We start from the raw sequence: 57671 nt of genomic DNA on the forward strand, positions 1-57671 counted from the left end.
GCCACAGCGTGAAGATCGCTCGTCCCGTCCGTTTCAAATAATAGTTGACCATATTTTCGGTGTAGTATGTTTCCTAGTATTATAATAGTATGTACCAGTGTGTTACTTGCCCGAATAGTTCATCTTACCCATCCGTGGGAGCCAGCTCTCGGGCCATCGGACTTTGGACGCATCCGAGCCCTCTTCGGGGATATCCCACACGTCCCCGGTGAGGAACGACTGGGTCTGTTTCTCCGCGATAGGGAGCATCGGAAGGTCCTGGTTCGTCACCCACGCCTGTTCGACGGCGATCGTTTTGACCTTCGAGTCGGACGTCGCGTGTGACATCGCCTTCAGGCGTTCCGAGGGATTGACCGTCAACTCGCCAGATCCGCTCCGTTTCGGCACCGTGACTGTCCCGTGTTTTCCACCGCGGTCCTGATTCGCCGGTGGGTAGTTGTACGTGAACCCGCGGTAGTTCTCCAGCATCATCTGGCGCAACGAGAAGTACGGGAACGTCGCTTGTCCACCACCGGGGAGCCAACTGCCGGACGCGAGGACGAAGTTGCCATTCGGCCACACTTGGCCCTGGAGGTTGCCGAAACTCCGGCCGTCCATGCTCGATTTGAACCCGAAGCTCTTGAGCTGATCGACGATGGTCTGGGTCGCCGTCACCCAGTCCGACCAACCGGACGGCACCTGAACGGGAAGGTTGACGATGTCTCCGTCGCTGTCGTGCCATTTTCCTCCCTGTTTCTCGTAGCCCGCGTCCTTCAGCACTTTGGCGGCCTTGTCGGTCTTCGATTCGGCCTTCCCGTAATCCGTAAAGTCGCTCCGCGCGTCGCCGATCCACTTGTCGACCGCGGTCGAAGCGATACCGGCGGAGAGTTCCGCTGGCTTCTTCGAGGCGGGTCCAGCGTTCTTCACGATGGCGTCGCGGTCGAGGACGTACGCGATTGCCTGCCGAACCGCCCGGTCACCGGCGTGCTTGTGATCGAACTGCGGCACCAACCCGTAGCCAACGCCCGATGGGAACTTTATCTGTTGCCAGCTTTTCGGCAACTGTTGGAGGATGTGCGGTGGCGTGAACGCGGTCGCGACCGAATCGATCCGGTTGGATATCATCGCGTTGTACACCGACTGGTTCCCGTCCATGTACAGGTACGAGTACGTCTTGAAATTGATCTTGTCCGAATCGGGGTGGTCGTCACGGCGCTTCGTCACCACCTGCTGTTGACTGGTGCTGTCGAACGCGAACGGTCCACTTGCGACGGGGTCTCGCCACGCGAAGTTCTGGAGTTTGTGTAGTCCCTGTTTCTCGTTCTTCTCGATTTCGTCCAGATACTTCCCGAAGACGCTCTTTTTCTGCTGAACGAAGTTGTTGCTGAGCACTTGGAACTTGACGATGGTCTGATTGACCGGTTGCGAGAAATGCATGACGATGGTCGAGTCGTCCTTCGCCTCGATGGACTTCGTGTAGTCGCTGTATCCCGAACCGGTCTTCATCCCGAGTTTTAGCTGGGTGACGATATCGTCTGCAGTCACCTTGTCACCGTCCGCCCACGTCAGGCCCTTTCGGAGTTTCATCGTGAACGATTTGTCGCCGAACGACCAGTCGGAGATCGCGTACGGGACGAATTCGTTCTTCCCGAGGTTGTACTGTGCGAAGCGGTCGAACAGGAGATTCTGTGATGCCTGTGCGTAACTCGACGGGTTCGACGGGTTCCACTGGATGTTCGTCGGCACCTGATTTACGCGACTGATGTGCTGGACGTCGTGGATGTTGCTTCCGTCACCGTCGCCCCCTCCACTCCCGTCGCCGTTATCACCGTCGTTCGACCCGTTACCACTGCAACCTGCCAATGCGGCCGCACCGGCCGTTCCTGCCACCGTAAGAACGTGCCGACGGCTACATACGTCACTATAGCTCATAGAGCGGTCTCTCATGGTCCAATAAAACCAGCACAGTGATTATAGATAAATGTTTCCACACCATCAACCATTATTCTCTTTTCATTGCGGAGAGCCGAACTGAAACAGCACGACGACCTCATTTGCTTCCCATCGGAACTGTTTGCAAACTTTCTTGCCCCGAAGGGGCAATACGGTGGTATGAACAGCTACGATCGGTTCTGGGAACTCGTGTACGGCGCACGAAGATATCTACAGTTGGTTCTCTTTTTCCTGCTGTTCCTGCTCGTGCTCTCGGGAGTCGCCCTCGTGTTCGGACAGTCGGAGGCGGCGTCGGCCACGATGCTCCTCCTGGATATCATCCTCGTCCTCGCCCTCGGTGCCGTCACCCTCGTCATGCACTGGTACAGCACCAAACGCCACATCCAGAATCGGCAGTGAGGTTTCGATTTCGGGGGCGCTTTTCACTGCTCCTCGTTTTCACTTCCCTTTGTAGTTCATCTTTCCACGACGCGGAAGCCACGTGTGCGTCCACCGTACCTTGGAGACGGTCGCTCCCTCCTTCGGAACGTCCCACTGGTCGTCGGTGAGGAACACTTGGGTCTGTTTCTCCGCGACGGGGAGTATCGGGAGGTCCTGATTCGTCACCCACGCCTGCTCGGTTGCGATCGTTTTGACCTTCGAATCCGAGGTCGCGTGTGACATCTCCTTCAGGCGCTCCGAGGGATTGACCGTCAACTCGCCCGACCCGTCCCGCTTCGGCACCGTCACCGTACCGCGCTTCCCGCCACGGTCGGGGTTCGCCGCCGGATAGTTGTAGGTGAACCCGCGGTAGTTCTCCAACAACATCTGGCGCAGCGAGAAATACGGGAACGTCGCCTGTACGCCGCCCGGAAGCCAACCGCCGGAGGCGAGGACGAAGTTGCCGTTCGGCCACACCTGGCCTTGGAGATTGCCGAAACTCCGTCCGTCCACGTTCGATTTGAACCCGAAGCTCTTGAGTTGATCCACGACGGTCTGGGTCGCCGTCACCCAGTCCGACCACTCCGACGGGACTTGTACGGGGAGGTTGACGACGTCGCCGTCGCTGTCGTGCCACGTACCACCCCGTTTCTCGTAGCCCGCGTCCTTCAGGACCTTCGTTGCTTTCCCCGTTTTCGACTCGGATTTCCCGTAATCCGTGAAGTCGCTCTGCGCGTCGCCCAACCACTTGTCCAGCGTGTCGGACGCGAGTCCGGCGGAGAGTTCCGCTGGCTTCTTCGAGGCGGGTCCAGCGTTCTTCACGATGGCGTCGCGGTCGAGGACGTACGCGATTGCCTGTCGGACCGCCCGGTCGCCCGCGTGCTTGTGATCGAACTGCGGCACGAGTCCATAACCGACGCCGGACGAGAACTCCACCTGTTGCCAGCTATCCGGCAACTGTTCGACGATGCGTTTGGGCGCGAATACGGCACACGCGTCTATCTGGTTCGACGTCATCTGCTGGTGGACGGCCTCGTTGCCGCCGCCGATGTACCGGAAGACGTACTTCTCGAAGTTGATCTCGTCGGAATCTGGGTGGTCGTCACGGCGTTCCGTGACCAACTGCTGTGGACTGGTGCTCTTGAACGCGAACGGTCCGCTCGCGATCGGCTCTTTCCACGCGAAGTTCTGAAGCTTCCGCAGACCGTTCTTCTCGTTCTTCTCGATTTCGTCCAGATACTTCCCGAAGACGCTCTTTTTCTGCTGGACGAGGTTGTTGGCGAGGACGTGAATCTTGACGATCGTCCGATTGACCGGTTGCGAAAAGTGCATGACGACGGTCGAATCGTCCTTCGCCTCGATGGACTTCGTGTAGTCGCTGTAACCGGTTCCGGTGTGCATTCCGAGTTTCAGTTGGGTGGCGATGTCGTCGGTGGTCACGTCGTCACCGTCCGCCCACGTCAAGCCGTCCCGAAGTTTCATCGTGAACGATTTGTCCCCGAACGACCAGTCCGTGACCGCGTACGGGATGAACTTCCCTTCTCCGTGGTTGTACTGTGCGAAGCGGTCGAACAGGAGGTATTGGGACCACTGTGCGACGCTCGATGGATTGGACGGGTTCCATTGGACGTTCGTCGGCACCTGATTGATGCGACTGACGAGTTGGACGTCGTAAATCCCGTCGCCGTTTCCGCCGCCGTTTCCATCGCCAGACCCGTTTCCGTCGCCGTCCGAGTTGCCGTTACACCCGGCGAGGGAAGCGACGCCGACGGTTCCCGCCATCGTGAGAACGCGCCGACGGCTAACTACGTTACCGTACCTCGTGGATTCGTCTCTCATAGCGCATTCGCTTCAAAATAGGGAAAGTAGATAAATATTCGCACGGCACTGGCCGAAACCCCTCTCGGAAATTCATTCCGCCGATGACTCGTCGATCAACCAGTCTACCGTCGCGTGAGCGATGGACCGAATCTCCTCGTCGAGCGGCGCGTCACAGTCGGCGAACTCCCGAAGCGGATCGACGGCCGACGGGTCACCGATGTGACCGAGCGCGGAGACGGCGTGAACTTGCACGGCTCTATCCGGCGTCGTCAGTCGATCACACAGCGGCGCGACCGCGTCGGCCACGGCGTCCGGGTGCTCCTCGCTGATGAAACTGATCGCGCCGACGCTCGCCGACAGCACCGCCCCGGAACCGTCGCGGACGAGCGAACACAACCGTGATGCGTGCGGAAGGACGGCTTCGGCGTCGATGCTCGCCACCTCGTAGACGACGTTCGCCACGACGGTTCGCGCGGTGGTCTGTCGTTCCATCTCCTCCCTCGAAACGCTGGCGAGGTGTTCCCGTGCCTGCGTGTTAGGGGCGGCAGTGGCATCCTCGACCGGATCCGTCGGCTCTGTCGCCATCACCGCCACGAGTTCGTCGGCGTACGGGACGAACCATTCGGCGTGGTCGATCGCCAACACGCGAACGACGTCCGCCGCCAGCGCCGGGATCAGCGGCGTTTCGTGGGTCAGCAGGGAGAGGAGGTCGGAAATCGCGTCCTGAACAGCCGAGGGGGTGTCGTCCGCGACGGCGGCGAGGATCAACAGCGACTCCCTGAGCACGACGATTCGATCGTCGTCGAGAACTGCCACGAGCGTCGGAATCAGCGGTTCGACGGTTTCGAGGTCGTCCGCGGCGAGTGCCGAAACGATTTGCGCCGTGTGGGTCCGCACGAGGTTCTCCTCGCTTCGGAGTCCCTCCCGAAGGGTGTCGATTTCCACGTCGTCGGCCGAGACCGTTTCCGGGTCGAGTTCCATCAGTTGGTCGTGATCGCCCGTCATTCGACCGAATACAACGAACCTCGGGTAAAATACGTGACGGTCGCTCGACTCCGCTCAGTCGAGCAGTTCGTCCAGACGGCGCGCGATTCCCCGTCCGATGGCTTCCATCCCGGCGTCGCCGGGGTGGAGGATGTCGGCCGTCAACGCCGTCGGTTCCATCAGGTCCTCGCCCGCGATGACGTGCAAATCGTCGTGCGACGAGTCGGCGACGATGGTTCGTAGTGCCGAGCGGAACGCCGTCGCGCGCTCCGCGTCGTCGCCGCGAATCACGTCCGCGTGGTACGGAAACAGCGTCACGCAGGCGACCGGGCGGTTCGGATGTACGTCGGCGACCGCATTCACGAGCGTGCCCGCGCGTTCGCAGAACTGTGCGAGCGTGAACCCTCGGTTCGCCATGTTCACCGAGAGAGCGAGGGTCGCTATGTCCCAGTCGTCGCGTCCGGCGAGATGCTCGGCCATCGCGGATTCGCAGAACGCCGACCCCGAACAGCCCAGGTTCAGCGCGTCGAGTCCGAGTCCTCGGGCGACGCGAGCGACGTAGGTCAGATGCGTCGCCGAAGCCGATGCACCCTCCGTGATGGAGGTTCCGTAGGCGAGATAGCGGCGGGCGGGGAGTTCGTCGGCGGTCGGCGGTCGGCAGTCGCCCGTAACGCCGTGGATGGCGACCGGTGCCCACGCCTCGAACCGAAGCCGACAGACGCGGGGGGGAGAACGCTCCGGCCCGGGTCGTCGCGTCGTCGAGAAGGGGAATCCGCTCCGGGATGACGAACTCGAACGTCGTCGGCGTCGGGCCGAGTTCGAGCGGTTCGGACGGCTGAAACTCGCCCCAGAACGGCCGAAAAACGGTCGTTTCGGCCGCCGAGAGCGTCACGGCGACGACGGCGTCGTCGCGCTCGGGCACGAACCGAACCTCACAGCCGGTCGGGTGGCGGAGCCGTTCGCGGGCATCGACGTTCAGGTTCTCCCCGACGGATGCCGGGACGCGACACAGCTGGTCACCGGTTCCGGCGCTTTCGGCGGTTCCGGTGGTTCCGTCGGTTCCGGTGGTTCCGTCGGTTCCCGCTCTCCCGTCCACCCAGTCGGCGGGGACCGTTTCGGCGACGTTGTGCAACGAGACGCTCGGATACGTATCGGAGTGCATGTGAATTGGTACCACCTTGGTGGAAGCGGATGATAAGTGTGTGAGAAACGGGTGGCGTTCGCCGGAGGGTTTTTCCTCCCGCTCATCGTGGGGAATAGTATGTCCAGCAGATCACCCGACAGCGTCGGCGTCCAAAGCGTCGTGTTCAAATCCCGGTCGCTCGCGGACCTCCTCGACACGCTCGAAGACACGGATATCGACTCCCTCGAACTGTGGGGCCACCACCTCTCGCCCGAAAACGACGACGCGACCATCGCGGCGGGGAAGGAACGCATCGAGGATTCCTCCGTGGAGATTTGTGGCTACGGCGTCGTGGACCTCGAAGACACCGGCGAGGCGCGTGAGCACTTCGAGTTCGCCGAGGACCTCGGCGCGGGGTACGTCACCGTCAACTACCCGCCTGCTCGGGACGACGTGACCGAGGAACTCGTCGAACTCGCCGAGGAGTTCGACCTCGACGTCGGCATCCACAACTACTCGACCGTCCACCACGACGACCTCTCGACGGTGTTCTCGGACATCGATGACGTTCGATCGGTGCTGGACCGATACGACCACCCCCGACTCGGCGTCTGCATCGACACCGGCCACTTCCTCGTGATGGACGAGTCGCCGGACGAGGTGATTTCGGCCTTCGACGACCGGATCGTCGCCGTCCACCTGAAGGACACCAGCGACGACGAGATCGAGGACCTACCCGGTGCCGGAACGCTCGACCTCCCGACTGTTCTCGGCCTCCTCGACGAACACGCGGACGTGGACGCGCCGCTAGTGATCGAGTACGAACTGCCCGACGACCGCGTGCTCGACGCTCTTCGTGAGGCCGGGAACAACATCCGAACCGCCGCCGAGCAGTAACCATTCACTTTTTTCGAAGGCCGACCGCAACGAGCGATGAAAACGATTCCGCGTGGATCACGAAGTCCGCGGTCCGCGGTCACAGTCCGCGGTCACAGTCCGCGGTCATAGTCAGCGGTCAGCGCTCGGCGCTCTCCAGTAGTCCTTTCATGTAGCCGACGGCGAAGAGGCGGCCGTTCATCTCGTAGCCGGGGTTTTCGTTGGGTTCGCCCGCCATCGTCGGTACGTGATCCGGACGAATCGGGCCGTCGAAGCCGACGTCCGCGTAGGCTTCCATCGCGGCGAGCATGTCAGTCGGACCGTCGTCGTGCCACGTTTCCACGAAGCCGTTTTCGGTCTGTTCCACGTCGCGGAAGTGCACGAAGTTGATGCGGTCGCCGAAGCGGCGGATGGTCGCCGGGACATCGACGCTCATCGCGGCGAAGTTCCCCTGGCAGAACGTGATACCGTTGTACTCGCTCTCGTAGCAGTCGAGCACGCGCTCGTAGGCGTCCGGGGAGTTGATGATGCGCGGCATCCCTCGAACGTCGTCGATCGGCGGGTCGTCGGGATGCAGTCCCAGTTTCACCCCCGCCTCCTCGGCGACGGGGACGACTTCGGCGAGGAACGATTCGAGGTTCGTCCAGAGTTCCTCGGCCGTCGTGTCCGCCGCGGCGGGGCGTGGACCGCGCCGCATCAGTTCGTCGTCGTAGGCGGAGGTGCGCGAGTCGCCACGAGCAGGGACGGTCGTCGACGTCCGCGCCCATCGCAGTCCGGCCATCCAGTCGTAGCAGACGACCGGGATGTCGAGCGTTCCGAGGTTGCGCAAGAGGGTTTTGAACCGGGCGATTTCCTCGTCGCGTCCGTCGGTCGCCAAACGCGTCGCGTCCGTGAGCGGGACCCCGCCCTCGAACGCGGCGATTTCGAGGCCGTGGTCCTCGAAACGGGTCTTCATCCGCAGGAGTTCATCGAACTCGTAGGGACGGCTCCCGTCGCCGAGTTCGAGCGTGTGGACCACGACGTGTTCGATGCCGATCTGTGCGGCCTGTTTCCACCGTTCACAGGGTTCGGGTGGAAGCACGAGTGCGGGTTTGATAGGAAGTCACCGGTTCAAACACTCGCGGCCGGGACCGAAATAGTATCGATTGGCGGGGGTTTGATAACCGCGGGGAGGGGAAGAATTATATCGTCGCATCGAAATTCAGTAGCCAGTATGCAGACAGCCACCCTTAGTGGGAGCTGGGAGTTTCGACGCCACGGTAGCGAAAACTGGCACAAGGCAACCGTTCCCGGCGGAATATACGGCGATCTACTGAACGCGGGTCTGATCGACGACCCGTACGAACGGGATATCGAACTGGACGTACAATGGGTCGGAGAATCCGACTGGGAGTATCGCCGGACGGTCACCTTCGACGAGGAATTCTTCGACCACGAACGGATCACCCTCCAGTGTGACGGTCTCGACACCGTCGCGACCGTCGCCGTCAACGGCGACGTCGTCGGCGAGAGCGATAACATGTTCCGGGGGTACGAGTTCGACGTCGCCGACGCCCTAACGGTCGGGGAGAACGAGATTCGCGTTCGATTCCGCTCGCCGGTGGAGTACGCCGCCGAACGCTCGGCGGCGCACCCGTACGACGTTCCGACGCTCCGCTACCCCGTGGACCAACCCGCCCGGAACTTCATCCGGAAGGCCCAGTGTCACTTCGGGTGGGACTGGGGGCCGTGTCTCCCGACGGTCGGCATCTGGCGCGACATCCGATTGGTCGCCCATTCCTCGCCACGAGTCGAGTACGTGACGCCGGTACAACGCCACGGATCGGAGAACGTCGAACTCGACGTTCGGGTCGGCCTCTCGGTCCCGACGGCTGGCGAGTACACCGTAACGGCAGCGGTCGATGGAGCGGTCGAAACCCGGGAGGTATCGCTCGATTCCGACGGCGAAGTCGAGTTGTCGTTGACCGTCGAAGACCCCGACTTGTGGTGGCCGTCCACGCACGGCGATCAACCGCTGTCCGACCTCGACGTGACGGTCCAGGGCGCGGAATCCCACTCGGTGACCGAGCGGATCGGGTTCCGTGAGATCGAACTGGTCCGCGAACCGGACGAGGACGGCGATGGCGAAGGGTTCCATTTCCGAGTGAACGGCGAACCGATCTTTGCCCGAGGAGCGAACTGGATTCCGGCGGACGCCCTCTACCGAAACGTGACGACCGAGGTCTACGACGACCTGCTGTCGAGCGCCGTGGACGCGAACATGAACGCGATTCGCGTGTGGGGCGGCGGCTACTACGAGCGCGACGAGTTCTACCGACTGTGCGACGAGAAAGGACTGCTCGTCTGGCAGGATTTCATGTTCGCCTGTGCGCAGTACCCGGCCGACGACGAGTTCGTGGCGTCGGTCGAGGCGGAAGCGCGCTATCAGGTTCGGCGTCTCTCCTCGAACCCCTCGGTCGCGCTCTGGTGTGGCAACAACGAACTGGAAGTCGGCGTCGAGAGTTGGTTCGCGGACAACGAGAACATCGACCGGTTGGAAGCCGACTACGACCGACTGTTCCGCGAGACGCTGAAGGACGTCGTGGCCGAGGAGGACCCCTCGCGCCCGTACTGGTCCGCGTCGCCGTCCAGCGGTCCCGACCGTGTCGACCCGGAAAACGAGAACCGGGGCGACATCCACTACTGGGGCGTTTGGCACGAGGGAAAGCCGTTCTCGGCGTTTCAGGAAACTGAGCCGCGATTCGTCTCCGAGTTCGGCTACCAATCGTTCCCGTCCGTGGAAACAGTGGCCGACGTGGTTCCGGAGGATCAACACAATCCGACCGCGCCGCTGATGGAACACCACCAGCGCAACGAGGGAGGGAACAAGCGCATCCTGCAACGGATGGCCGACCACTTCCGGATGCCGTCGAACTTCGACGATTTCGTCTACCTGAGTCAGATTCAACAGGGAATGGCGATCCGAACCGCGGTCGAACACTGGCGGCGGTTGAAACCCCACTGCATGGGGGCAATCTACTGGCAACTCAACGACCTTTGGCAGTGCGCCTCGTGGTCGTCGGTCGAGTACGGCGGCGGGTGGAAAGCGCTCCACCATATGGCCCGCCGGTTCTACGCCCCGACGCTGCTTTCGATGGTCGAGGACGGGGACGACCTCGAACTGTGGCTCACGACCGACGGCACCGAACCATCCTCCGGAACGGTCGCCGTCGAAGCCGTCACGATGGACGGAAATCGACTGTTCAAGGGGGAGTTCGACGCGGAAGGAGGGGAGAGCGAAAGCGTCCGCATCGGTCGCATCGATATCGAGGACGCGCTCGGCGACGCCCCGCGCTCGGACGTGCTGTTTCGGGCGACGCCGCTCGACTTCGAGGCCCGCCCCGCGTTCCACTTCCTCGTTCCGTACAAACGACTCTCGCTGCCGGAAGCGGCGGTCGAACTGTCGGTGTCGGAGTCGGACGGGGAACTCACCGTCAGCGCGTCGGCCGCCGCGCTCTTTGTCGAGTTGCAGAACGACCGCGACGGGCGGTTCGGCGACAACTACTTCCACCTCGCTCCGGGCGAGGAACGGACGGTCGGATACGAAATCGATGGAACCGCCGACGGGAAAACGGTTGAGGAATCGATTTCGGTCCGTCACCTCGCGGAAACGTACTGAGTTAGGGCTTCGACAGTCGTGGCGTGGTGACGGAGCGGTCGTCCCGACTCCGTCTCGGCACTCGGTGCTCGGTGCCCGGCGCTCCGCGACAATGCGATCCGTACCGAGATATCCCGTTACGGCTCCGCTACTCCGGAGGATCACGCGCCTGTTGTCACGGGAAGTCATCGTCCGAGGCCGACGGACGACAGTAGCCACCGTATTTTATGTCGGATTGGGGATGAGATCGTGGCCACGGGACGAATCACGACCTCCGAATGGGCACGGGATGGAAGCGGAGGAAGTGCTGTACTCACAGGAGGTTTGATCATTTCAAACAATATGTGGTCGCACAGCCAGCGCCGTCGATTCGAGGGCGGTATAGCGTGGGAACTGGAGAGGCGACGATACGTACCAAGATCGCTTCGACGGGTTTGTTCGTTCGAAGAGTGGCGAACGGGACGCGTTTCCGAGACGGGACCCGTGGACGAACGGGGTTTGACATGGTCAACCAAAAGGAGCCAATACACGATTTGGTTTGATTTGATCAAACAATACCGATCGGAATCCGGGACGAAGCGAAGCGCCAGCGGAACAACGAACGGTAGCGTCAGGTGTATTCGGCCGATTAGGAGAGCCAACCGGAAAGCCATTACATAAATATGGTTGTAACAGCTCAGATCAGTTGATAAAGCGGACGAACGGTATCGAAGCGAATTTCGTTTGATCTGGTCAAATATACCGGTCGTACACCGTTGTGTCGGGACGACCACTGCCGGTCAGGACCGCCGTCGATCACGTGCGCCCACCGATGTTGAAGACGATCGGGTCGAACTGGCCTTTACATTATTATGCTTGTAAACATTTGGGTGAGAGGTTCCCACACCAAGGAAACGCGACCGATTACCATATGTAGAACCACATGAATGATTCGATATGAATATAGGTAATTATCAACTACCAAAGCATTTTTGTCCGGTACTTGGAACCGAAACTACACCCGGCGAAAAGAGAACGACGAGATGATATTACTATCAGACATTCGCACGGCACACGAGGTGATATCTAAATTTATGGTTCGTAGAGCCGACAAGAGGCCACGTATAGCGACTTTGAGCGCAGAAGAAGCCCACAACTGGTTCAGGACGTTGAATACCGAAATTAACGAGAATAATAACACCTCGTCGATCGACGGAAACCGTGTGTGTCTCACCGGGTTTGCCGGTTCAAAAACGCGACCGGAAAACGCTCCGGGGGATCATCGTGGTCAGCAACAGAGAAAAGAAAGGGATCGAACCGGTTATTCCGTCCGTTCCGATTCCGATTGACGGCCGAGCGGTTTCATAAAACCCCTGCGCGAAAGATTAGCACGCGAGCAGTACCGCCCAGCACGTTGCATCCAAAGTGTGACCGGACCGCCGTTGAGAAATAGGCAATATTCTGATGGATTGCTTTCGAACCGGTTCGAAAGCACGAAAGAGCGGCGGGGTTTCCGCTTCTCTCTCTCTCTTGACTTACAGTCGCGACAGGAGGACGTCTTCGTCCTCGATGCCTTCGATGACGTACTCCATGAACTGGTTCGCTTTCGCTCCGTCCACGAGGCGGTGATCGTAGGAGAGGTGGAGGTCGATCCGCGGGCGGACTTCGACCTCGCCGTCCTCGGTGGCGACGGGTTCGTCTCGGACCCGTCCGATACCCATGATGGCCACCTCGGGGTAGTTGACGATGGGCGTCCCGAACGTTCGGTGTTCGCCGAACGTCGCGAGGTTGGTCACGGTGAACGTCCCGTCCTGCATGTCGGCGGCGTCGATGGAGCGCTCGCGGGCCCCCTCGGCGAGCGTCTCCAACTCCCGGGCCACCTCCACGATGGATTTGCTGTCGATGTCCTTGATGACGGGAACCAGCAATCCGTCGTCGGTGTGGGTCGCAAATCCGACGTTGTAGTAGTACTTCTCCACGATTTCGTCGGTCGTGTCGTCGATGCTGGCGTTCACCATCGGGAACTCCTTGAGCGCCGGGACGACCGCCTTGAGCAGGATCGGCGTGTACGTGATGTGAACGTCGTGTTTCTCGTCCAGTCGCTCCTTGAGATCCACGAGTTCGGTCGCGTCGGCCTGGAACCCGGAGGTCAACTGCGGGACGACGGCCGCCGAGCGGGTCATGTTTTCGGCGATGCGCCCGCGAAGCCCCGAGAGGTCGCGCCGCTCGGCGCGCTCCTCGTCCTCGTCGATCGCCACCGGTTCGATTTCGGTCGTCGGGTGTTCGATGGCGTAGGCCGCTTGGCCCTCGGCTTCCGCCGTGCCGCCGCCCGACCCACCGGCGCGTCCGGAGAGACGCGCGTCGATGTCCTCGCGGAGCACGCGTCCGTTCGGCCCGGACCCGTCGATAGTCGAGAGGTCTACGCCCTCCTCGCGGGCGTACGCTCGCGTTCGTGGTGCCGCGAACACTCGCTCGTCGGCCGTCGCCGGGGATTGGGACTCCTCCCCCTCGACGTCGCTGTCGGCCTCCTCCTCGGCTTGCAGTTCCTCATCTTGGCTCTCCTCCGTTTCTTCCCCCGCATCTTCCGCTTCCGTTTCTTCTTCAGCCTCCTCGGTTTCCTCCGTCTCGCCTTCCTGCTCGGCTGTCTCCGTTTCTTCTTCAGGTTCCGCTTCCTCGGCTTCCGTTTCTTGCTCGGTGTCGGCTTCCTCTTGCGCTTCTTCGGCGGCTTCGGCCTCCTCCCCGCCGCTCGGCGGGGAGTCGGTTTCGATGACGACGAAGACCTCACCGACTTGCACGACGTCGCCGACGTCAACCTGCCGCTCGGCGATGGTGCCGGGACACGGCGACGGAACGTCGGTGACGGCCTTGTCAGTCTCGACCTCACAGAGCACGTCGTGTTCGTCGATGTCGTCACCCTCCTCGACGTGCCACTCCACGATTTCGGCCTCGGTCAACCCCTCGCCGGGGTCCGGGAGTTCGAACTCGTAGTCGGTCACGGCGACCACCTCGCTCTCGCAGCGACGGAACGGAGGGACTGTTTCGGACTGTGCTGTCGGTTCGTTGTCGTCGATAGATCAGAATTCATAACTCATCACCGCCTCGATCGCGTGTTTCGCCCGCTCCGCGTCGGGGAGATAGTCGTCCTCGATGTCGTTATCCGGGAAGTGCACGTCGTACCCCGTCGCGCGCTTGACGGGGGCTTTCAGCCTATCGAGGGCGTACTCGTTGACGAGCGCCGAGAGTTCGGCCCCGAGACCGAGCGTCCGGCGCGCTTCGTGGAGCACGACGCACCGGCCGGTCTTCTTCACCGACTCCAGAATCGTCTCAACGTCGAGCGGCGAGAGCGTCACGAGGTCGATGACCTCCACGTCGGCGTCCACCTCCTCCGCGGCGCTCTCGGCGTGGCGGACCATCGCGCCCCACGTCAGCACCGTCACGTCCGATCCCTCCTCGACGATCCGGGCCTCGTCAAGCGGGAGCGTGTACTCGTCGGTCGGGACGGGGTCGTCGAACCCGCGATAGATCCGTTTCGGCTCCATGAAGACCACCGGATCGTCACAGCGAATGCTCGACGCCAGCAGACCCTTGGCCTGGTACGGAGTGCTCGGACAGATCACGCGGACGCCCGGCGCGTGAATCTCGAACGTCTCGGTCGATTCCTGATGGTATTCGAGCGCCTTGATGCCGCCGCCGTACGGCATGCGGATCGTCATCGGGAGTTCGATATCGCCGCCGGTGCGCTCGTACATCTTGGCGACGGCGTACATGAACTGGCCGAACGCGGGGTAGAAGAAGCCCATGAACTCGATTTCGGGGACCGGGCGGTCGTCCCGCATCGCCATCCCAACCGCGGTGCCGACGATGCCGTTTTCCGACAACGGCGTGTCTATCACGCGGTCCGGCCCGAACTCGTCGAGCAGTCCCTCGGTTGCGCGGAAAACGCCGCCGAGCATCCCGATATCGTAGCCGAGGACGCGAGTGTCGTCGTCCCGTTCCATCTCCTGATGGAGTGCTCGGTTCACCGCCGTCACGATGTTCATATCTTCCGTTTCAACGCCGTCGTCGTCCGAATTCAGCGGTTCGAAATCGACGCCCAAATCGGGACCGTAATCGTCCCACTGCTCGGTGTCGAACGCGTCGCCGGAGAAATCGGTGAACGGGTTTTCCCCGTTCCGTTCGCGCTGGAACTCCGCCCGCTGGTGGGCTTCGCGCCACGAGGTGCCGTGCAGGTGGTGGTCGAACATCCGCATCGGGTCGGTTTTCGAAACGCTTCGCGCTTCCTCCACGGCGTCGTTCACCGCCGCGTCGATTTCGTCCCGAATCTCCTCGCGCCGGTCGTCGTCGAGGAGGTTTCGGTGGCCGAGATACGTCGAAAGCCGCTCGATCGGGTCGCGGTCGGCCCATTCCGATTTCAGTTCGTCGTCCCGATAGAGGTCGGCGTTGTCCGACGTGTTGTGGTTCCCCATCCGGTAGGTAACACACTCGATGAGCGTCGGCCCGCCGCCGTCTCGGGCGCGCTCGACGGCTCTGCTCGCGGCGTCATACACGGCGAGCACGTCGTTTCCGTCCACGCGTTCGTGCGGAATACCGTACGCTTCTGCCTTCTGTGCGAACGTTTCCGCCCCGGTCTGGCGCTCGGACGGTTCCGAAATCGCCCACCCATTGTTCTGGACGACGACGACGAGCGGTGCGTCGAAGACGCCCGCGAAGTTCAGCCCGTCGTGGAACGACCCTTCGCTGGTCGAGCCGTCGCCGATGAACGCCATCGAGACGGTGTCGCGGTCGCGGAAGCGGTCGGTCATGGCCGACCCGGCCGCGTTCGTCACGTTCACGCCGACCGGCGTGTAGTCCGGCGAGAAGTTGACGGGTGACTCCCAGTCGTCGAGTCCCTCCGCGATGGTTTCGGGTTCCTGTCCGGTCGTCCCGGCGACGATCTTGGCCATCGGTACGTCCCAGTGCAGGAGCGCGGCGTTCTGACGGTAGGTGTAGAAGATCCAGTCGTCCTCAGAGAGGGCGGCGGCGGCACCGAGCGGCGTGGCTTCCTCGCCGCGCTCACGCGCGACGAGGCTCGCCTCACCGCTCCGTTGGAGGTTCAACATCGTGTCTTCGAGCGTTCTGGTTCCCACCATCGTCCGGTACAGACCGAGGAGTTCGTCGTCCCCGAGGTCCGGTACGTCGGCACCGTCGAGGACGCCGCCGTCGTCGTCCAACAGTTGATGGAAGTCGCGGGACCGGGCCGCCTCGTCCCACGTCTCCTCAGACATGGTCGGACACCGCTGGGGAACGTGCTGGTACTTCCGGAACGATGCGACTCGGTACGTTCGCCGTTAGGCGTGTCGAGTTCGGTGAGGGTGTCGGGTCGATCATGGTCCTGTATTCTCCGTCATCGGTCGCTGTTTCGCGTGTGAATCGCGTGATCGCGGGCGTTCGCGGCGGCTTCCTTCGCGGCCTCCGAGAGCGTCGGATGGGTGTGAATCGTCGCGGCGACGTCGTCCACGGTCGCACCGAGTTCCAGCGCGAGGCCAAACTCGGCAACTAGCTCGGACGCTTCGGGAGCGACGAGTTGCGCGCCGAGCAGATAGCCATCCTCGGCGTCGGCCACGACGCGGACGAATCCATCGTCGTCGTCCAGCGTCATCGCGCGGCCGTTGGCCTGCAGGGGCATCCCCCCGGTCGTTACGTCGTATCCGGCATCGACCGCCTCGTCCTCGGTCATCCCGACCGTGGCGATTTCGGGGTCGGTGAACACGACGGCGGGGACGGCCTGATGGTCGAGCGCGGCCGGTTCCCCGGCAATGACTTCCGCAACGACTTCGCCTTCGCGCATCCCTTTGTGGGCGAGCATCGGTTCGCCCGCCACGTCGCCGATGGCGAAGACGTTCTCGCGGTCGGTGCGGGCACGGTCGTCGGTTTCGATGAACCCGTCGTCGGTCGGTTCGAGGTCGATGGCGTCGAGGTTCACCGTGTCGGTGACGGGTTCGCGGCCGATGGCGACGAGCGCTTTTTCGGCCTCGTACTCGGTTCGGTTCCCGTCCTCGTCCTCCGTGACGACGGTGATTCCGCCGCCGTCGTCGGTCCACTCCTCGGCACCCTCGCCGAAGTGAAATTCGACGCCGAGGTCTTCGGCGCGCTCGCGGACGAGTTTGCTCGGTCGGTCGCCGTATCCGGGGAGGATTTCGTCCAGCATCTCGACGACTGTCACGTCGGTTCCAGCCTTCGCGTACGCGCCAGCGAGTTCCATGCCGATGTAGCCTGCACCGACGACCAGCAGCGAATCGGGCGCGTCTTCGAGCGCGAGGGCCTGCCGCGAGTCGAGAATCGGGTCGTCCTCGAACGCGAATCCGGGGAGTTCGACGGGGCGGCTACCGGTCGCCACGACGGCGTGCTCGAACGTCAACTCGTGCTCGCCATCGTCGGTCCGAACCGTGACCGTCGAACCGTCGGCGAACTCGGCGAGACCCTCGACGAGCGTCGCACCCGCCGCCTCACAGAGCTGTTCGACGCCGCCGGTGAGGCGGTCCACGACGCCGTCCTTCCAGTCCACCGTTTGGGCGAATTCGATGTCGGGGTCGGCGTGAATGCCGCGGTTCTCGCCGGTCGCCGCCTCGTGGGCCGCGTCGGTCGCCGCGATGAGTGCCTTGGACGGGATACAGCCGTAATTCAGGCATGTGCCGCCATAGGCGTCCTTTTCGATGAGCGTTACGTCGAAATCGAGTTGTCCGGCGCGGATGGCGGCGACGTAGCCGCCTGGTCCTGCGCCGATGACGACGACTTCCGTTTCGTCGGGGACGTGATTTTCTGGCATGTGATGGGTGGAATCGCGGTCGTTTTCCGGGCGTTTCGAGTTCGTCGTGTGCGACGGGAAGACGTAGGGAGCGGGTTCGATCTCGATGAATCCGGTCCCTGCTCACACGTCGGACGGGTTGGATACCGATATCCAGCGGGTAATTTCTGACGGCCCACCCGAGCCAACGAGCGAATCGGACGGGAAACGGGAACCGACGGACGGGGGTAATTACGGTGCTTTCGATAGCAACGATAAGAGACACACCCGCTAGCGATGTAGGGTTAGACATGGGACTCCGAGACCACGCCAACGAGGTCGCCAACGACGCCAAAGCGCGGACGATGACGGCGGCACGAAGAGCGCGTGGTGTCGGAGAAACAGTCGCGCGCAAAACGGCCGACACGGGATCGGAAGCGGGCGGCGAAGCGTTGCGAACGGTGCGGGAGACCGTCGAGTCCGTCCACGGCCGCGTGGACGGGAGCGAGGGCGTCGAAGCCATACCGGAGCCATCGGTCGTCGCGGAGACGACCGACCAGGCGACGACGGCGCTCACGGCCGAAATCCGGCAGTTTCTCGACGAAGTGGATCACCGGTATGCGGCCAAGAGCGCCTTTAACGGCGCTCGACAGGGGTATGCCGCCGGTCCGTACGGTGCGGTTCTCGGAGCGGGGGCGGGAACGGTGTATGGTGCGTACAACAGCACCAGGGACACCTTCGATCCGGAAGCCGCGAACCCGAACGAAGGCATCGATGTCGGGCAGTATCTGGACGGCATCGGACACGTGAGGACAGGATACGAGGCTGGCAAGCGGTTCGGGACGAAGGGAAAGGTCGCCGGAGCGGCCATCGGTGCCGGCGTCTCGGTTCTCCCGTTGGTTCGCGAGCTATCCTCGATCGAACGGGCCGACGAGCCCCTGTCCCACTACGTCGATTCGATATCGCTGCCGAGCATCGACGGGATTTCCGCGAGGAGGCGATAACGGAACCGGCGAACACACTCCGGGCGAACGACGGCCAGCACGGCGACAGCGGTGCGTACGAAGGGATTTTCGGCCGATAGGGCCGGAACGATTTAGTCCTTCGCTGTGTTGTCGTTTTACCGAAGCGAGATAGGATAGTCACCGGCGGAAAGCCGTTTCCACGCGGGTATTTCGCCGGGAAACGAACGACGTGCGAGAGATTGTACACATGGAACTCGGAATAATTGGACTCGGTTCGATCGGTGGGAACTTGGCGAAGCAAGCGACCGAAAAGGACATCGACGTCGTCGGCTGTGATACGGCCGACCGCCCGGAACTGAAAGAGAAGGGCGTGACGGTACTCGACAGTGGGGAGTACGAGGAGCTGGCGAACCGCCTCGATGCACCACGGGTCATCTACCTGTCGCTCCCGGCCGGGGAACTGATAGACGAGCAACTGGACGAACTCGTGAAACACCTCGACGAAGGCGACGTGGTGATGGACGGCGGCAACTCCTTCTGGCGGGATTCGATGCGCCGGGAGGAGCGCGTGTGGGAGGACGGCATCTACTACCTCGACACCGGTACCAGCGGTGGCCCGCCGGGTGCGCGCGACGGGGCCTGTTTCATGGTCGGTGGCCGGGAGGAAGGGTTCGAAATCGCCGAACCTATCCTCGACGAACTGTCCGTCGATGGCGGACTGCTGCACGTCGGCCCGCCGGGAAGCGGTCACTTCGTAAAGCTCGTCCACAACGGCGTCGAGTTCGGGATGCTCCAGTCCATCGCCGAGGGAGTCGAACTGCTCGAAGCCGGTGATTTCGACGTCGATCTGGAGGACGTGTTCAACAACTGGTCCAACGGGTCGGTTATTCGAAGCTGGCTGGTCGAACTCATGCGCGACCAGATCGGGGAGGACAACTACGAGGACGTGCCGAACTACATCGAGGACACCGGCGAGGTGAACTGGCTGGTACAGGAGGCGTTCAAGGGCGAAACGCCGATCCCGGTCATCAGCCAGTCGGTCACCGAGCTGTTCAAGTCGCGTGGCAATCAGGAGCACGCCTACCAGGCCATCGCGGCGATGCGTCACGGTTTCGGGACCCATCCGTTCGGCGAGGACGACGACATCCTCAAGGAGCGTGTCACCGGACGCGTGGACAACGTGTCCCGCTCGCACCTGGAGAAGGACAAAGAGCGAAAGGAAGCAGTCCGACCGAAAGACCGCATGGACCTAGACGATTAAACCATGGCAAAACAGTTCAGCTACCGGCAAGGAGGCCACGACGTCAGCGTCTGGGCGGAAACCGAGGAGGAGACCGTCGAGGAGGCGAAGGACGAACTCGCGGACCGCGATTTCGACTTGGACGAGGGGGAAATCCGCGACAACATCCGCGTCATTCCGTCGCCGCGCCGGATCAAGAGTTCGGCCGAGGACGTGTTGATGGACAAGCGCCGCCGCGGCGGGATGGAGGCCGCCGAAGTGGTCGAGGACGGGATGGACGTCGGCCTCGGTACGGGAAGTACCACCGCGTGGGCCATCGCCAAAATCGGCTGGAAGATAGACGAGGGGGCGCTCACGAACGTTCGCGGAGTGGCGACGTCGCTCCAGTCCCACGAACTGGCGAAGGAAGTCGGGATTCCGCTGATAAACGTGGACGAGGTGACGGAACTCGACGTCGCCATCGACGGCGCGGACCAGTGGGACCCCGAGAACCCGCACGTCGTCAAGGGCGGCGGTGCCTCCCACGCACGGGAGAAACTCATCGACTCGATGGCGGAGAAACTCGTCATCGCCACGGACGACCAGAAACGATCGACGCCGTTGTCGTATCCCGTCCCGCTCTCGATCCTGCCCGAATCGCGGGAGGTCGTCAAGGAGTGGATTCGGGAGCAGGGCGGCGACCCGTCGGTGCGGTACGCGGAAAAGAAGGACGGCCCGCTGTTCACCGCGAACGGCAACCTCATCGTGGACTGTGATTTCGGCGACATCGAAAATCCGGAGGAGCGGGCGACGGAGTTGGCCCGAATCCCCGGCGCACAGGAACACGGCCTGTTCGTGAACATGGTCGATGAAGTCGTCTACGGCACCGACGACGACGTGAAGACGGTCCGGTTCTGAACCGCATCCCGACGACGCGGTTTCGCTCTTCTCGCGGAGGATTCGTTTCGGGCGACGACACGGGTTTCAGTCTTACCGCCCCCCAGCAGACCGGTCGAACGACCGGCCTGCTGTGGATTCCTGCAATCGTTTGTGATCTCCGTAGAATCGCGTGAAGTCGTCCGAGAGGGGGCGAAAATCAAGTATCGCTCTCGATTCGACGCGTTCCCGAAATCGCACCGCTTCCCGGGGTCACACCGTTTCCACGTGATTCCGGAGCGTTCCGATGTTCTCGATGTCGATTTCGATGCTGTCACCCTCCGCGAGCGTGAAGTCGTCCGGCGGGACGAGCGACGTGCCCGTCAACAACACCGCGATGTCGGGCATCGTGTCGTGTGCGTCGAGATAGGAGACGAGTTCCTCGCACGAACGGGCCATCTTCGACGTCGAAGTCGAACCGTCGAAGACGGTCTCGTCGTCGCGCCGGATGCGCATCGACAGTTCCAGTTCGCGCGGGTCGCCGACCGTCTCCGGCGAGGCGATACACGGACCGATGGCACAACACTTTTCGAAGACTTTGGCCTGCGGGAGGTACAGCGGATTTTCACCCTCCAGCGACCGACTGCTCATGTCGTTGCCGACGGTGTACCCGACGATATCGCCGCGCGCGACGACCACGGCCAGTTCGGGTTCCGGCACGTCCCACTCGGAGTCGGCGCGGATGCCGATGGCGTCGCCGGGGCCGACCGTCCGACTCGGCGTGGCTTTGAAGAACAGTTCGGGGCGCTCGTTCTCGAACACGTCCTGATACATCGACCCCCGGCCGCTCTCCTCCTCGCGCGCGTCGTTGCTGGTCTCGTAGGTGACACCGGCCGCCCACACCTCGTCGGGGACGGTCGGACGCGGTGCATCCGAGGGCAGTCGGTTCGCGTCGAGCAGGGGCGCGTCGTCCAGATGAATCCGCGCCACGTCGTCGAGTCCCCCCTGAGTCGCGGTCGCGGCGAGCGCCAACTCGCGAACGGAGGCGATACCCGAGGCGGTCGTGAGGTCGTACACCTTCCGTTCCTCTCGTGCGAGCAGTCGGGGACCGTCGTCCGAAGGAATGCGATGGTATCGCATGGGAAAATATTCGCCCTTGAACCACATAGCTCCGACGGCGAAATCGGGGAGAAAAAGGCCACAAGAGTATTGTGGGGAGGGATTCGACCGCACGACCGAGCGACGGTTTGGCCACAAGAACGGAGTACCCCACGCACGTACTTTCTCCGATGCCCGAAACGTACAGCAATTACGTAGACGGAGAGTGGAGAGAATCGGAATCGGGCGAAACGTTCGAAGTTCACAACCCCGCGAATACCGACGAGGTCGTCGCGGAGTTCCAGCAATCGACCGCGGAGGACGCACGCGGAGCGGTCGAGGCGGCCGCCGCCGCACAGGAGGAGTGGGCGGACACGCCCGGCGCGACCCGCGGCAAACTGCTGCGTGCGGTCGCGAAGCGCATGGACGACCGCGAGGAGGAACTGACCGAGACGCTGGTTCAGGAGGAAGGAAAGACCCGAAGCGAAGCCAACGGCGAGGTCAACCGCGCCATCAACATCTTCTACTACTACGCCGAGCGAGCGATGGACTACGCCGGGGAGCGAAAACAGCCCAGTTCGCAGGGCCAGAACCTGTACACGGTCCGTGAGCCGATGGGCGTGGCCGGACTCATCACCCCGTGGAACTACCCCATCGCGATTCCGTCGTGGAAGAGCGCGCCCGCGCTGGCGACCGGCAACACCGTCGTCCTCAAACCCGCGATGGACGCGCCGACCGTCTTTGCGAAGGTAGTCGAGTGCATCGACGAAGCGGCCGACGAGGTCGGTGCCCCGGACGGCGTGTTCAACTTCGTCGTCGGGAGCGGCGAGGACGTCGGGAGCGCCATCATCGACCACGAGGAGGTCGATACCGTCTCCTTTACGGGAAGCCGAACGGTCGGCGAGATGGTGTACGAGCAGGCCACCGACCAGCACAAGCGCATCCAGACGGAGTTGGGGAGCAAGAACCCGACCGTCATCGGCCCCAGCGCCGACCTCGAAGAGGCGGTGAACGTCGTCGGTTCCGGCGCGTTCGGCGTCACCGGACAGGCGTGTACCGCGACCGAGCGAGTCATCGTTCACGACTCGCTGTACGACGACTTCGTGGACCAGTTGGTCGAGTACGCCGAGGACCTCGACATCGGCCCCGGACTGGACGACCCCGGCATGGGACCGCACGTCTCGGAGAGCGAACTCGAATCCACGCTGGAGTACGTCGAAACCGGGAAAGAAGAGGGCGCGACGCTCGAATACGGCGGCGAACGCCTGGAGAACGGTGAGCACGAGAACGGCTACTTCGTCACGCCGACGGTCTTCACCGACGTGGAAAACGACATGCAGATCATGCAGGAAGAGGTGTTCGGCCCCTTCGTCGGCGTCACCTCCTACAGCGACTTCGACGAGGCCGTCGAACTCGTCAACGACGTGGAGTTCGGCCTCGCCGCAGGTATCGTCACGCAGGACCACTCGGAGGCGAACCGGTTCATCCAGGACGTGGACTTCGGCATCGTGAAAGTCAACGAGGCCACCACCGGCCTCGAACTGCACGTCCCGTTCGGCGGCATGAACGCCTCCTCCAGCGAGACGTACCGAGAGCAGGGTGAGGAAGGCATGGACTACTTCACCATCATCAAAACCGTCTACGACAACTACTAAGACGACTAGCAGAAGAAGAACCGTTTTTCACTTCGTACGACGGCGAGCAGGCGTGTTTGGGAGTTTTGCGATTGCAACTACTGAGAATACTACCTCGATTACTGAAATCGCAAACCTATCAAATACATCATGTCGTAGCGAACTGTCGAGGTATCACCACAATTTCCTCGTAACACCTACTGTTGAACCAGAATCAAATACCTCTCTTCGCCGCCGAAGTTCGGCTACAAATTTTACCAGGCGGGAAACCGTCGATAGTCGTATGCAGATTTCGAGAATCGAGTCCACGGAGTTCTCGTACCCCATCGAGGACGTGGGGACGGACGCCGGGTACAACCTCGTGTACGAACCGGGGTCGACGACGGAGCGCAAGTTGTTCGGGCTCAGGATCGAGACGGACGAGGGCGTCACCGGGGAGTTCGTCGGCGGGAACTCGCCCGCGTTCGCGCAAATCAATACGCTCGCGGACAACCTCATCGGACGGAATCCGCTACGCCGCGAGCGGTTGTGGTCGGAGATGAAGCGCGCGCTCCGGAAGTACGACCGGATGGGCATCGGACCGGTCGATATCGCGCTGTGGGACCTCGCCGGGAAACACTACGACGCGCCGATTCACGAACTGCTGGGCACCTACCGAACGCGACTCCCGGCCTACGCCTCGACGTACCACGCCGACGACAACGGCGGGTTGGACTCGCCACACGCGTACGCCGACTTCGCGGAGGAATGCCTCAAAATTGGATTCCCCGGCTTCAAAATCCACGGCTGGGGCGGGACCGACGAACGGCGCGACATCGACCGCGAAATCGAGACCGTCCACGCGGTGGGCGAACGCGTCGGCGACGAGATGGACCTGATGATAGACCCGGCCTGCGAGTACGAGACGTTCGGCGACGCGCTGAAGGTCGGGCGCGCGTGCGACGAGGAGGAGTTCTTCTGGTACGAGGACCCGTACCGCGACGGCGGCATCTCCCAGTACGCGTACAAAAAACTGCGCCAGCAGTTGGACACGCCGCTGTTGCAGACCGAGCACATCCGCGGGTTGGAACAGCACACCGACTTCCTGCGGAACGAGGCGACGGATTTCCTCCGGGCCGACCCCGCCTACGACGGGGGAATCACCGGCGCGATGAAAATCGCGCGCATGGCCGAAGGGTTCGGAATCGACGTGGAAATCCACTCGCCGGGTCCCGCCCAACGCCACTGCATGGCCGGAATTCGGAACTCCAACTACTACGAGATGGCGCTGGTTCACCCGGAGTGTTCGAACACGACGCCGCCGGTGTACGAGGGCGATTACGTGGACGACCTCGACGCCATCGACGACGAGGGAACCGTGCCGGTCCCCGACGGGCCGGGATTGGGCGTCGAGTACGACTGGGACTACATCGAGGAGAACAGGACGGGCGGACGAACCTACGAGTGACGACGCGCCGGTGACGACGCAACGGAACGTGATGGCTGACGACACGGCAGAACGGAATGTCCGACGACACAGCGGACGTGACGGCTAACGACGCAGCGAATACCGACGCGACGGAATTTCAGCGAACGGGGTTACGTCTCGCGTTTCTCGAAGAGACGGTAACTCAGAAGCGCGAACCAGACGCCGACACCGCTAGCGAGGAGTGCATCGAACGTGGTCGTCTGAAGCCACAGTCCCGTCGCGAACACGGCTTCGCCGAGGAGTATCGCGACGACCGTCGGAAGGTATCGGGCGGTCCGGTCACTGAGGGCGGCTTTGACGCGTGATTCCGATTCGGCGTCGGTGGATGGAAGGGGTTTCATTGGATGAGTAGCGTCTCGATGGTGACGGAGGAGACAGCGTAGGGATGGACAGCAACGCGGAAATCGAGGGAATATCGTGCGGCAGAATCGGACAACATCACTCTTGTCTACCCGATTCAGGTGGTTATTTCGCCATGAACCTTGCTATGAGTCCTCAATACCTGGACGTACGTCACATACTCCTCGCCATTACACCCCGGCATTTCACGACGCCACGACCGGACGTGTCGAATTGCCGCTCAGCGGATCGAAAAGGCGAGTATCGGTCGGTCAGCCATCCGACTTATGGCCCTCCATGGAGTAGTACACAGCTATCCCGTGCTAACAATATTCCTCATTAGAATCGGAGCAAAAAACCTTTGAGAGCCGGTCAAGGGACGTATACCAATGGAAGTGACAACAGTTCAAGAACAGTCCTCGTCGCGGAGGGCCGTTCTACTCTACTGCCTCATCACGTCGATTTTCGTCGTCGGAGTGCTGGCCCCGATCTACTTTTCCGTTCCCTATCTCCGCGTCCTCAAGACGGCCGTCCTCCTCGTCGTGGTCGCACAGGTCGGTCGGCTGTTCGTCTCGGCGCTCGTCTCGATACAGGCATCACACGCCACTCCGTCGTTCCCATCGGACGATGACGAACTTCCCACGGTGAGCGTCGTCATCCCGGCGTACAACGAAGCGAGCGTCCTGGAGGGAACCATCGACGCGTGTCGAGCGGTCGATTATCCCGAGCACAAGCTCGAAGTGATCGTCTGTTACGAAGCCGATTCGACCGACGAAACCGCCGCTATCGCACGGCGGGCGGCCGCGGACGACGGGCGAATCGTCGCGGTCGAACGCGACGAACCGGGCGGCGGAAAGGCGAAGGCGACGAACTACGCGCTCACCTACGCGACCGGCGAGATAATCGCCAGCATCGACGCCGACCATCAGTTCGATCCGGCGGCGCTCCGGCGAGCCGTCGGGTGGTTCGAAGCCGACGACGATATCTGGTGCGTGAAAGGACGATGCTACGGCCGGAATCCGAGTGATTCGCTCATCTCGCTTCACGCGACCGTCGAACGCCACGTCACGGAGCGGGCCGACCTCGTCGCGCGCTCGCTCTGGAACGGGTTCAGCATCTTCGGCGGGGGACAGGCGTTCTTCCGCCGGGACGTGTTCGAGCGACTGGGTATGTTCGACGAATCCGTGCTGGTGGAGGACATCGACATGTCCACGCGGATCCACCTCGCCGGGAAGGAGATAGTCGTCGATCCGTCCATCATCACGTTCGAGGAACACCCCGCGACGGTGGCGTCGTGGTGGAGTCAGCGAAAACGATGGGCGCGCGGATGGTTACAAGTGAGCAGTCGCTATCTCGCCTCGGTCGTCACCTCGCCACAACTCTCGTGGCGAAAGCGCCTCGACGGCATCTACACCTTTTCGAACACGCTCATCCTTCCGTTTCTCGTCGTGGGGCTTCCCCTCCCGTTCATCCAACTGTTCCTCCCGGTTACGTCGTACGTCCCGTACAGTCAGGTCATCTGGACGGTGCTCGGTGCCTTTCCGATACTCACCGTCCTCGCCGTCTTGCTTCGGGACAGATACGAGGGGTTGCCACACTCCCGGTGGGAGTACGCCGCCGCGTTCACCCTCGGCGTGTATCTCATCCTGAACTCCGTCGTGTACATCGTCGCGTTCATCGACGAGTACGTCCTCCGCAAACCGGCGGTGTACGTAACGACGAGCCGAACCGACGATACCGTCAGCCCGACCAACGCCGACTGATCGAACGGTCGGAGTTCACCGTTGAGTGGCCCCGGAAGGAATAACGCATGTCGACCGCTGTGGGATCGATTTCGATGAATATATCTTCCCACATAGGACCATATTTGACAATATATTTCTCCCAATCTATGTACTAGTGGTAAAATTTATTGTGGTCGTCGAGAAGGGCACGATATGGAGACACGGAAAGTTCAGGTCACCGGAGGATCCACGTTCACGGTTTCCCTGCCGAAGGACTGGGCGAACGAAAACGACGTCGCGGTCGGGAGTTCGATCTCGTTTTTCTCCCACGAGTACGGGCTGGTTCTGACGCCACGTCGTGGCAGGAAAGGCATCGAAGGACGGCTCGATATCGCCACGCGGAGCGACGATGAACTGATGCGCGCCATCATCGCGATGTACGTGAACGGTTTCAACACGATCACGATCGAGACCCATCACATCACACCCGGCAAACGGCGTGCCATCCGCACGACCACACAGAACCTCGTCGGGCTGGAGATAGTCGAGGAAGCGGACAAGAAAATCGTCGTGCAGGACCTGCTCAACGCCTCACAGATGTCCATTCACGATGCGATTTCACAGATGAAGGTCATCGCGATGGCCATGCTGGAAGACGCCGTCTCCGCCCTCGCCGAGACCGACGAGGACGCCGCTCGGAACGTCATCGAACGTGACGACGACATGGACCGACTGTGGTTCGTCGTCTCCCGGACGTTTCGAAGGACGTTACGGACGCCAGCGGTGGCGGAAGAACTCGGATTCCCCCGCGAGACGTGCTTCGATTTCTACACGTGCGGTCGTCAACTCGAACGTATCGCCGACCACGCGGCGAAGATTTGTCGGGTCGCCATCGAACTCGATGCGATACCCGAACGCGTGGTCGAGGCAGTTACCGAACTGCACGCCGAAGCCGCCGCCATCGTCACCACCGCGATGGAGGCGTTTCTCACGGACGACCGGAAGCGAGCCACCCGACTCGCCAACGAAGCACGGGAATCGGTCTTCGGGATAACCGAATCCGGTCGCAGTATCGACGACCTCCTTCGTGACCTCGAACCGCATCAGGCCCATCAGCTACGACTCAGCATCGATTCGCTTTCGAGGTGTGCCGACTACGGCGGCAACATCTCCGAGACGGCGCTCCAGAAATCGGCCCCTCGACCGTAAGAGCGGTCGTTTCGGGGAACCGTCCGAACGCCGCTATCGCCAGCCCACACGAATCGTCGATCGCTAGAAAAATCCAGATCGTCGCTAGTATCATATTTCTCCTATAGTGTGGAATGTTTCTCCCCGGGACACAATATATACTATGTCCATTAGATATATATTTCTCCCCGATAATTCCCGGATATGGTTTCCAAGAATAACGCCTTTCGTAAAGAAATCAACCGTCGTGGATTCTTCCGGAGCGTCGCCGGAACGACCGCGGCCGGTGGGCTTTCGACGCTCCTCGCCAAGCGAGCGATCGCACAGCCGACGACCCCGGTTCGAGACGGTTCAGCGCACGCCTTTTCCTACGACGCGGCGGCGGATGCGGACGCGACGTTTCCGCAGTCGGTCATGAGCGGCGGACCGACCGATTCGGGTGCCATCGTCTGGACCCGAATCGCCGAGGCGGCGTATCGAGAGGGCCAACCTGTCGGGGTTCAGGTCGCAAACGACGAGACGTTCGACGACCCCGATTTCGAAGGGGTGGTCGATGCGTCGACGGTGTCGGCAACGCATGATTACACCGTCAAAGTGGACCTCGACGGCGAACTCGACGCCGACCGCTTCTACTACTACAGGTTCATCTACGACGGGACGGCGAGTCGAACGGGACGACTCCGGACGATGCCGAGCGCCGACCAGCACGTCGATGACCTCTCGTTCGGGGTCGTGACCTGTCAGGACTATCAGAACGGCTATTACGGCGCGTTCCACCACATCGCGAACGAATCCATCGACTACGTCGTCCACCTCGGCGACTTCATCTACGAGTCGTCGGACGGCGCGTACGTCTCGCCCACGGGCGAAATCAAACCCGGCCGGGATTTCGACCTCCCGAGCGGGGCATCGCTCGCTGAATCCCTCGACGACTTCCGCTTTCTCTACAAGAAATACAAATCCGACCCGCTACTGCAGGAGGCCCTGGAACGCCACACGCTCATCGCGGGGTGGGACGACCACGAGATCGGAAACAACCGGTACTGGGACTACGCGACGGATGCTCCGGTCCTCCCGAACAAGGACGACGGGTCGAAGCCGTCGGTCGCGATGGAAATCACGGCGAACGGAATCCAAGCGTGGATAGAACACATGCCGATGCGGGTCGAGTACGACCCGTCGGAGGAGGACCTTCACGAACAACTTCGCCTGTGGCGGCGGTTCGAGTTCGGTGACCTCGTGGACCTCGTCGTCACCGACGAGCGTCTCTTCCGCGACGGCACACCGTGTGAAGACCGAACGCTCACCTGTACCAACGAGGACGACCCGGACCGGACGATGTTGGGTTCCGAGCAGAAATCGTGGTTCGTCGACTCGCTCTCCGAATCGAGCGCCCGGTGGACGACGTGGGCAAACGAAGTGCTAACGATGCCGCTGACGGCGGGAGAGGACTGGTATCAGGTCGAATTCCTGGAGGACTCCTGGGACGGGTTCCAGGCCGAGCGTGCGGAACTGATGAACGCCGTCGATGACGCCTCCCTCCGGAACTTCATCACCCTCACGGGGGACCTCCACTGCTCGATGGCTGGCTACCAGCACGCGGGGTACGGCGAAGTCTCGTGGAACCGGGATACCGTCGGCATCGAATTCATGACGCCGTCGATCACGAGCGTGTGTGCCGCCGACGTCGTGGACTTCCCGGGAGACTGGGACAGGGAGGCGTTGGCCGCAATCGCGAAAGCGGAGAACGAACACCTCGAATACATCAACTGGTACGAACACGGCTACTCCGTGGTCGAGTTCACCGAGACGGACTGTGAGTTCACCGTTTACGGGGTCGATGCGGACGAGAATTCGGCCGACGCCGAGAAACGAACGCTGGCACAGTACCGCGTTCCGGACGGCGAACTGTCGCTCGAAGCGCTGTCGGAACCGAAAACGGTGTCGAGGTCGTAATCGGAGTTAGTGCCCATCGCCGCGCGAGGCGAAACGGCAACCACCGTTAAGCGGTTTCACGGATTATTTCACGCCGTCATGGTGCATTCGACGTGGGGCGATTGGTTCGTTCGTGACGAAGTCGAGTCGGTTGACGTGGACGGGATGTCGATCTGGTATCTCGGCTGTAACGGGTACATCGTTCGAACACCCGAAACCACCATCTATCTCGACCCGTACTTCGGCGACGGGTCGCCGCCGCGGACGGTGCGGATGATCCCGATACCCGTGGACCCGACGGCCGCGACGATGTGTGATGCGGTATTCGTCACCCACGAGCACATCGACCACATGCATCCACCATCGTACGGCCCGCTCGTGGAAGACCTCGGGGCGCACCTCTACGCGCCGGACGAGGCGTTCGAGAACCCCGCCTACGACGGCGACCTACGAGCACCCGACGACCGGCGCACCGTCGTGTCGGCAGGAGACGATATCTCCGTCGGCGACATCGACGTTCACGTCCGCGCCGCGAACGACCCCGATTCGGGCGGCCCGGTGAGCTACGTCGTCGAACACGAGTCGGGGACGTTCTTCGCGCCGGGCGACTCGCGCCCCGCGGACGCGTTCTCCGACATCGCCGACGAGTTCGACATCGACCTCGGCGTGCTCGCCCACGGAACCGTCGGCAACATCTATCACACCGAGGACGGCGAGACGTACCCAACCGACTGGTACAACGACGGCGAACAGGTCTCCGAGGCCGTCGCCGACCTCGAACTCGACCGGTTCGCCCCGGTTCACTTCGACGTCTGGAAAGGGGTCGAGGCCGACCCGAAGGCGCTCCGGGAATCGCTCGCCTCCTACGAGTACCCGTACGTCTTCGAGGACGTCCGAATCGGCGACCGACTCGTCATCGACCGGCCCGGCGTCGTTCCGGCGAAGGCGATTCGGGAACACTGACGGGCGAAAAGTGATCTCCGGAAGAAAAAAACGAGAGGGGTAATCGAAGGAGCGAAGGGAGATTCGGAACGGCGGTCGACCGGGTTACTCCGAATCGGATTCGGTATCGTTCGCCTTCGAATCCGTTTCCGTATCCTCTCCATCCTCCTCGTCCGCCGACGCGGACTGTGGCGATGCGTTCGACCGAAGTTCGGTTTTCGGCTTCGGCATCGGGACGTCGGCACCCTTGACGGCGTGCCAGATGATCCGGTTGAACTCCTGCATGTTCGCCTCGTCCTCCGTGCCGAGGTCGAGATTCTTCGAGGCCTGTGCTCCCGGCGAGTTCTCGGTGTTCTTCTCGTCGAGCGACTGCTCGGGAACCCGTGCCTCGTAGCTGTAGTCCAAGTCGGGTTCCTCGTCGTCGCCGATGAACGTGTTTATCATCGGCGTCGCGCGGGCGTCGAACTGCGTCAGCGGTGGCATGCCGAGGATGAGTTCGATGGTTCTGAGGATGGAGACGGTACTGTAGAACGTGCTATCGACGACACCCTGACGAGTGTACGGGCTGGCGACCAGCGTCATGCTGCGGTGGGCATCGACGTGATCGGGACCGTTCTGGGCGTCGTCCTCGGTGATGAAGATGGCCGTGTCCTCCCAGTACGAGGAGTTCGTGACCGTCTCGACCAGTTTCCCAACCGCGAGGTCGTTGTCGGCCATCATGGCCTGCGGGGTCGGCATTCCGGGCGTCGTTCCCGCCGTGTGATCGCTCGGGAACCTGAGGATCGTGAGCTCCGGCAGTTCGAGGTCGTTCGAGTCGTCCTCGTACGCGCGGAACTCCTTGAGCCACGCTCCGTATCGTCTGATATCTTTGATGTCGAGGTCAAAGCTGGGGAAGTCGGGGTCCACGTGGTCTTCGAGTCCGGAGACGCTCGGTTCCGCGTGGTCGAAACTCCCGTCGTCGTTGTACTCGTTGTTCGCGAACTCGCCGTAACTTCGGTAGCTGACGTCGGATGCGGCGGCCATGTTCCAGAGGTAACCGCCCTGCGGTCGGGTCGCGCCGCCGTTCTCGAAGTCGTAGTTCCGTCCGCGACCACCGTAGTTGCTCGGCCACGTCTTCTGCGTGTAATCGTTCGCGATGGCTCCGACCGACCAGTTGTGGCCGTCCGCACTCACTTCGGCATCGACGTAGAAGTTGTCGAGCAGCGCGAACTCCTTCGCCAGCGCGTGCTGATTCGGGGCCGATTCGGGACCGAACAACGTGAGCGACGGGTCACCGTTGCCCTCCTCGATGTCGCCGAGCACTTGGTCGTACGTCCGGTTCTCCTTGATAATGTAGATGACGTGGTTGATGGGCGACGGGTCACCGACGCGGCGAGGAATCGGTCGGGAGGTGACGTCCTCCGCGGAATGGACGAGTTCGCTCGTCATCTCGTTAAACCCGTTGTTGTCGACCACCTGTTCCGTGTACGTCCCGAGCCGTTCGGCGTCGGGCAGGGGAACCTTCGAGAGCGTCCCGGAGATCATGTTCCCGATATACTGGACGTCCTGTTTATCCTTCGCCGGATTCGGCCCGTTGGGGTTCGGTCCGGCTCCGAGACCCTTCATGTTCGCCACGAACAAATCACGGCCGTCGTTCGTCACGGTAAGGGCCGACGGGAACCACGCCGTCGGAATCAATCCCGCGATTTCCGCTGTCGTGTCGTCTCCACAACCGTCAGCTCCGAGGTCAACGACGGCGACGTCGTTGTTTCCGGCATTGGCGACGTACAGCGTCTCGCCGTTTGGATCGGTAGCGAGCGCGTTCGGCATGCTGCCGGTCGGTGCATCCTCGTACGGTTCGAGGTCGATGGTTTCGACGACTTCGTCCGACCTCGTGTCGATGACGGAGACGGTGTCGGCGTTGCCGGACGAGGTGTAGACGTGCGAGCGAGTGGGACTGCGGAGAACGTCGTTTGGCCGTCCGCCGACCTGAATCGTCTCCGTGACTTCGAGGTCGTCGGTGTCGATAACCGAAAGCGTGTCCGCACCCCAGTTCGAGACGTACGCTTTCTTCCCGTTTCGGGAGAGTTCGACCGTATACGGTTTGTTGCCCACGGAGATGGACTCGATGACCTCCTCGCGACACAGGTCCACGACGGCGACGGCGTTGTTCAGGTTCGTGGCGACGTACAGTCGTGCCCCGTCGGGCGAAACCGTCAGCCCTGCCGGGAATATCTGTTCGTCCTCGGGGGCGATACGAATCGGATCCCGTTCGGTCAGCGTACCGTCCGCGACGGAGTAAACGCGAATCTTGTTGTTCGTCCCCGCCGAGGCGTACAGCGTCCGGTTCGACGCGAACTCGACGCCGACGAACAGTGCTTCGGGTGACTCGTACGTGATGGTATCGACGACTTCGTTTGACGCTACGTCTACCAGCATCATCGACTGGACGCCCTGCCCGTCGTTCGAGACGGCGAGATACTTCCCGTTCGGACTGAGCGCCATACCCATCGGCCGGTCGCCGACCTCCGTTTGCTTCCCTGCAGGCGTGAGCGTCCATCCGGGAGCGTGCGGAACGAATCCCTCGCCCTCGCCTGGCGTCCCGTCTCCCGACGTATCGGTATCCGAGTCGCCCTTTTCGTCGGCCGTCACGATACTTTTCCTCGCGCCGAGCGCTCCGAAGAGGAGGCTCGACCCCGCGCCCGCTTTCAGTACACCCCGCCGTGTGAACCGCGTGCTTGGCTTCACGTCCGGCGAATGATTGCTTCGGAGGGTATAATTTTATATTTTCCTTATATAAATCTATGATAGCCATTTTCGAATATGTGCGTGCCGTGGACGGACTTCCGGATTGTCATGCCGTTCCTGCTTGCAAATGCGGCGAGTACACTTAACCCGGTTTTGTCCGTACTTTCGCGGGCAATGGGAAGCCTTCACTTCGATTACGACGGTGAGACGGTCATCGTCACGGGTGCGAGTTCGGGTATCGGCCGCGCGATTGCCCTCCGGTTCGGCGAAGCGGGGGCGACCGTCATCAACGCCGACGTGCGCGAGGAGCCGAAATCGGACGGCAAGCCCACCCACGAGAAGATTCGGGACGAGCACAAAGGAAACGCCGAGTTCGTGGAGACCGACGTGTCCAAGCCCGGCGAGATCGAGGCCGTGGTCGAGGCCGCCCGCGACTACGGCGGCGTGGACGTCATGGTCAACAACGCCGCGATGCAGCACAGCGAGGATTTCCTCGACGTGGACCAGGAGGACTTCGACAAGCTCCATCACACCAACATCCGGGGCTACTTCTTCGGCGTTCAGGCCGCCGCCAAGGACATGATCGACCGCGACGAGGCGGGAAGTATCGTCAACACCGCCTCCATCAGCTCCGAGGTCGCTCAACACGATCAGGTCCAGTACGACTCCACGAAGGGAGCCATCAAGATGATAACGCGCGGTACCGCCCTCGAACTCGCCGAACACGACATCCGCGTCAACGCCGTCGCCCCCGGCCAAATCGCCACCGAGTTCACCGAAGGGTGGAGCGACGAAGCCGAGGACGCCGCCGGTGAAGGCGGCTTCATCAAGCCGGTTCCGTTGGGGCGGGCGGGCTACCCCGAGGACATCGCCGGTCCCGCGCTGTTCCTGGCCAGCGACGACGCGGACTACATCACCGGCGAACTGTTGTACATCGACGGCGGTTGGACGGCGATTTAGATATCATCGTCCTGGACGGACCGTTTCAAGACGGATATCTCGCGTTCGAGTTTTGCAATCCGAACGTGACTGAGGAGTACTTCTCGAAAGTTCCACCATACTCGTGGCGAGAGGGTGCGAGGTTTTCCGTGACGACAAGTACAGACGTCGATGAACCCGTCACCGGCCACCAGCGCGCGCCGTGTGGTCCGGACAGGAGACGCGAGACCGGTCAAAATTCTCTCCGAGCGTGAGGATATCGATCTCTACTCCTCGATAACTGAGATTACAGCGGTTCGAAGTCCACACAACGAAACCCGATCTCTCAAACCCCTTTTCGATCGATACTGGCGTTTGCAGGCACGTCGCTTAACATCGTACCGATGGTAGCAGACTTCAAGCGGTAGCGGTAATCACGGTCGGAAGGATCGGAACGAAACCGACGACGAACGACGATTTACGAGGTACATTCATGTCACGGAAAATCGCCGTCCTCGGTTCGGGATACGCCGGGGTCGCGGCCCTACAGAGTCTCGAAGAGGAGTTGGAAGGGGAAGCGGACATCACGTGGGTATCGGAAACCGACTATCACCTCCTGTTGCACGAGGTGCATCGCTGTATCCGGGACCCGTCGGTCCGGGAGAAGGTCGTCATTCCGGTGGAGGAACTCAAGGACGACGACACCGAGTTCGTGCAGGCGCGGGTCACCGGACTCGACGTGGACGAGCGCGTTGTCCATCTGGACGAGAGCGACGACATCGAGTACGACTACTGCGTGGTCTGTCTCGGCAGCCAGACCGCGTTCTACGGCATCGACGGATTGGAGGAACACGCGCTCACGCTGAAGAGCCTGGGTGACGCGATGACCATAAATCAGAAACTCTCGGCGGCGGTTTCGGACGCGACCGACGACGATCCAGCACAGGTCGTCGTCGGCGGGGCCGGACTGACCGGTATCCAGACCGCGGGCGAAGTGGCCGCGTATCGCGACGAACGCGACGCTCCCGTCGAAATCCACCTCATCGAGATGGAAAACGAGATTTTCCCCGGCCACGACCACGAGTTTCAGGGGGCGATTCGGAACAAACTGGACGCGAAGGACATCGAAATTTCGACCGGCACTGTCGTCTCGGAGGTCGACGAGGCGAAAATTTACTTCGAGAACGGCGACCCACTCCAGTACGACGCCTTCGTCTGGGCGGGCGGTGTGACCGGCGAGGACGCGCTGTCCGACGCCGACATCGAGAAGGACCACAACCGCGCCTATTCGAGTTCGACGTTCAAGACGAGCGACGACCGGGTGCTGGCCATCGGCGACGCGGCGCTCGTGGACCAGGACGCGGAGGGGGGCCCGCTTTCCGAACAGGACGCCTGGGAGGCGATCGTCCATCCCGACACGGACGACGTTCCGCCGCCGACGGCCGAGGCGGCGATGGAGGAGGGTGAGCACGTCGGGAAAAACGTCGCTCGGATGATCGACGGCCGCGAACCCGTCCACTGGTCGTACATCAACAAGGGGACCGTCGTCTCCGTCGGGGAGGAGGCGGTCGCACACGACGTCATCGGTATTCCGCTCAACACGTTCAGCGGGCCGGGCGCTCGCGTCCTCAAGAAGGTCATCTCGGCGCGATGGATCGGTGAGTCATACTCGTGGCCGGCGGCGGCGAAAGCATGGACGGACATGTGAACCCCGAGGAGTCGACCGTGGCCGTCTACTTCGACATCGACGGAACGCTGCTCGAACGGCGGCGCGAGGAGGACGAAGTCGTGCCGACGGCCGCCGAGTTCGGCATCGACCTGCGCGACGAGCAGGTCGAGACGTTCGACCAGTTCGTCCGGCAGTACTTCCGTCGGAACGTCGAGGACGGCTACCGCGAAGCCGTGAAGACGTTCACGAAACATCTCGACCTCGACGTCGATACCGACGCGTTCACCGCCTCGCTCAAGCGACTGAAGGTGGAAAACACCCGACTCGTGGACGGTGCCGAGGGAGTTCTCGACGAGTTCGCGGAATCGACGCGTCTCGGCATCATCACGAATGGCGAGGGTGACATCCAGCGCGAGAAGCTAGCGACCCACGGTATCGACGACTACTTCGAGCACGTCCTCATCTCGGGGGAGCGCGAGACGATGAAGCCGAAGGACGAGATGTTCGAGATGGCGAAACGTGAGTGGGTGGCGGACGGGTACGTCTACGTCGCGGACCGACTCGGTGACGACATCGTCCCCGCGAGGGGGAACGGGTTCACCACCGTCTGGGTGTCCGACGACGTATCACCGATTCCGGACCACGTGGTGCCGACGCTCGCCGACCTGTCCGTGGACGGCGTACTGGACGTGGTTTACCCGTGATCGAACACGGTGTGACGACACGCGGATTCGACCGACTGAGGGGAAATCGAATGAGAACGACTATCGACGGAACCGTCGGTTCTCGCCCAACGGCGAGGATCATGGACGAACGGGGAGGTACGGACACGGATGAGTGAATTCACGCCGATTTCGGAACACGGTCTCATCGGGAACCTGGAGACCTGCGCGCTCGTGGACACGACCGGTGCGGTCGATTGGTGTTGTTTCCCACATATGGAATCCCCGAGCGTGTTCGGATCGATACTCGACGCCGAACGGGGCGGGGAGTTCGCCATCGCGCCGCTCACCGAGTACGACGCCCACCAACAGTATTTCGACCGGACGAACGTCCTCCAGACGACGTTCGAGACGGCGTCCGGCGAGTTGACCGTCACCGATTTCATGCCGGTCATCGGCGAAGCGGTCGCCGACGAGCATCCGGACCAAGCTATCTATCGGAAGGTGACCTGTACCGAGGGGACTGTGGACGTGGAAGCGACGTTCGCGCCTCGATTCGATTACGCCCGTTCCGAGACGTCGCTGGAATCGACGTCCGGCGGGATTCGCGCGACCGGAGACGGGGACGACGAGAGCGCGTTCCTCTCGACGCCGACTTCGATGGTCATCGAGGACGATACGGCCCACGCGACGTACTCACTCGACGCGAACGAGAGCCACTGGTACGTGTTCCAGTACGACAGCCACGAACCGATGGGAGGGAGTTCCTGCCGCGAGTTGCTCGACGAGACCGTCGATTACTGGCACGACTGGAGCCATAGCTGTAGCGGGTCGGACTGCCCGTTCGAGGAGATCGGCCACGACCACGTCATCCGATCCGGTCTCGTGCTCAAACTGCTCACGCGGATGGACACCGGGAGCATCTGTGCGGCACCGACGACCTCCCTCCCGGAGAACATCGGCGGGGTTCGAAACTGGGACTATCGGTTCAGCTGGATTCGGGACAGTGCGTTCACCGTGCAGGCGCTGACGCATCTCGGCTACACGACGGCGGCCGACGAGTATCTCAACGACTACATGGAACTGAGCCGTTCGACGGATCCAGAGGACCTCCAACCGCTGTACGGGCTGGATCACCGTTCTGACTTCGAAGAGGAAACGCTCGACCATCTCTCGGGCTATCGCGGCTCCAAACCGGTCCGAGTCGGGAACGACGCGTCGAGCCAGTTCCAACTGGACATCTACGGCGAACTCGTTCAGACGGTTTACCAGATGGCGTGGTCGAACGAGGGGGTCGTCGACGAGGATTGGAACACCGTCAGGGACATCACCGAGTTCGTCTGTGAGACGTGGAACGATCCGGATTCGGGAATTTGGGAACCGCGGCGGGAACCGACCCACTACGTCTACTCGAAGGTGATGTGCTGGTCGGCGCTCGACCGCGCCATCGACCTGGCCGAGCGGGAAGGACTCGACGCACCGCTCGATAGGTGGCGGGAACAGCGGGAGGAGGTACGGGACGCGGTCATCGAACGGGGGTTCGACGAGGAGTACGACAGCTTCACGCAGACGTTCGATGGCGATCGAATCGACGCGACCGGACTCCTGATCCCACAGACCGGATTCCTGCCGATAGACGACGAGCGGGTCCAAGGAACCATCGAGGCCGTCAGGGAACACCTCACGACGCCGGACGGGTTCGTGTATCGGTATCAGGAAGGAGGGGACCAAATGCCCGGAAAGGAGGGTGCGTTCATCCTCTGTTCGTTCTGGCTCGTCTCCGCGCTCGCCAAATCCGGGGACGTGGAGCGCGCCGAGGAAATATTCGAGAACGTCTTGGAAACCACGAGTTCGGTCGAACTGCTCTCGGAACAGGTCGACGTCGAACGGGAGGAACTCCTCGGGAACTACCCGCAGGCGTTCAGTCATATCGGCCTCATCAACAGCGCGCTCTACATCGCGGAGGCCAAGCGGGACGACTTTTCGGTCGAATCGATGGGAATGAACGAGACATCGCTGGGGTCACGGACGGGTGACGACCGGACGGGCGAACATCGAACGGCCGAGACGGAATAGTCCTTACTCCCCGTCGAGCACTTCCGCGGAGTTGTCCCGCGGTTTGTAGTCGATGGACCGGAGCGTGTGCGTGAGCGAGAGACAGCGGTTGTCGTTGCGCGAAATCGCGTGGACCGCGACCGGGTTCTCCTTCAATTCCGAGAGTGTAGCGGCGCGCAGCGCCCTGTGACAGTCGGGCTTGCTGAGCCACATCGCACGGGCGAAGCGGGCGTTCGCCTCCGGATAGTCGGTCTCTGGGTTTTCCTGTGAGTCGCGCAGTTCGTCGCGAGACATCAGCCACCCGATTCGGAGGTTCACCGTCTCGATGTCGTGCTGGTAGGCGAACCGGTTGCCGATGGCTTCGCTCGACACTTTCGTCACGCCGTACCACGAATCGGGATGGGGTGGCGCGTCGTGCTGGAGTGCAGGCGCGTCGTCGTACATCGTCTCCGGTTCGTCGGGGGCCACGGTCTCCCGGCCGTTGATGGCGTGATTCGAACTCGCGTACACCACCCGGTCGAGTCCGTTCTCGATGGCCGCCGTGTACGCGTTGTAGGTTCCTTGGATATTCACCGGGGTCAAATCGTCCCACTCGGCGTACGGCGAGGGATTCGCCGCGAGGTGAATCAGAACGTCCTCGTCCGAGAGCGCATCGACGAACGCGTCTCGGTTCGTCACGTCGACCGGGATGCTGTCCATGTCGTCCTGTTCCGTGCGCGTGATGAGGGTGAGTTCGTGTGGAGTGTCGTCGAACGCTTCGATGACCTCACGACCCACGTTTCCGGACGCACCGGTAACCGCGATACGTGTCATATCGACAGGTCACGGGCCAACGGGACATATGTGGTGGCCGCCATAGCCAGCAGTTTTTGTGTCACTGATGGAAACTAGTTCACAATAGTTGAAACGAATTGCGGACATGTCCTCCGACGAACCGTACTTCTCGCGTCGCCAACTGATCGGCGCGGGGGGACTCGCGGCCCTCGGCGCGTGGTACGTTCGCCCCTCCCGATTCACGAGTGAGCAGTCGCTCGACCGACCGATTCCGCGGGATACGTGGCCGACCTTCGGTCGGGACGCCTCCCGCTCGGGATACGCGCCGACGGCGTTCGCCTACGTGCTGGTCGTGCGAACCGACTGGTGAGCGTCCGAATCGGTGTCACCGTCGGAGTCGGAATCGCCGTCGTGGTCCGAATCCCCGTCGTCCCGGTCGCTGTCGGAATCGCCATCGAGTCCGGCGGAGTACGTCTCGTCGTATTTTATCAAGTCCGCCCATCCGTCGTCCCCGTGGGCGCAGTGTTGACACATAGTATCGGAGAACGACCGACGAAAGGATAAGGCTTTGCGTGACGAACGGCCGTTTCAGCGGGGAGAGACGTTCAAACAACGACCCCGATCTTTATTCTCTCGTGGTGTGTACACCTGCTTGTCATGGTAGACGTAGCAGTCATCGGCGGCGGCCCCGCCGGTCTGAGCGCGGCACTGTTCACACAGAAGAATGGGCTCGAAACCGTGGTGTTCGACACCGACGAAACGTGGATGCACAAGGCACACCTGTTCAACTATCTCGGCATTCGGAGCATCAAGGGAACCGAGTTCATGTCCATCGCTCGCGGACAGGTCGAGGACCGCGGTGCGAACATCGAGCAGGGCGAGGAAGTCACGAGCGTCGAGGAGAATGGAGACGGCTTCACCGTCACGACCGACGACGGCGAGTACGACGCGACGTACGTCGTCTTCGCAACGGGCAACGATCACAGCCTCGCCGAGTCGCTCGGCTGTGAGCTAACCGACGACGACGTCGTGGATGTCGACGTGACGATGGGAACCAGCGTCGAGAACGCCTACGCGACGGGTGCGATGGTCCGTACCGGGGAGTACGAGGCCGTCATCTCGGCCGGGGACGGCGGTGCGGCGGCGCTCAACATCCTCTCGAAGGAGAAGGGAGAACACTTCCACGACTTCAACGTTCCCGGCGACGTGCCGACGCTCGGTGACGGCGAGACGTCGGACTGACGGCGAGGCGTCGGACTGACGGGACGGGTTCCGCTTTCGAACATCCAATACCACTATTTCCGTTGCCCGCGTTGGGGGAACCGATGTACGATTCGATCCTCGTTCCGACGGATGGAAGCGGCGGTGAACAGCAGTTTGTCGAGGAGGCGATTTCGCTCGCGGAGCTGACGGGTGCGACGGTGCACGTCGTCCACGTCGTCGATAGCGGCCTCGCGGAGTCGCTCTCGAAATCGACCCGATCGATGGTGAACGACGACCTGAAAACGTCGGGCGAAACGGCGATCGGGTCGATCGTCGGCGCGGCCGAGCGCGCCGGACTCGAAACCGAGTCGACCGTCCTGCACGGCAACCCAGCAGAGGAAATCGTCGAGTACGCCGAGGAGAACGACATCGACGCCATCGTCATGGGAACCCACGCGAACAAGGGCGTCAGCCATCTCGTCCTCGGGAGCGTCACCGAACGCGTCATTCGGCTATCGACGGTGCCGGTGCTGGCCGTCAATCTGACCGAGCACCACTCGTCCGAGCACCACTGATTAGGTCCTCGGCGACGAAGGAAATCCATGACGAACCGGCGGGTTGCGACGCTCGGCGTCCTGCTCGGAATTTTCCTCGCGGCCATCGACGGCACCATCGTCAGCACGGCGATGCCGACCGTCGTCCAGTCGCTGGGCGGACTGCAACTGTACGCGTGGGCGTTCGCTGCCTACATGCTGTTCGCGGCCGTGTCGATGCCGCTGTACGGCCGCCTCGCGGACATCTACGGCCGAAAGCGGTTGTTCTTCGTCGGAGCGGGCATCTTCGTCGGCGGGAGCGCGCTGTGCGGCGCGGCGGGAAGCATGCTCGAACTGGTCGCGTTTCGCTCCTTGCAAGGAATCGGTGCGGGCGCGATGTTCGCCATCCCGTACACCATCCTCGGCGTCGTGTACCCGCCCGAAGAACGCGGCCGTGCCATCGGCCTCGGGAGCACTGTCTGGGGGATTTCGAGCGTCATCGGTCCCCTGCTCGGGTTCCTCATCGTCTCGACCGTCGGGTGGCGCGGCGTGTTCTATCTGAGCGTACCGGTCGGACTACTGGCCGTCCTCCTCGTCTGGGTTTCGCTGGACGAATCGACCGGGAGCGCCGAGCGCGACATCGATTTCCTCGGCGCGGCCGTCCTCTCCGTGGCCGTCGGAACGCTCCTCGTCGGACTCCAACTGCTCGAAACGACGAGTTCGTGGGCACTACCGCTCATCGTCGTCGGAATCGTCGGCTTCGGCGCGTTCTACGCCGTCGAGAAGCGGGCGAGCCAACCCATCGTCCCCCTCTCGATGTTCGACGACACGGTATTCATCACGACGAACGTGACCGGATTCCTCACGAGTTTCGTCCTCTTCGCGGCGATTACGTACGTTCCGCTGTATCTCCAGAGCGTCCAAGGCGGTGCCGAAAGCGCCGCGCTGGCCGTCTTCCCCATCTCCATCGGGTGGTCGGGGACGAGTTTCCTCTCCGGACGACTGGTGAACCGAGTCGGCGAACAACGACTCGCCACCGTCGGGAGTAGCCTGCTGGTCGTGAGCTTCGGCGTCGCAACCGTCCTCTGGACGGCGACGACGCCGGTTCCGGTGGTCGTCGTCAACGTGTTCGTGATGGGCGTCGGCATGGGGATGGTGACGCCGCCGCTGCTGACGGCGATTCAGAACCACTTCGGCACCGAACTGATGGGCGTCGTCACCTCCTCCCAACAGTTCTTCCGCAACCTCGGCGGGACGATGGGCGTCGCGCTCCTCGGCTTCGCGCTGAACCTCGTCATTCAAAATCGGCTCGCGGCAACGTCCAACATCGCCAACGTCGGCGAACTCCAACAACGGTTGCTCGGGTCGGCCACGCCGCCCGCCGGGTTGGCCTCGATTCTAACGGACGGCCTGACGACCGTGTTCGGGCTTTCGGTGGTCGTCTCGATACTCGCGGTCGGCTTTGCGTACTATATTCCCAGAAAGCGCGCCGAGTCGTCGGCGCAGGCGACGGCCGGAGACTGAGACGAAACCGAGAGTGGAGTGAGATGTGTTTGATTCTAGTTTTGTGAGTGCAGCGACTACGATGAAGGCCCAGAAAGTCCCTGTCCGCTCGCTAGGACGTAGGATTGAATTTATTGCGATTTCAGTAGCCGAGCCGCATGAAGACCGCACCCGCCCACACACCTCCCCAACCTCCTCGCTCCCTACGGTCGCTCGTCCCTCACGCGGGCGCACATCAGTGCGCCGTCGCGCGCCGTGTGGTTTGTCCGTATCGACCAGCCCGACCAGCCGGACGGCGCGCGGGCCAACAAGCCTGAGGATAGCGGTCATCCGAGGGCTTGTTGGCTATCGTGCGAGGGATGAGCGGAACGACTGGTAAGGAGTCATTCGAAAATCGAAGATTTTTGAGCATGAAGCGAATCGACTGGGGAGGCGTGTGGTGCGGGACGGTAGCGGTCGAGGGGGGGACTGAAAGGGGCCGTCCGCTCGCGCTTGCGTGGTCGTCTCAGTGACCCCTCTTGACGAAACGAGCGACGAAGGAGCGAGTTGAGGAAAGATCTCGCTGAGACGACCGCGAGCGGGCGGGGGCTTTCGAGGCAGTCTACCCTCCAGTAACTGCAATCACAAACCTACCAACCACTCCGTCTCGGAGCGAGACTCCAAGTGTTGACGAGTCTCCAAAATTTCCCAAGCCCGCGGCTATTTGTGCCATCTCCCCAAACCACCACCCATGTCAGACCGCGATTTCGAGGACCTCGTCGTCGGCGACCGACAGACGTTCGGCAGTTACACCGTCACCGAGGAGGAAATCCTCTCGTTCGCCGAGCAGTACGACCCGCAGGAGTTCCACGTCGATCTGGAGGCCGCCGAGGAGTCGATGTTCGGCGAACTCGTCGCCAGCGGGTGGCACAGCACGGCCATCTCGATGCGAATCCTCGTGGATAACTTCTTCCAGAACAGCGGGAGTTTGGGTTCGCCCGGCGTCGAATCCGTGACGTGGCCCGCTCCGGTCAAACCGGGTGAAACGCTCTCGCTGACGCTGGAAGTCACCGACAAGCGTACGCTGGAGAGCGACCCGAGTCGCGGCCTCGTCACGTTCTCCCTCGAAATGCAGAACGAAGACGGGGAGACGAAACTCACGATGGACCCGAAGGTGTTCTTCGCGCGGCGGGAGAACGGTAAGTAAAACGGTTATTTGTCCCTTGAGAACATATTTGCTCGCAACGACGAAACGACGAGTATGGCTCCCACCCGCCGCCAAACGCTCGCCCTCGCGAACGCGCTCGCCGCCGGGGCGCTCCTCCCCGGTTGTCTCGGGTCGTTCTCGATGGAAAAACCGAACCCGAAAGGAGGACTAATGACCGAAACGCCGGAAAAGACCGTGACAGGAACGGAGAACCCGAATCCCGCTTCGGCGGACGAGAAAGCCATCCGAACGCTCGCCCGCGGAAACACCGCGTTCGGACTGACCCTGCTCTCGTCGCTCGCGGACGATTCTCCGGGGAAAAACCAGTTTTTCTCCCCGTACAGCGTCTCCGTCGCGCTGGCGATGACCTACGCGGGCGCTCGCGGCGAGACGCGAACCGAGATGCACGATACCCTCCTGTTCCCGCTCGACGGCGACTCGCTTCACGCCGCGTTCGGAAAGACCGACGACGAAATCGAGTCCACGGCGGAGCGGTCCACGGCCGACTCCGACGAAGGGACGCCGTTCCAGTTGACGACGGCGAACGCGGTCTGGGGGCAGGACGGCTATCCGTGGCGGGACGAGTTTCTCGACACGCTCCTGACGTACTACGGCGCGGGATTGCACATCTGCGATTTCGAGCACGACGCCGACGGGGCGAGGGACGTCATCAACAACTGGGCCGCCGAACGGACGGCGGACAAGATCACGGACCTGCTACCCGAGGGGTCGCTCGACGCGATGACGCGTCTCGTTCTCACCGACGCCATCTATTTCAAAGCGACGTGGGACGAGACGTTCTCCGAAAAACGGACGGAACGGAAACCGTTCACCACGCTCGACGGCACGGAAGTCATGGTGCCGATGATGTCCCAATCGAGTTCGTTCCCGTACGCGACGGTCGATGGTCATCAACTCATCGAACTGCCGTACGTCGGCGGCGAAGTCGGCATGGTGGTCGTCCTGCCGAAGGAGGACACGTTCGAGGAGTTCACGGACTCGCTCGACGCGGACGGACTGACGACGATGGTGGACGAGTTGGAACCGGAACACGGGTCGATTTCGCTGCCCAAGTTCGGCGTCGAATCGTCGTTCGAACTCGGGACGACGCTCGCTTCGCTCGGGATGGAGCGGGCGTTCTCCTCGAACGCCGATTTCGGCGGCATGGCGAACCTCGAAAAAACCGGCGAGGACCTCCGGATAGGGGACGTCTTCCACGAGAGCTACATCGACGTCGACGAGAAGGGGACGGAAGCGGCGGCCGCGACGGCCGTCAAGGTGGTCGCGACGGGGGCACCGGCGAACCCGTTCGAGATGACGGTCGATAGGCCGTTTTTGTTCCTGATCCGCCACAAACCGACGGACACGACGCTGTTTCTGGGTCGTGTCGTAAGTCCCTGATTCGAACTCACGCCGTTCGCCTGCGCCGCATTTTCTCCACGAGTCGCTTTGCCGACCCCGAAACCGACTCGCGCGTATTGGGCTTCGTCCAGACGTAGCGCGCGCTCCCGTCCTCGAATCGCTGTACCTCGTCCAACTGCCAGCCCCGCCGCTCCAACACCCGCTCGATGGTTAGATAGGGGAAGTGTTCCTCGATGTACCCCACTTCGGTTCCGTAGATGTCGGACGCGTACAGTTGCGAAACCATCCCCTCGTGTTCGACATCCCATTTGATGTGGTAGTACCAGTAGCTGATATATGTCGGAAGGTCGAGCTTCGGTAGTTGTCCCCGTCGTAACGTTCCCTCCTGGTTGCGCTCCGGCCCGTTCCACGAGAGGGACGAGACGGCATCGTACTCCTCTCCACGTGCTGGCGAATCGTTAAACGTCTCCAACCACTGATGCTCCCCGCACTCCCGGATCACGGTTTCCACGACAATTCTCCGTGGCATGTTGAAACGTACGTCCCGAAAAATAATGATGTTTTTGTGCATCGAACATGCACGATGGGATGGAGGGTGGTGTGGAGTAGTGAAATGAGAACGGAAAAGCACGAAGCGATGCGATGAGAGATGAAGCGATGCAGTGAGGAATGAAACGGTGTGGGGAAACCACACCGGTTTCGGAAGTCAGAGGCATGTGGCGGTGATACGATGAGCGGACGTCCCGCCCTTTTCCGGTGACGACCACCAGTCGTCACTTTTCAACCGCAGTCGTAGCCGCCACAACTATTGGATTTACTGAATCTTCCAAATGCTTTGTGGCAGATCGTCACCGGGCGAAATCCGGTGAACTAGCCGTGTTTTCGGTAGAAATTCCCCGCCGTCTGTCGATTCGATGCGGAAGTTATTTATCATAAATGCATATAAATCAACTCATGCCCGGTGCACGAATCACGGCAGGAGAGCGAGTCACGCTCCGAACGCTCGAAAAAGAAGATCTCCCGTTTCTCCAGCGGGCATACACTAACCCCGAGATACGCTATCCGCTCGGCACGCCGCTCAAGAACCGGGACCAACTCGAAACGTGGACCGAAGACGAGGGGACCGACCAGTTCCTCGTCTGTCTCGACGGCGAGGACGAAGGCGATGGGGACACGCGACCCATCGGTGCCGTGTTCGTCGAGGATGCGAGTTGGCGGCGACCCGAACTCGTCTACTGGCTGACTCCGGACGTTCAGGGCAACGGGTACGGAAAGGAAGCCGTTTCCCTCGTCATCGACTACATCTTCCGCGTGTACGACACTCCCGCCGTGGGTGCCGGAGCCTACGCGTTCAACGACGCCTCGCTCGGTCTGCTCGAATCCCTCGGTTTCGAGGAGGAGGGACGAATTCGCATGGATCGGTTCGTTGACGGTCGGTACATCGATCGGATCGTATGCGGTCTGCTCCGGGAGGAATGGCGCGAGCGAACCGAATAGGAACATAATTCCCCCACTTTGAGCATTCAGCCATCGAATTTATGCCGTTCCGGAATCAGATTCGCCCATGAGCAACTCCGATCTGGAGGACGAGTTCGATTTCGACGGCGAGTTGCCGCCGACGGTCGACCGCGCGGCGATCGACCGAATGCGGACGATCGCACACGTCTTCGACGACTTCATGCGAATTCCGTTCACCGACATGCGCGTCGGTCTCGACCCCATCCTCGGCGCGATTCCGGTCGTCGGCGACGTCATCAGCGCCGGGCTTTCGCTGTACATCGTCCTCGAAGCGGCCCGGTTGGGTGTCTCGTTCACCACCCTCCTCCGGATGATAGCGAACGTGAGCATCGACGTCGTCGGCGGTTCGGTGCCGGTCGTCGGCGGCATCATCGACGCCGTGTGGAAGGCCAACAAACGCAACGTCGAACTGGTGCTGGAGGACCTCGCCAACGACCCGCTGGACGACGGCTTCGACGGCGAAACCGAAGTCGTCGAAATCGAGATCGAGTAACGGTTGGTGACGCTCCGGAGATACGTCCGTTTCCGTTCACTTTCGAAGTCGAAAGTTTCTCGATACGGTGGTGCTAGGGATAGTTCGTCTACGACTCCATGTTCGAGACGACTTTCGGTGTCCTCCAGAAATCGCCCCTCGCAATCGTCCCGCTCGTCGCCATCGGTTGGTTCGTCGCGCTGGGCGTCCGTCGGAGTAAACTCGTTTCCCGAGTCGCGCGATACGTTTTCGTCCTCGGCGTGATTCCGCCGTTCTGCCTCTTCGTCCTCGCCGACTTCTTCGGGAGTCAATCGAGTCGAGGTCTCGCGCGAACCCTCCTCGATAGCGAAGTTCGGCTGGTTGTCGGCATGCTCGACACCGCCGACAGGCTGACGGCGGCGGTGCTCCGAGCGTTCCTCCATCTTGTGTCCGGGGTCACCCCGGGCGACCCCCTCGTGGGAATCACGTCGATGCTACCGTCGTGGGACCCGTTCGCCGCCATCTCCGCCGTCGGGTTTCTCGTCGCGGTGTTCGCCCTCCATTTCGTCGCGGGCATCGTCGTGATTCGGATTACCCGGTGGGAGAACGGCGCGTCACTCGCCGACGAATGGCTGAGCGCCGCCGGTGTGGTGCTGTTCGTCTCCGGAATGGTGTGGATGCTGCTCCAGTTCGACCCGACCGGGTTCGGGAACTTCGAACTCCGGGCGTCGGTGCTGGCCTCCTCGATGGGGTTGGTCACCGGCATTACCGTGTCGAACCTCCCCGTGAACCTCCCGGCGTGGTGGCCGGACGGCGTGATGGGGGACGGCGAGACGGCGGACGCCGAATCCAAGGCTGACACCCCGACGGGACGGGAACGAACGCGACGCGCGTCGCGTTCGGATACCCGGTCCCCCCGAGCCTCGGCGACCGAAACAGCAACGGGGGACGCTTCGGCGGCCGAATCGACATCGAGGACCGAAGCCGCCGATTCGGATCCCTCGTTCGAGCGGCTACAGAAAACGGTCGAGTCGCTTCTCCGTCGGTAGGAGACGATTACCCGCTTGCCTGTTCGGCCGGAGCGGTCGCCCGCCATCCCTCGATGAGTTCGTCCGCGCTCGTTATCTCCGCGTTGTACACGTCCTGCAGGTACTCCAACCCGCCACGGTGGTCCTCCTCGCTGAACGCCTCAACGCAGTCCTCCGGGACGGCGATGTGGTAGCCGCGGAAGAGCGCTCCAGCGGAGGCGTGCCGGATGCACATGTTCGTGTGGAGGCCGGTCAGAATCACGCGGGAGACGCCCAGACTCCGGAGGTGTTCGTCCAACCCCGTCCCGTAAAACGCGTCGTACGTTCGCTTCTCGAAGACGTGGTCGTCCGGACCGGGTTCGAGTTCCGGAATCACTTCCGCGCCCTCGGTTCCGCGCATGGCGTGTTCGCCCCACACGTCCAACTCGAAGTCCTCCGGTCGGTGGGCGTCGTTCACGTAGACGACCGGAACCCCGGTTTCGCGCGCGGCGGCGATGAGTCGGTCGAGTTCCGGGATGATGTGCTCGGCGCGCTCGGCCGCGATTTTTCCGGTCACGAAGTCGTTCAGCATGTCGATGACTAGCAGTGCGTCGGTCATTGTTCTCCCCCGAATCGAGATAGGGAGTCAGCGAAGAAAACGGTTGCAGTCAGTACCGAAGCGAATCCGGCGAAATGCCGACGAATCCGGCGCTCACGTCCCACAGACGCTTTCGCACCTCGGCGTCGTGTGATTCGTCGGAGGATTCGACGACGTCGCTGTCACTGAAGTATTCGCCCGTCACGCCGTCGTACTCGGGCGACGCGGCGGCGCGGATGACGGTTTCGGCACCTTCCTCGACGCTCTTCGTAAACGGCAGGGGAAGGACCGAGAACAGGCCGAGCGTCAGTCGCCCGCGAATCGACGCCTCGCGCGTGAACGCGGTTTCGGGCACGAACCCGGGGTTGGCCGTGGTTGCGGTCACGCCAGTTCCGTCCAGTCGTCGTGCCAGTTCGTAGGTGAAGAGGAGGTTCGCCAATTTGGACTGGCTGTAGGCCGCCATGTCCTCGTAGTCGCGCTCGCGCTCCAAATCGGCGAAGTCGATGGTGCCCCTCTCGTGCAGTTCCGAGGTCGTCGTGACGACGCGGGCAGGCGCACTTTCGACCAGCAGGTCGATGAGCAGATGCGTGAGCAAAAAGGGCGCGAGGTGGTTGATGGCGAACGTGGCTTCGATGCCGTCCACGGTCTCCGTTCGCCGGTTTCGGAACGTCCCCGCGTTGTTCACCAGCAGGTCGAGTCGGTCGTGGCGGTCCTCGAACTCCGCCGCGAGGTTCCGGACGTTGTCTTGGGACGCGAGGTCCCCGACGTACAGTTCGGCCCAGCCGTCGCCGTTCCGGGCCTCGATTTCCCGTGCGACTTTCCGGCCGCGTTTCCGGTTCCGACCGACGATTGCGACCGAGGCACCGTACTCGGCGAGTTTGAGTGCGGTTTCGCGGCCGATGCCGCTGGTGCCGCCGGTGACGAGGGCCACTTGGTTCCTGAGGTCGGGTCGAGTGGGCATGATTGGGTGGAGGGAGCGGGAGGGGAAATCCGTGGCGGAACTCTCGACACGACATCCTCTCAGCCATTTTCACCGAACGACAGTTGTTACCACAGGACAACTATCAACCATGGGGGAGCCAAACAACGAGTTCGATCCGGAGGAACGGGATGCCCGCGACGTCGCCGCGAAAGCGGGGGAGGAGCGTTCGGAGTTCATGTCGCTGATGCCGCACTACTACCGGGGCGAGGTATCGCAGATGTCCACACGGTTGGACAGGTTGGATCTCACCATCGATTGGGCCATCGCGGTCATCGTGGCGATGCTGGCGCTGTCGTTCCAGAGCACGGGCAGTCCGCCGTACTTCCTGTTGATCGGAATGTTCGCGCTGATGATGTTCCTGCTGTTCGACGTGCGCCGGTATCGAACCTACGACGCGACGCGGTCGCGGGTGCGGATGATCGAGGAGAACGTGTTCGCCAACGCGTTCGACCCGAAGGGGTCGGTCCACCGCGATTGGCGGGAAAAGTTGGGTCACGACCTTCGGGAACCGACGCTGAAGGTTTCGCTATGGGAGGCGCTGTCCCGCCGACTCAAACACGTCTACTTCCCGCTGGAAACGGTGCTGGTCGTTGCGTGGCTGTTCCGCATCACGGCCTTCGTCCCGAAAGAGACGCCGGTCGAGACGGCCGCCGTTCCCGGGATTTCGGGGGAGTTCGTCATCGTCGGCGTGCTCTGTTTCTACGTCGCCACTGCGCTCCTGACGTTCTGGCCGACGAAGCGGGAAGCCAAGGGCGAGTTCCACGGCGAGAAACCCGGCGAATGGAAGGTCGAACGGCGGTGATGGGTTTCGTTGCCCGCTTCGGACTCGTACCGATATCGTCACCACGCAGGAATTGATAGTTCATTTGTCTCTACGTTCTATATCAACGAGTCACAGGAGGCAACAAGGCATTAGTAAATTCGAGAGAATTCAAATAGTGGTCCCACAATGCCAGACAGTGACAAGCGTCAGACCCTCAAGTTGCTGAGTTTTGGAACAGTAGCCCTCAGCGGAATCGGTGCGGGAGTCGTCGCGGGGGACGGTACCAACTCGTCGTCTACTGACGAATCGGGTTCGTCCGCGTCCGATACCGGTAGCTCCGACGCGCAGGGTTCGATGGAACTGTTCAGTACGAGAACCATGATGGGAGAAGGCGAAGTCCCGTCGAACGACAGCGACGGGCAGGGCGTCGCCGTGTTCCGCCGAACGACGGACGGAACCCTCGACTACGGACTCCTCGCGTTCGAACTCGAAGCGCCGGTGACCAAAGCACACATCCACGTCGGCAAACCGGGTGAAAACGGCCCGCACGTCGTCAGCCTCATCGACGCTGATGCGACGGGAGAACAGACCGTGCACGGTGCCAACGCGATTGCCACGGGGGCGATTTCCGACGATGACCTCGTCGGGCCGTACGAGGAGTCGTCGCTCGACAAACTCGTTTCCGAGATGGCCGACGGGAACACCTATGTCAACGTTCACTCGGAGGCGTATCCCGAGGGAGAGATTCGAGGCCGACTCTTTTCCGTAAAATCGGTCGATGTCGGTGTCGAGACGACTATCAGCACGGATGAGGACGGCGAAACGGACGGAAACGGAACGCCATCGCTCGACGTGAGTATTATGAGTGAAGAATGCCAGTAATGAATCACTAAGCCAACGAACGTGTCGGTCCGTTCGTCTCGTTTTTCGACCGGCAGCGAGACAAGCATCAAGGAGGCTTCTATCGGCTTCGGTTCGATGTTAGTGAACGGACCGGAAATACACTCTCCGTTTCGTGGACGGATGGAAGCGTCGATAGGGTCCCCATAGAGACGTATGCAACCGTGGCGCGTTCATCCTGCCCTCGAAACAAGTATCCGGAGAACGATTCGGGATTTTTGAGAGTACAGACACAAATCGAAGCGCGAACGAGACGGCGTTCGATACGTTCACTCTAAGAGTTGAATTTCGACGATGTGCTCTTCGCCCCACTCCTCGGCGTGTTCTTCGTCGAGGGTTAACGCTTCCGACAGCTCTTCCACTTCTTGTTCGAACATGCAGATTGAGCAACTGACATGATATGGCAAGAGTCACCTCCGTTGACGGATCCCATCCACCTCTTCGGCAAGTAGTAAGTGGGAAACGAGAGGTTCGGGTAGTTTGCGGATTACGACGTGGTCCTCTCCAGGCGTGTAATCGATAATCCCGCTATCGGAGAGTCGTGGGAGATGATTGTGGTACAACGACAGTTCGATTCGATCGCGGGAATCGACTCCCTCCAACTTGACGAGTTCGGCGACGAGAGCACCGATCTGCATCGGACCGCTACGCGCCCGGATCGCGTGCAGTATCCGCCGACGTCGATCGTCGCTAAGCAACCGAAAGATGTCGGTAAGAGAGGAGCGCTCTATCGTGGCACAGTTGCCGGTGTTTTGAGACTGTGGTTTGCTCATTGTCTACTTCCACTTTGTTCGAGTTTGAAAAGTAGAAAGAGCCTCGATGACTAGTGTCATTCCGAACACAGACGGCGGAGGAGGCTAGACTACTAGGCTAGCGTGACGATGCATCGCTTCCCGTGACGAGTTCTGCCAGGACCTTTCGGGTTCCCTTCCGAATGTGCTGATAGAACGTCGCCGACGAGATTCCCAGCGTCGCGGCCAACTCTTCGCCCGTGACGTCTCGAGGGGAGTTGAAATATCCCGCGTGATACGCCACTTCGAGAATTTCCCACTGGCGGTCGGTCAACCGGTCGTCGAGGTTCTCGGCCGTCCCGACGTTCCGTCTCGGGCGATCGGTCGACTGTTTGGATCGAAATTTGGTCTCGGGGAACTCCCGTTGAAGGCCTTCGATGATGCCCCGCGTATCCGCCTCCGGCGCGACTTCCGCAACCAACGTCGCTCCCCCTCGTTCGACTTCCACCGTCCGTATCGTCGCCCCATACTCGGTGAGAGTGAGAAGGGGAGAGTTACCGGACAAGAGACATTCGATCGTTCCTCTGTTCCCCTGTTCACGGAGTACACGAGCGTCGTCGATACTCGGGTTCCGGTCGAGATGTTCACACACGCTAGTTGGCGGCGTGTCGGCCACTTCGAGATACGAGACGAAGGCACCGTCAGCCGTCGGCGTTAACTTGGATATCGAGAACAAGCAGTCCAACCGCTCGGAAAGCTCGACGAAGACGGCGTTCGGATCCGTACACCGAAATTCGAGTTCGACGACAGTATCAGCATGGAGAAGCCGCTGGTTTTCGGCGGCGTGAATCGTATGACCGATACGCTCGCCGACCTCCTGAAGGAGGTGTTGCTCGTGCTCGTCGAACGCAAACGGACGGCTCGAACACAACACCAAGACACCATAGACGGTGTCCCGGTACACCAGCGGAACGGCCGCCGAACTCCGATAGCCACACTGAACTGCACGCTCGTGCCACCGCTCGTACGTCGGATCGGAGAGGATGTCCTGAACGGCGTGGACGGTCCCGGACTGCAGCGCCCGACCTGCTGGACTGGGTTCGAGGTCGCTATCGTCGGTCGTAATCGTGACGTCAGAGAGTCGTTCGTCCTCGATACCCGCCCAAGTATGCGGCACGATATCGTTCCCGGGACCGTTGTTGGCGATCCAGGCGAAGCGGTACGCTTCGGAACTGGCGAGGCGATCACAGACCAACTGTTCGGCTTCATCTCGGGTCGATGCCCGTGTCAGGACTCGATTTAACGAACGGAGGCTTTCGGTGATCTGATGGTGTCGTTCGAGTTCGTTGCGCTGCCGACGAAGCGTTCGCTCACGTCCTTTGCGTTCGGAGATGTCGGTGTTGATAGTGACGAAGCGTTCGATGCTGTTTTCGGCGTTTTTGATCGGTGCTGTCGTCTGGTGAACGGTATAGGCTTCGCCCGACTTTCGCCGATTAACGACTTCTCCGATCCAGACGTCCCCTCCGTGGATCGTCCGCTGGAAATCCCTGTAGAAGTCGGCGGTGGTATCATCTGCGTTCAGAAATCGGGGGTCCTCGCCGATAGCCTCCTCGGCGGTGTAGCCCGTGATAACCTCGAACGCGGGATTGACGTATTCGATGGTGCCATCCACGTTCGTGAAATAGATCGAGTGCCTCGACTGTTCGATCGCCTCCCGGAAGGCACGCAAGTACAGTTCGTGTTCACGACGTTCGGTGAGGTCTCGCGTCACCTTCGTGAATCCCTCGAGTGACCCATCATCGTCGAAGCGGGCAGTGATGTTGACGTGGGCCCAGAAACGAGTGCCGTCGGTCCGAACACGCCACCCCTCGTCTTCGAAGCTACCGTTCTCGACCGCCAATTCGAGTTCCCTGTCCGGCCAGTTCACCGCTCTGGCGGCTTCGGGATAGAATACCGAAAAATGCTCGCCGACGATGTCGGTCTCTCGATACCCCTTGAGGTTCTCCGCACCGCGATTCCAACTGACGACGGTGCCGTCCGGATCGAGCTGGAATATGGCGTACTGTTCGACTGACTTGGTAAACGACATGTGTTGGTGAGTGCTGTTTGGATTCGTTCTCGAACTGTCTCGGCGACTTCTCGGTCACCCGTAATTCGGTCCGGTCGATCCACGCGACCGAACACGACCTCTCTCCGTTTCGAGAACGCAGGCTTCTTACCTAAAACTACAGTATTTCGTTCAATTTCTCGACGTTTTTGAGGGCAGAAGGGATGAGGGAGCTACGAAACAGGTTTGCCGCCACGGGTTTCGAACTCAAGGATTAACAGTCGGGTCGCCGTACTGTATTCACAGTGCTCACTTCGATAAAAGCGGTGTTCTGGAACGGGACGGACCGGCGGCTTCGGCTCCCGTGGCGGTTCGTCGTCGCCGGAATCGTCCTCGGAATCCTCTCGTTCGGGGTGATACTCGCGTTCAGGCCGATTCTCCGCCCCGTATTCGTCGGATTGGGACTCGGATCGTTCGGGCCCGGGGGACGGTTGTTGGTCCGGGTCATCGTCGAACTGATCGTGGTGTGTTCGTTCACGTACCTCGTCGGGCGGTTTCTCGACCGTCGTCGGTTCTCCGACTTCGGGTTTCATCTCTCGCGGTCGTGGTGGTTGGACCTCGGGTTCGGCCTCGTCCTCGGCGCGGCGCTCATGACCGCGATATTTTTCGCCGAAGTCGCGTTCGGTTGGGTTCGAGTCGTCGGCTATCTCCGAACCGCGCCGAACGTGTCGTTCGTCGGCGCGTTCCTCCTTTCGATACCCCTCTTCGTCTTCGTCGGTATCAGCGAGGAGTTGCTGATACGCGGCTACCTGCTGACGAACCTCGCCGAGGGGTTCCGCTGGTTTCGGTGGGTATCCGCGGACGCGGCGGTTGCGGCCGCGACGCTCTGTTCGTCGGTGGTGTTCGGCGTCCTGCACGTCTTCAATCCGAACGCGACGCTCACGAGTACGCTCGTCATCGTCCTCGCCGGTGTCATGCTCGCGTCCGGGTACGTGCTCACCGGCGAGTTGGGTATCTCCATCGGGTTGCACATCTCGTGGAACTTCTTCCAGACGAGCGTGTACGGGTTTTCGGTGAGCGGCCTTCGACTCCCGGTGACGCTCGTCGCTACCCGACAGGTCGGTCCGCGTGTCGTCACCGGTGGACCGTTCGGTCCGGAGGCGGGCCTCGTCGGCGTCGCCGCGATCTGTCTCGGCGTGGCGGCCATCGTCTGGTGGGTTCGGTTACGCGGGACGGACGGAGCGATTTCGTCCGTCTCGACCCCCGAACTCCGCTGAACGGCTCAGACGCCCGGAATCCCCAGCGCCCCCGCGGTGATGATGTCGAACAGCGCGAAGATGTAGAGGACGATGGCGGCCGCGAACCACGCGACCAGTCCGATGACGATGGCCGTTCCCCAGCCACCGGGATAGCGCCAGTTGATGACGCCGATCCACGCGATGAGTGCGAGCAGCGCGCCGATGATGGGAATCCACCCGACGAAGAAGCTGATGATGCCCCACACTATCGACCCGATGAGTGCGGTGATGATGGCGTGACCGTAGCTTCCCGCGCGGTCCGTCGTCACCCTCGCACCGACGTAGATGCCGAACCCACCGATGAGCAGGCTGACGAGGAAGATGATTATCGTATCTATCCACGCCATCCTACAACCTCCCTCCGCTTCGCCGGAGTTCTGTTTCGAGACGGCCAACTGTCGTGTTATATCGTTCCACTGTATTCCCCCCGAGGCTCATAACGTTCCCATCCATCGTGTGTCTGTCGGTTGTTCAGTTCGAGTTTCCGACATACGAGGGAATGTGAACTGTGCCGACGAAGGTTTCCTCGCCACTTATACCGACGGTTGCCGAATACCGACTAACCACGATGAACGAGCAGCGAGGAACGGAACAACGAATCAGGGAGGCCGCGTTTCGGGCGCTTGCGAAGCACGGATACGCGGACCTCTCCATCAAGATCATCGGCGAGGAGTTGGGACAGAGTCCGTCGCTCATCTACCACTATTTCGAGGACAAAGACGAGTTGCTCCTCTCACTGCTGGACGTGTTTTCGGAGAAGTTCGTCGAGAAGCAACTTCGGGAACGGACGGGCGACCCCGAAGCGGACCTCCGTTCCGTCGTCGATACGTTTCTCGACCCGACGCGACCGGAATCGGAGTCGGTCGTGATATCGTCGTCGGGGGACGAACCGGCAGTGTCGTCGGTTTTCATCGAACTGTGGGCGCAGGCGGCACGGAACGACGCGTATCGGGAGAAACTCACGGAGATAGACACCGAGTTACGGGACATACTCGTCCGAATTCTCGATTCGGGCATCGAGGATGGCACCTTCCGAGATGTCGATACGGAAACGACGGCGGAACACATCCTGGCCCTTCTCCTCCACGGGATGCACACCCGGACGACGACGAACAGGGACGGTGTGCCGGACACGATGCGGGAACTGATCGACGACATCATCGAGAACGACCTGCTCCGGAAAAACTGAAATCCGATAGCTTGGGCGACTACCCCTGGCCGATGAGTCGGTCCTCGTCCTCCCAGAACTCCTGCCGGAGTTGGTACTTCTGGACTTTGCCGGTCGCGGTTTCCGGCAGGTCGTCGTCCACGATGATCTTGCGCGGAATCTTGTAGCCCGCCATCCGCTCGCGGCAGAAGTCCTCCACGTCCGCATCGGACAGTTCGACGCCGGGTTTCGGGACGACGACGGCCGTCACGAGTTCGCCCCATTCGTCGCTCGGCGTGGGGATGACCGCCGCCTTGGCGATGTCGGGATGGTCGTACAACACGTCCTCGACTTCGATGGACGAGACGTTCTCGCCGCCCGAGATGATGATGTCCTTCTTGCGGTCCTGAATCGAGATCATCCCGTCCTCGTCGATGGTCGCGAGGTCGCCCGTGTGGAAGTAGCCCGGCAGACGGTCGTTGAACGCCTCGTCGGTCGCCTCCGGTTTGTTCAGGTATCGGTCCATCACCTGATTGCCGCGGACGACGACTTCGCCCATCGTCTCTCCATCCGGGGGAACGTCACTGCCGTCATCGTGAATGACGCGAACGTCGGTGCAGATGACCTCGCTCCCCTGTTTGACCTTCAGGGAGCGCCCGCGTTCGGCGAGGCGGCGGGGCGAGTTCGACGTGGTGATGATGGGTGCGGTCTCGG

The 57671-nt window shown here is 61.7% G+C and carries 49 protein-coding genes and 2 pseudogenes (1 of these 51 running past the window's edge); 30 read left to right on the top strand and 21 right to left on the bottom strand.

The genetic code is table 11. The features are described 5' to 3' along the window. Positions 1–102 precede the first annotated feature (102 nt). Positions 103–1869 carry an ABC transporter substrate-binding protein gene (locus NKF25_RS16700; RefSeq protein WP_253227795.1) on the bottom strand — a complete coding sequence of 589 codons (1767 nt, stop codon included), beginning with the start codon at positions 1867–1869 and terminating at the stop codon, positions 103–105. A gap of 222 nt (positions 1870–2091) precedes the next feature. Between NKF25_RS16700 and NKF25_RS16705 the strand changes: the two genes are divergently transcribed. Continuing rightward, positions 2092–2331 (top strand): hypothetical protein, encoded by a 240-nt coding sequence (locus NKF25_RS16705; protein ID WP_066148335.1) that lies wholly within the window; start codon positions 2092–2094, stop codon positions 2329–2331. Positions 2332–2370: 39 nt separating this feature from the next. Here the strand turns inward: NKF25_RS16705 and NKF25_RS16710 are convergent, their stop codons facing one another. The 3 genes from NKF25_RS16710 to NKF25_RS16720 all read right to left on the bottom strand — a co-directional run bounded on the left by NKF25_RS16710 (position 2371) and on the right by NKF25_RS16720 (position 5838). Continuing rightward, entirely contained in the window at positions 2371–4191 is a 1821-nt protein-coding gene (locus tag NKF25_RS16710) for an ABC transporter substrate-binding protein (protein WP_253227796.1), read from the bottom strand. A 72-nt stretch (positions 4192–4263) separates the two neighbouring features. Further along, a complete protein-coding gene (locus tag NKF25_RS16715) occupies positions 4264–5178 on the bottom strand; it encodes a HEAT repeat domain-containing protein (protein ID WP_253227797.1) in 915 nt (304 codons plus the stop codon). Between the two features lie 54 nt (positions 5179–5232). After that, positions 5233–5838: an SGNH/GDSL hydrolase family protein gene (locus tag NKF25_RS16720; RefSeq protein ID WP_342766338.1), complete on the bottom strand. Its 606-nt coding sequence runs from the start codon at positions 5836–5838 to the stop codon at positions 5233–5235. On the opposite strand from NKF25_RS16720, the gene NKF25_RS16725 reads away from it, so the two are divergent. Continuing rightward, positions 5837–6352 carry a hypothetical protein gene (locus NKF25_RS16725; RefSeq protein ID WP_253227798.1) on the top strand — a complete coding sequence of 172 codons (516 nt, stop codon included), beginning with the start codon at positions 5837–5839 and terminating at the stop codon, positions 6350–6352. The two genes, NKF25_RS16720 and NKF25_RS16725, sit on opposite strands and share 2 nt — an antisense overlap. Before the next feature lie 66 nt (positions 6353–6418). Continuing rightward, positions 6419–7177, top strand: coding sequence for a sugar phosphate isomerase/epimerase (locus NKF25_RS16730; protein ID WP_253227799.1), 759 nt, complete (start codon positions 6419–6421; stop codon positions 7175–7177). A gap of 118 nt (positions 7178–7295) precedes the next feature. Here NKF25_RS16730 and NKF25_RS16735 read toward each other — a convergent pair whose 3' ends face one another. Then, positions 7296–8237 (bottom strand): mannonate dehydratase, encoded by a 942-nt coding sequence (locus NKF25_RS16735; protein WP_253227800.1) that lies wholly within the window; start codon positions 8235–8237, stop codon positions 7296–7298. A 132-nt stretch (positions 8238–8369) separates the two neighbouring features. Here NKF25_RS16735 and NKF25_RS16740 point away from each other — a divergent pair, with 132 nt between their 5' ends. Then, positions 8370–10814, top strand: coding sequence for a glycoside hydrolase family 2 protein (locus NKF25_RS16740; protein WP_253227801.1), 2445 nt, complete (start codon positions 8370–8372; stop codon positions 10812–10814). A gap of 1493 nt (positions 10815–12307) precedes the next feature. Here NKF25_RS16740 and NKF25_RS16745 read toward each other — a convergent pair. The 4 genes and pseudogenes from NKF25_RS16745 to lpdA form a co-directional block, all read right to left on the bottom strand. Continuing rightward, the gene (locus NKF25_RS16745; protein WP_253227802.1) at positions 12308–13768 is read right to left on the bottom strand and encodes a 2-oxo acid dehydrogenase subunit E2; all 1461 of its coding nucleotides are present in this window, start codon (positions 13766–13768) and stop codon (positions 12308–12310) included. A 78-nt stretch (positions 13769–13846) separates the two neighbouring features. After that, a complete protein-coding gene (locus tag NKF25_RS16750) occupies positions 13847–14812 on the bottom strand; it encodes an alpha-ketoacid dehydrogenase subunit beta (RefSeq protein WP_253227948.1) in 966 nt (321 codons plus the stop codon). A gap of 228 nt (positions 14813–15040) precedes the next feature. Beyond that, positions 15041–16036, bottom strand: a pseudogene (locus tag NKF25_RS16755) (thiamine pyrophosphate-dependent enzyme); the annotation flags it as partial. 119 nt (positions 16037–16155) lie between these two features. Next, positions 16156–17577, bottom strand: a complete 1422-nt coding sequence (lpdA, locus tag NKF25_RS16760; protein WP_253227803.1) for a dihydrolipoyl dehydrogenase — start codon at positions 17575–17577, stop codon at positions 16156–16158. Between the two features lie 269 nt (positions 17578–17846). On the opposite strand from lpdA, the gene NKF25_RS16765 reads away from it, so the two are divergent. From NKF25_RS16765 to rpiA, 3 genes and pseudogenes are all read left to right on the top strand, one after another. Next, a complete protein-coding gene (locus tag NKF25_RS16765) occupies positions 17847–18539 on the top strand; it encodes a hypothetical protein (protein ID WP_253227804.1) in 693 nt (230 codons plus the stop codon). Positions 18540–18708: 169 nt separating this feature from the next. Further along, positions 18709–19761, top strand: a pseudogene (locus tag NKF25_RS16770) (NADP-dependent phosphogluconate dehydrogenase); the annotation flags it as partial. 3 nt (positions 19762–19764) lie between these two features. Further along, on the top strand, positions 19765–20637 hold the full coding sequence (rpiA, locus tag NKF25_RS16775) for a ribose 5-phosphate isomerase A (protein WP_253227806.1): 873 nt from the start codon (positions 19765–19767) through the stop codon (positions 20635–20637). Positions 20638–20868: 231 nt separating this feature from the next. Here the strand turns inward: rpiA and NKF25_RS16780 are convergent, their stop codons facing one another. Next, on the bottom strand, positions 20869–21735 hold the full coding sequence (locus NKF25_RS16780; protein ID WP_253227807.1) for a fumarylacetoacetate hydrolase family protein: 867 nt from the start codon (positions 21733–21735) through the stop codon (positions 20869–20871). Between the two features lie 149 nt (positions 21736–21884). Here NKF25_RS16780 and NKF25_RS16785 point away from each other — a divergent pair, with 149 nt between their 5' ends. Together NKF25_RS16785 and NKF25_RS16790 are read left to right on the top strand one after the other, a co-directional pair. Continuing rightward, entirely contained in the window at positions 21885–23348 is a 1464-nt protein-coding gene (locus NKF25_RS16785) for an aldehyde dehydrogenase family protein (RefSeq protein WP_253227808.1), read from the top strand. Between the two features lie 262 nt (positions 23349–23610). Continuing rightward, positions 23611–24774: an enolase C-terminal domain-like protein gene (locus tag NKF25_RS16790; RefSeq protein WP_253227809.1), complete on the top strand. Its 1164-nt coding sequence runs from the start codon at positions 23611–23613 to the stop codon at positions 24772–24774. A 131-nt stretch (positions 24775–24905) separates the two neighbouring features. On the opposite strand, the gene NKF25_RS16795 is transcribed toward NKF25_RS16790, so the two are convergent. After that, positions 24906–25136, bottom strand: a complete 231-nt coding sequence (locus tag NKF25_RS16795) for a hypothetical protein (RefSeq protein WP_253227810.1) — start codon at positions 25134–25136, stop codon at positions 24906–24908. Between the two features lie 387 nt (positions 25137–25523). On the opposite strand from NKF25_RS16795, the gene NKF25_RS16800 reads away from it, so the two are divergent. The 4 genes from NKF25_RS16800 to NKF25_RS16815 all read left to right on the top strand — a co-directional run bounded on the left by NKF25_RS16800 (position 25524) and on the right by NKF25_RS16815 (position 30944). Then, complete coding sequence (locus NKF25_RS16800; RefSeq protein WP_253227811.1) at positions 25524–26897, top strand: glycosyltransferase family 2 protein; 1374 nt, start codon at positions 25524–25526, stop codon at positions 26895–26897. Between the two features lie 174 nt (positions 26898–27071). Next, positions 27072–28067 carry a phosphate uptake regulator PhoU gene (locus NKF25_RS16805; RefSeq protein WP_253227812.1) on the top strand — a complete coding sequence of 332 codons (996 nt, stop codon included), beginning with the start codon at positions 27072–27074 and terminating at the stop codon, positions 28065–28067. 183 nt (positions 28068–28250) lie between these two features. Further along, positions 28251–30002, top strand: coding sequence for an alkaline phosphatase D family protein (locus NKF25_RS16810; RefSeq protein WP_253227813.1), 1752 nt, complete (start codon positions 28251–28253; stop codon positions 30000–30002). 78 nt (positions 30003–30080) lie between these two features. Then, complete coding sequence (locus NKF25_RS16815; RefSeq protein WP_253227814.1) at positions 30081–30944, top strand: MBL fold metallo-hydrolase; 864 nt, start codon at positions 30081–30083, stop codon at positions 30942–30944. 84 nt (positions 30945–31028) lie between these two features. Here the strand turns inward: NKF25_RS16815 and NKF25_RS16820 are convergent, their stop codons facing one another. Then, a complete protein-coding gene (locus NKF25_RS16820; protein WP_253227815.1) occupies positions 31029–33650 on the bottom strand; it encodes a glutaminyl-peptide cyclotransferase in 2622 nt (873 codons plus the stop codon). A 174-nt stretch (positions 33651–33824) separates the two neighbouring features. Between NKF25_RS16820 and NKF25_RS16825 the strand changes: the two genes are divergently transcribed. The 4 genes from NKF25_RS16825 to NKF25_RS16840 all read left to right on the top strand — a co-directional run bounded on the left by NKF25_RS16825 (position 33825) and on the right by NKF25_RS16840 (position 38975). Beyond that, positions 33825–34610, top strand: coding sequence for an SDR family oxidoreductase (locus tag NKF25_RS16825; protein ID WP_253227816.1), 786 nt, complete (start codon positions 33825–33827; stop codon positions 34608–34610). Positions 34611–35061: 451 nt separating this feature from the next. Then, positions 35062–36276: an FAD-dependent oxidoreductase gene (locus NKF25_RS16830; RefSeq protein ID WP_253227817.1), complete on the top strand. Its 1215-nt coding sequence runs from the start codon at positions 35062–35064 to the stop codon at positions 36274–36276. Continuing rightward, entirely contained in the window at positions 36261–36941 is a 681-nt protein-coding gene (locus tag NKF25_RS16835; protein WP_253227818.1) for an HAD family hydrolase, read from the top strand. The genes NKF25_RS16830 and NKF25_RS16835 overlap by 16 nt, the downstream gene beginning before the upstream one ends. Before the next feature lie 129 nt (positions 36942–37070). Then, positions 37071–38975, top strand: coding sequence for a glycoside hydrolase family 15 protein (locus NKF25_RS16840; RefSeq protein ID WP_253227819.1), 1905 nt, complete (start codon positions 37071–37073; stop codon positions 38973–38975). A 3-nt stretch (positions 38976–38978) separates the two neighbouring features. On the opposite strand, the gene NKF25_RS16845 is transcribed toward NKF25_RS16840, so the two are convergent. Continuing rightward, entirely contained in the window at positions 38979–39767 is a 789-nt protein-coding gene (locus NKF25_RS16845) for an NAD(P)-dependent oxidoreductase (RefSeq protein ID WP_253227820.1), read from the bottom strand. 106 nt (positions 39768–39873) lie between these two features. On the opposite strand from NKF25_RS16845, the gene NKF25_RS16850 reads away from it, so the two are divergent. Beyond that, positions 39874–40098 carry a hypothetical protein gene (locus NKF25_RS16850; RefSeq protein WP_253227821.1) on the top strand — a complete coding sequence of 75 codons (225 nt, stop codon included), beginning with the start codon at positions 39874–39876 and terminating at the stop codon, positions 40096–40098. Here the strand turns inward: NKF25_RS16850 and NKF25_RS16855 are convergent. Beyond that, on the bottom strand, positions 40068–40262 hold the full coding sequence (locus NKF25_RS16855) for a hypothetical protein (protein WP_253227822.1): 195 nt from the start codon (positions 40260–40262) through the stop codon (positions 40068–40070). The genes NKF25_RS16850 and NKF25_RS16855 overlap by 31 nt on opposite strands. 123 nt (positions 40263–40385) lie before the next feature. On the opposite strand from NKF25_RS16855, the gene NKF25_RS16860 reads away from it, so the two are divergent. From NKF25_RS16860 to NKF25_RS16880, 5 genes are all read left to right on the top strand, one after another. Continuing rightward, positions 40386–40970: an FAD-dependent oxidoreductase gene (locus tag NKF25_RS16860; RefSeq protein ID WP_253227823.1), complete on the top strand. Its 585-nt coding sequence runs from the start codon at positions 40386–40388 to the stop codon at positions 40968–40970. Between the two features lie 83 nt (positions 40971–41053). Further along, positions 41054–41506, top strand: coding sequence for a universal stress protein (locus NKF25_RS16865; RefSeq protein ID WP_253227824.1), 453 nt, complete (start codon positions 41054–41056; stop codon positions 41504–41506). Between the two features lie 27 nt (positions 41507–41533). After that, entirely contained in the window at positions 41534–42988 is a 1455-nt protein-coding gene (locus NKF25_RS16870; RefSeq protein ID WP_253227825.1) for an MFS transporter, read from the top strand. Positions 42989–43697: 709 nt separating this feature from the next. Beyond that, positions 43698–44153 carry a MaoC family dehydratase gene (locus NKF25_RS16875; protein WP_253227826.1) on the top strand — a complete coding sequence of 152 codons (456 nt, stop codon included), beginning with the start codon at positions 43698–43700 and terminating at the stop codon, positions 44151–44153. Between the two features lie 54 nt (positions 44154–44207). After that, complete coding sequence (locus NKF25_RS16880; protein ID WP_253227827.1) at positions 44208–45554, top strand: serpin family protein; 1347 nt, start codon at positions 44208–44210, stop codon at positions 45552–45554. A gap of 7 nt (positions 45555–45561) precedes the next feature. Here the strand turns inward: NKF25_RS16880 and NKF25_RS16885 are convergent, their stop codons facing one another. Then, the gene (locus NKF25_RS16885) at positions 45562–46044 is read right to left on the bottom strand and encodes a hypothetical protein (RefSeq protein WP_253227828.1); all 483 of its coding nucleotides are present in this window, start codon (positions 46042–46044) and stop codon (positions 45562–45564) included. A 425-nt stretch (positions 46045–46469) separates the two neighbouring features. On the opposite strand from NKF25_RS16885, the gene NKF25_RS16890 reads away from it, so the two are divergent. From NKF25_RS16890 to NKF25_RS16900, 3 genes are all read left to right on the top strand, one after another. Beyond that, positions 46470–47012 carry a GNAT family protein gene (locus tag NKF25_RS16890; protein ID WP_253227829.1) on the top strand — a complete coding sequence of 181 codons (543 nt, stop codon included), beginning with the start codon at positions 46470–46472 and terminating at the stop codon, positions 47010–47012. Between the two features lie 67 nt (positions 47013–47079). After that, complete coding sequence (locus tag NKF25_RS16895; protein WP_253227830.1) at positions 47080–47526, top strand: DUF4112 domain-containing protein; 447 nt, start codon at positions 47080–47082, stop codon at positions 47524–47526. A 98-nt stretch (positions 47527–47624) separates the two neighbouring features. Continuing rightward, positions 47625–48533, top strand: a complete 909-nt coding sequence (locus NKF25_RS16900) for a hypothetical protein (protein ID WP_253227831.1) — start codon at positions 47625–47627, stop codon at positions 48531–48533. Positions 48534–48540: 7 nt separating this feature from the next. Here the strand turns inward: NKF25_RS16900 and NKF25_RS16905 are convergent, their stop codons facing one another. Both NKF25_RS16905 and NKF25_RS16910 read right to left on the bottom strand, forming a co-directional pair. After that, a complete protein-coding gene (locus tag NKF25_RS16905) occupies positions 48541–49110 on the bottom strand; it encodes an isochorismatase family cysteine hydrolase (RefSeq protein WP_253227832.1) in 570 nt (189 codons plus the stop codon). Positions 49111–49159: 49 nt separating this feature from the next. Continuing rightward, entirely contained in the window at positions 49160–50050 is an 891-nt protein-coding gene (locus tag NKF25_RS16910; protein WP_253227833.1) for an SDR family oxidoreductase, read from the bottom strand. A 109-nt stretch (positions 50051–50159) separates the two neighbouring features. On the opposite strand from NKF25_RS16910, the gene NKF25_RS16915 reads away from it, so the two are divergent. Next, complete coding sequence (locus NKF25_RS16915; protein WP_253227834.1) at positions 50160–50873, top strand: DUF2270 domain-containing protein; 714 nt, start codon at positions 50160–50162, stop codon at positions 50871–50873. A gap of 147 nt (positions 50874–51020) precedes the next feature. After that, positions 51021–51716 (top strand): CHRD domain-containing protein, encoded by a 696-nt coding sequence (locus NKF25_RS16920; RefSeq protein ID WP_253227835.1) that lies wholly within the window; start codon positions 51021–51023, stop codon positions 51714–51716. Positions 51717–52144: 428 nt separating this feature from the next. Here the strand turns inward: NKF25_RS16920 and NKF25_RS16925 are convergent, their stop codons facing one another. Continuing rightward, positions 52145–52507 (bottom strand): hypothetical protein, encoded by a 363-nt coding sequence (locus tag NKF25_RS16925; protein ID WP_253227836.1) that lies wholly within the window; start codon positions 52505–52507, stop codon positions 52145–52147. A 97-nt stretch (positions 52508–52604) separates the two neighbouring features. Continuing rightward, positions 52605–54554: a bacterio-opsin activator domain-containing protein gene (locus NKF25_RS16930; RefSeq protein WP_253227837.1), complete on the bottom strand. Its 1950-nt coding sequence runs from the start codon at positions 54552–54554 to the stop codon at positions 52605–52607. Positions 54555–54817: 263 nt separating this feature from the next. Here NKF25_RS16930 and NKF25_RS24485 point away from each other — a divergent pair, with 263 nt between their 5' ends. Further along, entirely contained in the window at positions 54818–55789 is a 972-nt protein-coding gene (locus tag NKF25_RS24485; RefSeq protein ID WP_253227838.1) for a CPBP family glutamic-type intramembrane protease, read from the top strand. A 5-nt stretch (positions 55790–55794) separates the two neighbouring features. On the opposite strand, the gene NKF25_RS16940 is transcribed toward NKF25_RS24485, so the two are convergent. Continuing rightward, a complete protein-coding gene (locus NKF25_RS16940) occupies positions 55795–56157 on the bottom strand; it encodes a hypothetical protein (protein ID WP_253227839.1) in 363 nt (120 codons plus the stop codon). 221 nt (positions 56158–56378) lie between these two features. On the opposite strand from NKF25_RS16940, the gene NKF25_RS16945 reads away from it, so the two are divergent. After that, on the top strand, positions 56379–56999 hold the full coding sequence (locus tag NKF25_RS16945) for a TetR/AcrR family transcriptional regulator (protein ID WP_253227840.1): 621 nt from the start codon (positions 56379–56381) through the stop codon (positions 56997–56999). Positions 57000–57018: 19 nt separating this feature from the next. On the opposite strand, the gene NKF25_RS16950 is transcribed toward NKF25_RS16945, so the two are convergent. Then, on the bottom strand, positions 57019–57671 hold the 3' portion of the coding sequence (locus NKF25_RS16950) for a long-chain-fatty-acid--CoA ligase (RefSeq protein WP_253227841.1). Its footprint extends 946 nt past the window's final position; the window shows 653 of its 1599 coding nt (coding positions 947–1599); its start codon lies beyond the right edge, outside the window; the stop codon is at positions 57019–57021.

Source organism: Haladaptatus sp. AB643 (assembly GCF_024136975.1).
Taxonomy (GTDB): domain Archaea; phylum Halobacteriota; class Halobacteria; order Halobacteriales; family Haladaptataceae; genus Haladaptatus.

What these genes read in the sequence shown, in the direction of transcription:
- NKF25_RS16705 (WP_066148335.1), top strand. Translation starts at nt 2,092, where the DNA reads ATGAACAGCTACGATCGGTTCTGGGAACTCGTGTACGGCGCACGAAGA.
- NKF25_RS16710 (WP_253227796.1), bottom strand. Translation starts at nt 4,191, where the DNA reads ATGAGAGACGAATCCACGAGGTACGGTAACGTAGTTAGCCGTCGGCGC.
- NKF25_RS16715 (WP_253227797.1), bottom strand. Translation starts at nt 5,178, where the DNA reads ATGACGGGCGATCACGACCAACTGATGGAACTCGACCCGGAAACGGTC.
- NKF25_RS16725 (WP_253227798.1), top strand. Translation starts at nt 5,837, where the DNA reads ATGGCGACCGGTGCCCACGCCTCGAACCGAAGCCGACAGACGCGGGGG.
- NKF25_RS16730 (WP_253227799.1), top strand. Translation starts at nt 6,419, where the DNA reads ATGTCCAGCAGATCACCCGACAGCGTCGGCGTCCAAAGCGTCGTGTTC.
- NKF25_RS16740 (WP_253227801.1), top strand. Translation starts at nt 8,370, where the DNA reads ATGCAGACAGCCACCCTTAGTGGGAGCTGGGAGTTTCGACGCCACGGT.
- NKF25_RS16750 (WP_253227948.1), bottom strand. Translation starts at nt 14,812, where the DNA reads ATGAACATCGTGACGGCGGTGAACCGAGCACTCCATCAGGAGATGGAA.
- lpdA (WP_253227803.1), bottom strand. Translation starts at nt 17,577, where the DNA reads ATGCCAGAAAATCACGTCCCCGACGAAACGGAAGTCGTCGTCATCGGC.
- NKF25_RS16765 (WP_253227804.1), top strand. Translation starts at nt 17,847, where the DNA reads ATGGGACTCCGAGACCACGCCAACGAGGTCGCCAACGACGCCAAAGCG.
- rpiA (WP_253227806.1), top strand. Translation starts at nt 19,765, where the DNA reads ATGGCAAAACAGTTCAGCTACCGGCAAGGAGGCCACGACGTCAGCGTC.
- NKF25_RS16780 (WP_253227807.1), bottom strand. Translation starts at nt 21,735, where the DNA reads ATGCGATACCATCGCATTCCTTCGGACGACGGTCCCCGACTGCTCGCA.
- NKF25_RS16785 (WP_253227808.1), top strand. Translation starts at nt 21,885, where the DNA reads ATGCCCGAAACGTACAGCAATTACGTAGACGGAGAGTGGAGAGAATCG.
- NKF25_RS16790 (WP_253227809.1), top strand. Translation starts at nt 23,611, where the DNA reads ATGCAGATTTCGAGAATCGAGTCCACGGAGTTCTCGTACCCCATCGAG.
- NKF25_RS16795 (WP_253227810.1), bottom strand. Translation starts at nt 25,136, where the DNA reads ATGAAACCCCTTCCATCCACCGACGCCGAATCGGAATCACGCGTCAAA.
- NKF25_RS16800 (WP_253227811.1), top strand. Translation starts at nt 25,524, where the DNA reads ATGGAAGTGACAACAGTTCAAGAACAGTCCTCGTCGCGGAGGGCCGTT.
- NKF25_RS16805 (WP_253227812.1), top strand. Translation starts at nt 27,072, where the DNA reads ATGGAGACACGGAAAGTTCAGGTCACCGGAGGATCCACGTTCACGGTT.
- NKF25_RS16810 (WP_253227813.1), top strand. Translation starts at nt 28,251, where the DNA reads ATGGTTTCCAAGAATAACGCCTTTCGTAAAGAAATCAACCGTCGTGGA.
- NKF25_RS16815 (WP_253227814.1), top strand. Translation starts at nt 30,081, where the DNA reads ATGGTGCATTCGACGTGGGGCGATTGGTTCGTTCGTGACGAAGTCGAG.
- NKF25_RS16825 (WP_253227816.1), top strand. Translation starts at nt 33,825, where the DNA reads ATGGGAAGCCTTCACTTCGATTACGACGGTGAGACGGTCATCGTCACG.
- NKF25_RS16830 (WP_253227817.1), top strand. Translation starts at nt 35,062, where the DNA reads ATGTCACGGAAAATCGCCGTCCTCGGTTCGGGATACGCCGGGGTCGCG.
- NKF25_RS16835 (WP_253227818.1), top strand. Translation starts at nt 36,261, where the DNA reads ATGGACGGACATGTGAACCCCGAGGAGTCGACCGTGGCCGTCTACTTC.
- NKF25_RS16840 (WP_253227819.1), top strand. Translation starts at nt 37,071, where the DNA reads ATGAGTGAATTCACGCCGATTTCGGAACACGGTCTCATCGGGAACCTG.
- NKF25_RS16845 (WP_253227820.1), bottom strand. Translation starts at nt 39,767, where the DNA reads ATGACACGTATCGCGGTTACCGGTGCGTCCGGAAACGTGGGTCGTGAG.
- NKF25_RS16850 (WP_253227821.1), top strand. Translation starts at nt 39,874, where the DNA reads ATGTCCTCCGACGAACCGTACTTCTCGCGTCGCCAACTGATCGGCGCG.
- NKF25_RS16855 (WP_253227822.1), bottom strand. Translation starts at nt 40,262, where the DNA reads ATGTGTCAACACTGCGCCCACGGGGACGACGGATGGGCGGACTTGATA.
- NKF25_RS16860 (WP_253227823.1), top strand. Translation starts at nt 40,386, where the DNA reads ATGGTAGACGTAGCAGTCATCGGCGGCGGCCCCGCCGGTCTGAGCGCG.
- NKF25_RS16865 (WP_253227824.1), top strand. Translation starts at nt 41,054, where the DNA reads ATGTACGATTCGATCCTCGTTCCGACGGATGGAAGCGGCGGTGAACAG.
- NKF25_RS16870 (WP_253227825.1), top strand. Translation starts at nt 41,534, where the DNA reads ATGACGAACCGGCGGGTTGCGACGCTCGGCGTCCTGCTCGGAATTTTC.
- NKF25_RS16875 (WP_253227826.1), top strand. Translation starts at nt 43,698, where the DNA reads ATGTCAGACCGCGATTTCGAGGACCTCGTCGTCGGCGACCGACAGACG.
- NKF25_RS16880 (WP_253227827.1), top strand. Translation starts at nt 44,208, where the DNA reads ATGGCTCCCACCCGCCGCCAAACGCTCGCCCTCGCGAACGCGCTCGCC.
- NKF25_RS16885 (WP_253227828.1), bottom strand. Translation starts at nt 46,044, where the DNA reads ATGCCACGGAGAATTGTCGTGGAAACCGTGATCCGGGAGTGCGGGGAG.
- NKF25_RS16890 (WP_253227829.1), top strand. Translation starts at nt 46,470, where the DNA reads ATGCCCGGTGCACGAATCACGGCAGGAGAGCGAGTCACGCTCCGAACG.
- NKF25_RS16895 (WP_253227830.1), top strand. Translation starts at nt 47,080, where the DNA reads ATGAGCAACTCCGATCTGGAGGACGAGTTCGATTTCGACGGCGAGTTG.
- NKF25_RS16900 (WP_253227831.1), top strand. Translation starts at nt 47,625, where the DNA reads ATGTTCGAGACGACTTTCGGTGTCCTCCAGAAATCGCCCCTCGCAATC.
- NKF25_RS16905 (WP_253227832.1), bottom strand. Translation starts at nt 49,110, where the DNA reads ATGACCGACGCACTGCTAGTCATCGACATGCTGAACGACTTCGTGACC.
- NKF25_RS16910 (WP_253227833.1), bottom strand. Translation starts at nt 50,050, where the DNA reads ATGCCCACTCGACCCGACCTCAGGAACCAAGTGGCCCTCGTCACCGGC.
- NKF25_RS16915 (WP_253227834.1), top strand. Translation starts at nt 50,160, where the DNA reads ATGGGGGAGCCAAACAACGAGTTCGATCCGGAGGAACGGGATGCCCGC.
- NKF25_RS16920 (WP_253227835.1), top strand. Translation starts at nt 51,021, where the DNA reads ATGCCAGACAGTGACAAGCGTCAGACCCTCAAGTTGCTGAGTTTTGGA.
- NKF25_RS16925 (WP_253227836.1), bottom strand. Translation starts at nt 52,507, where the DNA reads ATGAGCAAACCACAGTCTCAAAACACCGGCAACTGTGCCACGATAGAG.
- NKF25_RS16930 (WP_253227837.1), bottom strand. Translation starts at nt 54,554, where the DNA reads ATGTCGTTTACCAAGTCAGTCGAACAGTACGCCATATTCCAGCTCGAT.
- NKF25_RS16940 (WP_253227839.1), bottom strand. Translation starts at nt 56,157, where the DNA reads ATGGCGTGGATAGATACGATAATCATCTTCCTCGTCAGCCTGCTCATC.
- NKF25_RS16945 (WP_253227840.1), top strand. Translation starts at nt 56,379, where the DNA reads ATGAACGAGCAGCGAGGAACGGAACAACGAATCAGGGAGGCCGCGTTT.